Source organism: Nocardioides luti, assembly GCF_014212315.1.
Lineage (GTDB): Bacteria > Actinomycetota > Actinomycetes > Propionibacteriales > Nocardioidaceae > Nocardioides > Nocardioides luti.
Window position 1 is genome coordinate 225569 of the sequence record NZ_JACKXE010000001.1, and the last position, 55874, is coordinate 281442.

At 71.9% G+C, this 55874-nt stretch carries 58 protein-coding genes (2 of these 58 running past the window's edge); 24 read left to right on the forward strand and 34 right to left on the reverse strand.

The window, feature by feature from the left end; translation table 11 throughout:
- A protein-coding gene (locus H5V45_RS01010; RefSeq protein ID WP_185251214.1) for a CE1759 family FMN reductase crosses the window boundary here: on the reverse strand, positions 1-392 show its 5' portion. Its footprint begins 217 nt before the window's first position; only the first 392 of its 609 coding nucleotides appear in the window; it begins with the start codon at positions 390-392; the stop codon falls past the left edge of the window.
- Entirely contained in the window at positions 389-1504 is a 1116-nt protein-coding gene (locus H5V45_RS01015; RefSeq protein WP_185251215.1) for an LLM class flavin-dependent oxidoreductase, read from the reverse strand. The genes H5V45_RS01010 and H5V45_RS01015 overlap by 4 nt, the downstream gene beginning before the upstream one ends.
- An 86-nt stretch (positions 1505-1590) precedes the next feature.
- Here H5V45_RS01015 and H5V45_RS01020 point away from each other — a divergent pair, with 86 nt between their 5' ends.
- Positions 1591-2199, forward strand: a complete 609-nt coding sequence (locus H5V45_RS01020) for a DUF2238 domain-containing protein (RefSeq protein WP_185251216.1) — start codon at positions 1591-1593, stop codon at positions 2197-2199.
- On the opposite strand, the gene H5V45_RS01025 is transcribed toward H5V45_RS01020, so the two are convergent.
- The 3 genes from H5V45_RS01025 to H5V45_RS01035 form a co-directional block, all read right to left on the reverse strand.
- The gene (locus H5V45_RS01025; RefSeq protein ID WP_185251217.1) at positions 2153-2977 is read right to left on the reverse strand and encodes a hypothetical protein; all 825 of its coding nucleotides are present in this window, start codon (positions 2975-2977) and stop codon (positions 2153-2155) included. The two genes, H5V45_RS01020 and H5V45_RS01025, sit on opposite strands and share 47 nt — an antisense overlap.
- 102 nt (positions 2978-3079) lie before the next feature.
- Complete coding sequence (locus H5V45_RS01030) at positions 3080-3733, reverse strand: class F sortase (protein ID WP_343061364.1); 654 nt, start codon at positions 3731-3733, stop codon at positions 3080-3082.
- Positions 3720-4844, reverse strand: a complete 1125-nt coding sequence (locus H5V45_RS01035) for a hypothetical protein (protein WP_185254746.1) — start codon at positions 4842-4844, stop codon at positions 3720-3722. Before H5V45_RS01035 ends, H5V45_RS01030 begins: the two co-directional genes overlap by 14 nt.
- 233 nt (positions 4845-5077) lie before the next feature.
- Between H5V45_RS01035 and H5V45_RS01040 the strand changes: the two genes are divergently transcribed.
- Complete coding sequence (locus H5V45_RS01040; protein WP_185251218.1) at positions 5078-5581, forward strand: CAP domain-containing protein; 504 nt, start codon at positions 5078-5080, stop codon at positions 5579-5581.
- 83 nt (positions 5582-5664) lie between these two features.
- Entirely contained in the window at positions 5665-7239 is a 1575-nt protein-coding gene (locus H5V45_RS01045; protein ID WP_185251219.1) for a catalase, read from the forward strand.
- Positions 7240-7254: 15 nt separating this feature from the next.
- On the opposite strand, the gene H5V45_RS01050 is transcribed toward H5V45_RS01045, so the two are convergent.
- From H5V45_RS01050 to H5V45_RS01060, 3 genes are all read right to left on the reverse strand, one after another.
- Entirely contained in the window at positions 7255-9726 is a 2472-nt protein-coding gene (locus H5V45_RS01050) for an FAD-dependent oxidoreductase (protein ID WP_185251220.1), read from the reverse strand.
- A gap of 172 nt (positions 9727-9898) precedes the next feature.
- Positions 9899-10816: a phosphotransferase gene (locus H5V45_RS01055; protein WP_343061365.1), complete on the reverse strand. Its 918-nt coding sequence runs from the start codon at positions 10814-10816 to the stop codon at positions 9899-9901.
- A gap of 5 nt (positions 10817-10821) precedes the next feature.
- Complete coding sequence (locus tag H5V45_RS01060; protein WP_185251221.1) at positions 10822-12387, reverse strand: amino acid permease; 1566 nt, start codon at positions 12385-12387, stop codon at positions 10822-10824.
- Between the two features lie 158 nt (positions 12388-12545).
- On the opposite strand from H5V45_RS01060, the gene H5V45_RS01065 reads away from it, so the two are divergent.
- From H5V45_RS01065 to H5V45_RS01095, 7 genes are all read left to right on the forward strand, one after another.
- Positions 12546-13307: a FadR/GntR family transcriptional regulator gene (locus H5V45_RS01065; protein ID WP_185251222.1), complete on the forward strand. Its 762-nt coding sequence runs from the start codon at positions 12546-12548 to the stop codon at positions 13305-13307.
- A 31-nt stretch (positions 13308-13338) separates the two neighbouring features.
- Positions 13339-14718: a glutamine synthetase family protein gene (locus tag H5V45_RS01070; protein WP_185251223.1), complete on the forward strand. Its 1380-nt coding sequence runs from the start codon at positions 13339-13341 to the stop codon at positions 14716-14718.
- Positions 14718-16076 carry an aldehyde dehydrogenase family protein gene (locus H5V45_RS01075; RefSeq protein WP_185251224.1) on the forward strand — a complete coding sequence of 453 codons (1359 nt, stop codon included), beginning with the start codon at positions 14718-14720 and terminating at the stop codon, positions 16074-16076. Before H5V45_RS01070 ends, H5V45_RS01075 begins: the two co-directional genes overlap by 1 nt.
- 199 nt (positions 16077-16275) lie before the next feature.
- Entirely contained in the window at positions 16276-17055 is a 780-nt protein-coding gene (locus tag H5V45_RS01080) for a 3-oxoacyl-ACP reductase (protein WP_185251225.1), read from the forward strand.
- Positions 17056-17071: 16 nt separating this feature from the next.
- Positions 17072-17788 (forward strand): gamma-glutamyl-gamma-aminobutyrate hydrolase family protein, encoded by a 717-nt coding sequence (locus tag H5V45_RS01085; protein ID WP_185251226.1) that lies wholly within the window; start codon positions 17072-17074, stop codon positions 17786-17788.
- Entirely contained in the window at positions 17785-18576 is a 792-nt protein-coding gene (locus H5V45_RS01090; protein ID WP_185251227.1) for a glycerophosphodiester phosphodiesterase family protein, read from the forward strand. The genes H5V45_RS01085 and H5V45_RS01090 overlap by 4 nt, the downstream gene beginning before the upstream one ends.
- 4 nt (positions 18577-18580) lie before the next feature.
- Positions 18581-19552, forward strand: a complete 972-nt coding sequence (locus H5V45_RS01095) for an alpha/beta hydrolase (RefSeq protein WP_185251228.1) — start codon at positions 18581-18583, stop codon at positions 19550-19552.
- A 4-nt stretch (positions 19553-19556) separates the two neighbouring features.
- On the opposite strand, the gene H5V45_RS01100 is transcribed toward H5V45_RS01095, so the two are convergent.
- On the reverse strand, positions 19557-20225 hold the full coding sequence (locus H5V45_RS01100) for a nitroreductase family protein (RefSeq protein WP_185251229.1): 669 nt from the start codon (positions 20223-20225) through the stop codon (positions 19557-19559).
- Positions 20226-20347: 122 nt separating this feature from the next.
- On the opposite strand from H5V45_RS01100, the gene H5V45_RS01105 reads away from it, so the two are divergent.
- Positions 20348-20890: an RDD family protein gene (locus H5V45_RS01105; RefSeq protein ID WP_185251230.1), complete on the forward strand. Its 543-nt coding sequence runs from the start codon at positions 20348-20350 to the stop codon at positions 20888-20890.
- Between the two features lie 18 nt (positions 20891-20908).
- Here H5V45_RS01105 and H5V45_RS01110 read toward each other — a convergent pair whose 3' ends face one another.
- Genes H5V45_RS01110 through H5V45_RS01125 form a run of 4 tightly spaced genes read right to left on the reverse strand, consistent with a single transcriptional unit; the run spans position 20909 to position 24100 of the window.
- Positions 20909-21673: a TSUP family transporter gene (locus H5V45_RS01110; RefSeq protein WP_185251231.1), complete on the reverse strand. Its 765-nt coding sequence runs from the start codon at positions 21671-21673 to the stop codon at positions 20909-20911.
- Positions 21670-22809 carry an SPFH domain-containing protein gene (locus H5V45_RS01115; RefSeq protein WP_185251232.1) on the reverse strand — a complete coding sequence of 380 codons (1140 nt, stop codon included), beginning with the start codon at positions 22807-22809 and terminating at the stop codon, positions 21670-21672. The genes H5V45_RS01110 and H5V45_RS01115 overlap by 4 nt, the downstream gene beginning before the upstream one ends.
- Positions 22810-22828: 19 nt before the next feature.
- Complete coding sequence (locus tag H5V45_RS01120) at positions 22829-23290, reverse strand: NfeD family protein (RefSeq protein ID WP_185251233.1); 462 nt, start codon at positions 23288-23290, stop codon at positions 22829-22831.
- A gap of 9 nt (positions 23291-23299) precedes the next feature.
- Positions 23300-24100 (reverse strand): ABC transporter ATP-binding protein, encoded by an 801-nt coding sequence (locus H5V45_RS01125; protein ID WP_185251234.1) that lies wholly within the window; start codon positions 24098-24100, stop codon positions 23300-23302.
- Positions 24101-24191: 91 nt separating this feature from the next.
- On the opposite strand from H5V45_RS01125, the gene H5V45_RS01130 reads away from it, so the two are divergent.
- Positions 24192-24926, forward strand: coding sequence for a hypothetical protein (locus tag H5V45_RS01130; RefSeq protein WP_343061366.1), 735 nt, complete (start codon positions 24192-24194; stop codon positions 24924-24926).
- A 33-nt stretch (positions 24927-24959) separates the two neighbouring features.
- Positions 24960-26189: a phosphoserine phosphatase SerB gene (gene serB, locus H5V45_RS01135; RefSeq protein WP_185251236.1), complete on the forward strand. Its 1230-nt coding sequence runs from the start codon at positions 24960-24962 to the stop codon at positions 26187-26189.
- On the opposite strand, the gene H5V45_RS01140 is transcribed toward serB, so the two are convergent.
- Positions 26186-26707, reverse strand: coding sequence for a SixA phosphatase family protein (locus H5V45_RS01140; protein ID WP_343061367.1), 522 nt, complete (start codon positions 26705-26707; stop codon positions 26186-26188). The two genes, serB and H5V45_RS01140, sit on opposite strands and share 4 nt — an antisense overlap.
- A gap of 33 nt (positions 26708-26740) precedes the next feature.
- On the opposite strand from H5V45_RS01140, the gene H5V45_RS01145 reads away from it, so the two are divergent.
- The 3 genes from H5V45_RS01145 to H5V45_RS01155 are packed head-to-tail and all read left to right on the forward strand — an operon-like array spanning position 26741 to position 30884.
- On the forward strand, positions 26741-27745 hold the full coding sequence (locus tag H5V45_RS01145) for a cyanophycinase (RefSeq protein WP_185251237.1): 1005 nt from the start codon (positions 26741-26743) through the stop codon (positions 27743-27745).
- A complete protein-coding gene (gene cphA / locus H5V45_RS01150; protein WP_185251238.1) occupies positions 27742-30516 on the forward strand; it encodes a cyanophycin synthetase in 2775 nt (924 codons plus the stop codon). Before H5V45_RS01145 ends, cphA begins: the two co-directional genes overlap by 4 nt.
- 8 nt (positions 30517-30524) lie before the next feature.
- Positions 30525-30884 carry a cupin domain-containing protein gene (locus tag H5V45_RS01155; RefSeq protein WP_185251239.1) on the forward strand — a complete coding sequence of 120 codons (360 nt, stop codon included), beginning with the start codon at positions 30525-30527 and terminating at the stop codon, positions 30882-30884.
- A gap of 3 nt (positions 30885-30887) precedes the next feature.
- On the opposite strand, the gene H5V45_RS01160 is transcribed toward H5V45_RS01155, so the two are convergent.
- From H5V45_RS01160 to H5V45_RS01175, 4 genes are all read right to left on the reverse strand, one after another.
- A complete protein-coding gene (locus tag H5V45_RS01160; RefSeq protein ID WP_185251240.1) occupies positions 30888-32588 on the reverse strand; it encodes a Mur ligase family protein in 1701 nt (566 codons plus the stop codon).
- 16 nt (positions 32589-32604) lie between these two features.
- Positions 32605-33375 (reverse strand): enoyl-ACP reductase FabI, encoded by a 771-nt coding sequence (gene fabI / locus H5V45_RS01165; RefSeq protein WP_185251241.1) that lies wholly within the window; start codon positions 33373-33375, stop codon positions 32605-32607.
- Between the two features lie 66 nt (positions 33376-33441).
- Positions 33442-34146, reverse strand: a complete 705-nt coding sequence (gene fabG, locus H5V45_RS01170; RefSeq protein ID WP_185251242.1) for a 3-oxoacyl-ACP reductase FabG — start codon at positions 34144-34146, stop codon at positions 33442-33444.
- 161 nt (positions 34147-34307) lie between these two features.
- Positions 34308-34520, reverse strand: coding sequence for a dodecin (locus H5V45_RS01175; RefSeq protein WP_185251243.1), 213 nt, complete (start codon positions 34518-34520; stop codon positions 34308-34310).
- Positions 34521-34597: 77 nt separating this feature from the next.
- On the opposite strand from H5V45_RS01175, the gene H5V45_RS01180 reads away from it, so the two are divergent.
- Together H5V45_RS01180 and H5V45_RS01185 are read left to right on the forward strand one after the other, a co-directional pair.
- The gene (locus tag H5V45_RS01180) at positions 34598-34948 is read left to right on the forward strand and encodes a DUF3099 domain-containing protein (RefSeq protein ID WP_185251244.1); all 351 of its coding nucleotides are present in this window, start codon (positions 34598-34600) and stop codon (positions 34946-34948) included.
- A 127-nt stretch (positions 34949-35075) separates the two neighbouring features.
- Positions 35076-35282, forward strand: coding sequence for an acetone carboxylase (locus tag H5V45_RS01185; RefSeq protein WP_185251245.1), 207 nt, complete (start codon positions 35076-35078; stop codon positions 35280-35282).
- Between the two features lie 30 nt (positions 35283-35312).
- Here H5V45_RS01185 and moaA read toward each other — a convergent pair whose 3' ends face one another.
- A complete protein-coding gene (moaA, locus tag H5V45_RS01190; RefSeq protein WP_185254401.1) occupies positions 35313-36308 on the reverse strand; it encodes a GTP 3',8-cyclase MoaA in 996 nt (331 codons plus the stop codon).
- A 78-nt stretch (positions 36309-36386) separates the two neighbouring features.
- Here moaA and H5V45_RS01195 point away from each other — a divergent pair, with 78 nt between their 5' ends.
- Entirely contained in the window at positions 36387-37379 is a 993-nt protein-coding gene (locus H5V45_RS01195) for an SURF1 family cytochrome oxidase biogenesis protein (protein ID WP_185251246.1), read from the forward strand.
- Here the strand turns inward: H5V45_RS01195 and H5V45_RS01200 are convergent.
- Genes H5V45_RS01200 through abc-f form a run of 4 tightly spaced genes read right to left on the reverse strand, consistent with a single transcriptional unit; the run spans position 37265 to position 42390 of the window.
- Positions 37265-38020 carry an SDR family oxidoreductase gene (locus H5V45_RS01200; protein ID WP_185251247.1) on the reverse strand — a complete coding sequence of 252 codons (756 nt, stop codon included), beginning with the start codon at positions 38018-38020 and terminating at the stop codon, positions 37265-37267. The two genes, H5V45_RS01195 and H5V45_RS01200, sit on opposite strands and share 115 nt — an antisense overlap.
- Positions 38021-38048: 28 nt before the next feature.
- Complete coding sequence (locus H5V45_RS01205; protein WP_185251248.1) at positions 38049-39917, reverse strand: ABC transporter ATP-binding protein; 1869 nt, start codon at positions 39915-39917, stop codon at positions 38049-38051.
- An 18-nt stretch (positions 39918-39935) separates the two neighbouring features.
- Entirely contained in the window at positions 39936-40742 is an 807-nt protein-coding gene (locus tag H5V45_RS01210; protein ID WP_185251249.1) for an enoyl-CoA hydratase/isomerase family protein, read from the reverse strand.
- A gap of 49 nt (positions 40743-40791) precedes the next feature.
- A complete protein-coding gene (abc-f, locus tag H5V45_RS01215; RefSeq protein ID WP_185251250.1) occupies positions 40792-42390 on the reverse strand; it encodes a ribosomal protection-like ABC-F family protein in 1599 nt (532 codons plus the stop codon).
- Between the two features lie 56 nt (positions 42391-42446).
- Here abc-f and ypfJ point away from each other — a divergent pair, with 56 nt between their 5' ends.
- From ypfJ to H5V45_RS22515, 4 genes are all read left to right on the forward strand, one after another.
- Entirely contained in the window at positions 42447-43388 is a 942-nt protein-coding gene (gene ypfJ / locus H5V45_RS01220) for a KPN_02809 family neutral zinc metallopeptidase (RefSeq protein WP_185251251.1), read from the forward strand.
- Between the two features lie 87 nt (positions 43389-43475).
- Positions 43476-43913 (forward strand): response regulator, encoded by a 438-nt coding sequence (locus H5V45_RS01225; RefSeq protein ID WP_185251252.1) that lies wholly within the window; start codon positions 43476-43478, stop codon positions 43911-43913.
- Positions 43914-44228: 315 nt separating this feature from the next.
- Positions 44229-45230 carry a cytochrome P450 gene (locus H5V45_RS01230; protein ID WP_185251253.1) on the forward strand — a complete coding sequence of 334 codons (1002 nt, stop codon included), beginning with the start codon at positions 44229-44231 and terminating at the stop codon, positions 45228-45230.
- Positions 45231-45267: 37 nt separating this feature from the next.
- Positions 45268-46611: an ATP-binding protein gene (locus tag H5V45_RS22515; RefSeq protein WP_185251254.1), complete on the forward strand. Its 1344-nt coding sequence runs from the start codon at positions 45268-45270 to the stop codon at positions 46609-46611.
- A gap of 3 nt (positions 46612-46614) precedes the next feature.
- Here H5V45_RS22515 and H5V45_RS01240 read toward each other — a convergent pair whose 3' ends face one another.
- The 11 genes from H5V45_RS01240 to H5V45_RS01290 form a co-directional block, all read right to left on the reverse strand.
- Positions 46615-47424 carry a protein kinase family protein gene (locus H5V45_RS01240; protein WP_343061368.1) on the reverse strand — a complete coding sequence of 270 codons (810 nt, stop codon included), beginning with the start codon at positions 47422-47424 and terminating at the stop codon, positions 46615-46617.
- Between the two features lie 175 nt (positions 47425-47599).
- Entirely contained in the window at positions 47600-48208 is a 609-nt protein-coding gene (locus H5V45_RS01245) for an acVLRF1 family peptidyl-tRNA hydrolase (protein WP_185251256.1), read from the reverse strand.
- A 2-nt stretch (positions 48209-48210) separates the two neighbouring features.
- Positions 48211-48705: an ASCH domain-containing protein gene (locus tag H5V45_RS01250; RefSeq protein ID WP_185251257.1), complete on the reverse strand. Its 495-nt coding sequence runs from the start codon at positions 48703-48705 to the stop codon at positions 48211-48213.
- Between the two features lie 4 nt (positions 48706-48709).
- The gene (locus tag H5V45_RS01255) at positions 48710-49021 is read right to left on the reverse strand and encodes a metal-sulfur cluster assembly factor (protein ID WP_246415968.1); all 312 of its coding nucleotides are present in this window, start codon (positions 49019-49021) and stop codon (positions 48710-48712) included.
- Positions 49022-49107: 86 nt separating this feature from the next.
- Complete coding sequence (gene sufU, locus H5V45_RS01260; RefSeq protein WP_185251259.1) at positions 49108-49575, reverse strand: Fe-S cluster assembly sulfur transfer protein SufU; 468 nt, start codon at positions 49573-49575, stop codon at positions 49108-49110.
- 3 nt (positions 49576-49578) lie between these two features.
- The gene (locus H5V45_RS01265; protein WP_185251260.1) at positions 49579-50838 is read right to left on the reverse strand and encodes a cysteine desulfurase; all 1260 of its coding nucleotides are present in this window, start codon (positions 50836-50838) and stop codon (positions 49579-49581) included.
- A 123-nt stretch (positions 50839-50961) separates the two neighbouring features.
- Positions 50962-51720, reverse strand: coding sequence for a Fe-S cluster assembly ATPase SufC (sufC, locus tag H5V45_RS01270; RefSeq protein ID WP_185251261.1), 759 nt, complete (start codon positions 51718-51720; stop codon positions 50962-50964).
- A gap of 31 nt (positions 51721-51751) precedes the next feature.
- Positions 51752-52087, reverse strand: a complete 336-nt coding sequence (locus tag H5V45_RS01275; protein WP_185251262.1) for a non-heme iron oxygenase ferredoxin subunit — start codon at positions 52085-52087, stop codon at positions 51752-51754.
- Positions 52087-53280, reverse strand: coding sequence for a Fe-S cluster assembly protein SufD (gene sufD, locus H5V45_RS01280; protein ID WP_185251263.1), 1194 nt, complete (start codon positions 53278-53280; stop codon positions 52087-52089). The genes H5V45_RS01275 and sufD overlap by 1 nt, the downstream gene beginning before the upstream one ends.
- A 55-nt stretch (positions 53281-53335) precedes the next feature.
- Complete coding sequence (gene sufB / locus H5V45_RS01285; protein ID WP_185251264.1) at positions 53336-54754, reverse strand: Fe-S cluster assembly protein SufB; 1419 nt, start codon at positions 54752-54754, stop codon at positions 53336-53338.
- Complete coding sequence (locus H5V45_RS01290) at positions 54751-55461, reverse strand: helix-turn-helix domain-containing protein (protein ID WP_185251265.1); 711 nt, start codon at positions 55459-55461, stop codon at positions 54751-54753. The genes sufB and H5V45_RS01290 overlap by 4 nt, the downstream gene beginning before the upstream one ends.
- 130 nt (positions 55462-55591) lie before the next feature.
- Here H5V45_RS01290 and H5V45_RS01295 point away from each other — a divergent pair, with 130 nt between their 5' ends.
- Positions 55592-55874, forward strand: partial view of a xanthine dehydrogenase family protein molybdopterin-binding subunit gene (locus tag H5V45_RS01295; RefSeq protein WP_185251266.1) — the 5' portion only. 2057 nt of this gene lie beyond the right edge of the window; 283 of the gene's 2340 nt are visible here — the first part of the coding sequence; the start codon lies at positions 55592-55594; its stop codon lies beyond the right edge, outside the window.

Genomic DNA, 55874 nt, shown 5'->3' on the forward strand with positions numbered 1-55874 from the left:
AACAGCGGCCGCAGCGCGTGCTCCAGCACCAGCGAGTGCCGCGAGGTGCCTGCGGTCGCCGCGATCAGCACCGGCGTGCCGTCGAGCAGGCCGGGCTCGAGCACGTCCACGAACGTCTTGAAGAGACCGGAGTAGCTCGCCGAGAACACCGGCGTGACGACGATCAGGGCATCGGCACGGCGGACGGTGTCGATCGCAGCGGCGAGGTCCCCGCTCGGGAAGCCGGTGAGCAGGTGGTCCGCCAGCGCGTGCGCGAGCGGGCGCAGCTCGACCACGTCGATCTCGGCGTGGCCGCCCACCGCCCGGTCGGTCGCCTCCGCGAGCCGGTCGGCGAGCAGCCGCGTCGAGGAGGGCACGCCCAGGCCGGCGCTGACCACGGCGACGCGGGTCACGCGGGCACCTCGCTCCGGTCGCCGGTCGTGGCCGTCGTGGTGTCGAGCGCGGCGACCCGCGCCGCGTGGGTCGGGCCGTCCGGCACGTGGGCCGGGCGCAGGGCGTCGAACTCGCGGCGCAGGACCGGCACGACCTCCTCGCCGAGCAGGTCGAGCTGCTCGAGGACGGTCGTCAGCGGGAGCCCCGCGTGGTCCATGAGGAACAGCTGGCGCTGGTAGTCCCCGACGTACTCCCGGAAGCCGAGCGTCCGCTCGATCACCTCCTGCGGCGACCCGACGGTCAGTGGGGTCTGCCGGGTGAACTCCTCGAGCGACGGGCCGTGACCGTAGACCGGCGCGTTGTCGAAGTACGGACGGAACTCCCGCACCGCGTCCTGGCTGTTCTTCCGCATGAAGACCTGGCCGCCGAGGCCGACGATCGCCTGGTCCGCGGCGCCGTGCCCGTAGTGCTCGAAGCGCCGGCGGTAGAGCTCGACCATCTGACGCGTGTGCGAGGGCGGCCAGAAGATGTGGTTGTGGAAGAAGCCGTCGCCGTAGTACGCCGCCTGCTCGGCGATCTCGGGACTGCGGATCGAGCCGTGCCAGACGAAGGGTGCGACGCCGTCCAGCGGGCGGGGCGTCGACGTGAAGCCCTGCAGCGGGGTGCGGAACCGGCCCTGCCAGTCGACCACGTCCTCGTGCCACAGGCGGTGCAGCAGCGCGTAGTTCTCGATCGCCAGGTTGATGCCCTCGCGGATGTCCTTGCCGAACCACGGGTAGACCGGTCCCGTGTTGCCACGGCCCATCATCAGGTCCATCCGGCCGTCGGTGAGGTGCTGCAGGGTGGCGTAGTCCTCGGCGATCCGGACCGGGTCGGTCGTCGTGATCAGCGTCGTGGAGGTGGACAGGAGGATCCGCTCGGTCTGCGCGGCGATGTAGGCCATCGTCGTGGTCGGCGACGATGCGACGAACGGCGGGTTGTGGTGCTGACCGACGGCGACGACGTCGAGCCCGACCTCCTCGGCCTTCTTCGCGATCGCGACCTGGGCCTTGATCCGCTCGTGCTCGGTCGGGGTGCGACCGGTCGTGGGGTCCTGCGTCACGTCCCCGACGGTGAAGATGCCGAACTGCATGACCACTCCTGCTCCGTTGCTGATTGAAGATCAAACTATCAGCAGAACGGCATCGCGCCCGGCCCTATTCCGGCCATGATGCACGGATGCCCGTCCGTCGCTGCCCCGCGTGGCTGCCCGCCCTGGTCCTGCTGCTGACCGTCGCCCAGCTGGCGGTCGCCGAGTGGTGGCCCGGGATCGACCGCTTCGCCGACAAGGCCTTCGGCGCGCGTCTCGTGGCCTATCCCCTGCTGATGCTCCTCGCCCCGGCCGTCTGGTGGGTCGTGGCCGGTCGTCGGCGCAGCGAGCGCCCGCCGTACGGCGCCTTCACGCTGGTCATGCTGCCGTTCCTGGTCGACGTGACCGGCAACAGCCTCGACCTGTACGACGCGGTCGTGTGGTGGGACGACCTGAACCACTTCGCCAACTGGCTGCTGCTGTGCGCAGGTCTGGGCCTGCTGCTGTGCGGTCGGGTCCGGCCCGGTTGGGCCGTGGTGCTGCTCGTCACCGGCCTGGGTGCCGCGCTCGCCATCGGCTGGGAGCTGGGTGAGTGGTACACCTTCATCCGGCACGGCACCGAGCTCGACACGGCCTACGAGGACACCCTCGGCGACGAGGCGCTCGGGACCCTGGGCGCGCTGGTGGCCGGGTTCGTCGTCCGGCGTGCGGTCAGCGCACCCGCGGGCGATAGGTCGGCGGCGGCGTCATCTGGATGAGCAGGCCCAGCCAGGCCAGGGCGAGCAGCAGCGCGAGGAACAGCAGCGACACCGGGTCGGTCAGCCACTCGACGACGGGTGACGTCACGCTGACGAAGCCCAGCGGCGTGTGCACGGCCACGGTCTGCGCGAGCAGCTTGCCGGGGCGCTGCAGCGTCGTGCCGTAGAGGTCGGCCAGCGAGCCCACGCCGGCCTCGACCGCGTCGACCCCGAGGGCCGGCCCCCGGCTCGCGGTCCCGACGACGGTGGCGGGCAGCGACGTCGGGCGCGCGACGGTGCGCGGCGCTCCGCCGGCCTGCGCCGGGCGGTGCCGGGCGGCGTGGTGCTTGCCGGCGTGCTTCTTCGCGCCGTGGTGTCGGCCGCCGTCGCGACCGACGTGGCCCTTGCCCTTGTTCTTGTGGTGGTGCTGGTGGTGGTGCCCGGCCCCCGGCGGAGACGCGGGCGCCGGCTGGGTGCCGGCCTGACCGGGCGGTGCGGGGTTGCCGGGGCCGTTGCCGGGGCCCGGCCCGTTTCCGTTGCCGTTGCCGTGGCCGTTCCCGTGGCCGTTCCCGTGGCCGTTCCCGTGGCCCTTGCCGGGACCCTTGTCCGGCCCGTGTCCGGGGCCCTTGCCCGGGCCGTGCCCGTTGCCGTGGCCACCGCCCGGGCCGTGCCCGTTGCCGTGGCCACCGCCATGGCCGTGCCCGTGGCCCGGACGCGCTTGCGCGAGCGCGGGCCCCCCGACGACCAGCACGAGTGCGGCGGCGACCGCGACGACTCCCTGTCCCCAAAGACGTGACATCAGTGTTGCTCCGACTTCTGCCGGCCCCCCGGCACTACTGCCGGCCCCCCGGCACTGCTGCCGGTCCCCCCGGCACTGCTGCTCTCGACTGTACTCATGCCGTCAGACGGCGGGCACCGCCGTGACGACGGCGTTGCTGAGGTAGCGCGACCCGTCCCAGTCCTCACAGGTGATGAGGACCAGGCGGCCGGGCACCTTCTGGCTGAAGAGCCGCTGGGCGTGGTCGGCCACGCTGCCCTTGCTGTAGACGTGGACGCGTTGCACGTCGTAGGCGATCCAGCCGTGCGACGTCTTGACCCGGACCCGGTCACCGCGGTGCAGCGTCTCGAGGTCGTCGAGCGCCCCGCCGCCGGTGTGCACGGTGTGGCCCGTCACCAGCGCGCTGCCGCGTGCGGCTCCCGGTCGCGCGCCCGCCGCCCACCAGCCGAGCTCCTGCGGGTCGCTCGGCGGGATCAGCGTGCCACCGGGCGCCTTGATGGGGAGCACGACGGCATTGACCTTCAGCGCCGGGATGACCACGCGCGTGGGCATGCCCGAGACCCGCTTCGCCGGGACCGCCTCACGGACCGGCTCGACCGAGGCCTCGGCGCTCGGTGAGCCCGTCACCGTCGGAGCAGCCCCGGAGGGATCCGCACTGACGGCCTGGGGGCTCTGCAGGTAGTACGCCGCGAGCCCGCCCGCGACGAGGGCCACCCCCGCCGCGGCCAGCCACCAGGAGTGGCGGCCGCGGCGCGAGGTGGACTCAGACGTCGGCACGGGTGCGGCGCCGCGACACGATCGCGGCGATCGCCAGCAGCGCACCGAGGCCGATCACCAGGAGGGGCAGCGGGGAGCGGACCCAGTCGAGGGCCGAGTTGCCGCCCTCGCCGGCGTCGACGGCGGTGGGCACCTGCGTGCCGTTGGTCTCGTCGGCGTTGGCCTGCTCACCGAGGACCTCGGTGTCGTTGGTGTCGCCGGTGGAGGCCTGCTCACCGAGGACGTCGGTGGTGCTGGTGGTCTCGTCGGCCCCCGGGGTCTCGGCGCCCGCGCCGGGCGTCTCCGGAGTCGTGCCGGGGGTCTCGGGGGTGCCGGGCGTCTCGCCCTCGTCGCCCGCGACCTCGTCGGAGCACGGCTGGACCCAGAAGACCTTGGACTTGGTGTCGTTGCCGTGCGAGAACGGCGTCGCGACGGTCACCTTGACGTGGAAGCCCTGCTTCGGGTGCGGGGTGCCCGTGAAGGTCGGGTAGTAGCTCTCGCGGGCGTCGAGGCCGCTGTCGGTGCCCGCACCGCTGGCGGGGTCCTCACCGACGAAGACCGAGAGCGGGCCGTTCGGGGTGATGGTCGCGTCCTTCGTGGGCGCCTGCATCGCGAAGGAGACCTGCGAGTAGTAGTCGCCCTCGTCGAAGCCGTACCACTCGATCTGGAAGCCGCAGGTCACGTGCGGGTTGTTGTCCGGCGTCCCGTCCTGCTCGCCGAGCGGGGTGATCTTGATGGTGCCGTTGTTGCCGGCCGGGTCGCCGTTGCCGCCGCCGTTGCCGTTCCCGCCACCGTTTCCGTTGCCGTTGCCGTTGCCGTTGCCGTTGCCGTTGCCGCCACCGTTGCCGTTGCCGCCACCGTTGCCGTTGCCGCCACCGTTGCCGCCACCGTTGCCGTTGCCGTTGCCGTTGTGGTGACCGTTGTTGCCCTTGTCCTTGTCCTTGTCCTTCTTGTCGTCCTTGGACTTGTCCTTGGTCTGGCCGGGCGCGTTGCCCTGGCCGTGGGCACCGCTGTTGCCGCCGGAGTTCCCGTTGCCGGGGTCGGCGGACGCGACGGCGACCGTGCCCCAGCTGGTGAGGACCACCGCGGACGTGAGAGCCAGCGTGCGACGCAGGCGGAGTGATGCAGACATGAGCGTCTCCAGAGCTTCTGCTGGGTCCCCCCCAGCGACAGAAAGAATTGATGATTCGGACTGCCGCATCCGCCGAGTCGGTTGCGTCGTGTGACTTGTGCCCGCTCAACGTCCGGTCAAACTCCGGGTTACGCGAAATGACCGATCGGAGGACGCGACGTGACGCAGCACACCGGGAAACTCGTCCCGTCAGACCACCGGGGGTACTGAACGGAGCACCGATGTCACGTGTCATGGCCCGCCTGGCAGCCACCTTCGCGCTGCTGGCACTCGCACTCGTCCTCGTGCTGCCCGGAGGCAGCGCCTCGGCCAAGGTGTGGAAGGTCCCGGCGCCCGACACCTCGCTCGACCCGCTGACGCACCTGACGGAGTACGAGAACCGGGTCGTCATCGGCATCAACAAGGCGCGCAAGGCGCACGACCTCACGCCGGTGCGCTACTTCTCCTCCTGCGTGGACCACTTCTCGGAGAGCTGGGCGCGTCACCTCGCCGACACCGGGCTCTTCGAGCACCGCAACCAGAACAAGATCCTGAGGAAGTGCAACCTGTCCTGGGTCGGCGAGACGCTCGTGCGCGGGACCCTGATCACGCCGGGCCAGATGGTCAAGGCGTGGATGCACTCGCCCGAGCACCGCGTGATCATCCTGAAGAAGCGCGCCAACCGCGCGGGGGTCGGGGTCCGCCTCGACAGCCAGGGCCGGTTCGTCGGCGTCCTCAACTTCGCCGACACCAGGTAGCCCCGGCTGGCGACGGGCCAGCGTCCTCACCCCACGGGGTGGATCTTCTTGACTTGTTCAAGAAACGGCTGTTCAGTCGAGGAATGACCTCTGACGGCTCGTCCATCACCACGGCTCCCTCGAAGGAAGCCGAGCTCGGCTCCACGACCGACAACGGCGCCCCGGCGCCCAGCGACCGCAACTCGCTGACGATCGGGCCCGACGGCCCGATCCTGCTGCACGACGTGCACTTCCTGAACCAGATGGCGCACTTCAACCGCGAGCGCGTCCCGGAGCGCAACGTGCACGCCAAGGGCTCCGGCGCCTTCGGCGAGTTCGTCGCGACGGAGGACGTGTCGGCGTACACCAAGGCGGCGCTCTTCCAGCAGGGCACGACCACCGAGATGCTCGCGCGCTTCTCGACCGTGGCCGGCGAGCAGGGCTCCCCCGACACGTGGCGCGACCCGCGCGGGTTCTCGCTGAAGTTCTACACGACCGAGGGCAACTACGACCTCGTCGGCAACAACACCCCGGTCTTCTTCGTGCGCGACACGATGAAGTTCCCGCACTTCATCCGCTCGCAGAAGCGGCGCGGCGGCAACGGCCTGCGCGACAACAACATGCAGTGGGACTTCTGGACCCTCAACCCGGAGTCGGCCCACCAGGTGACCTACCTGATGGGCGACCGGGGCATCCCGAAGACCTACCGCCACATGAACGGCTACGGCTCCCACACCTTCCTCTGGGTCAACGCGGCCGGTGAGAAGCACTGGGTGAAGTACCACTTCCACTCCGACCAAGGCGTCGAGGCGCTGAGTGACGCCGACGCGACGCGGATCGCCGGCGAGGACGCGGACTTCCACCGCCGCGACCTGAGCGAGTCGATCGCGGCCGGCGACTTCCCGAGCTGGACGCTCTCGATCCAGGCGATGCCGTACGACGACGCGAAGACCTACCGGATCAACCCGTTCGACCTCACCAAGATCTGGCCCCACAGCGACTACCCGCTGATCAAGGTCGGCACGATGACGCTGAACAGGAACCCCGACAACTTCTTCGCCCAGATCGAGCAGGCGGCCTTCGAGCCGTCGGCGCTGGTGCCGGGCATCGGGTTCTCCCCGGACAAGATGCTGCTGGGCCGCGCCTTCGCCTACTCGGACACGCACCGCTACCGCATCGGCGCCAACTACCTGCAGCTACCGGTGAACCGTCCCCGCGTCGAGGTGAACACCTACACCCAGGACGGCGCGATGGCCTACGAGCACCGTCAGGACGACCCGGTCTACGCCCCGAACACCTTCGGCCGCGGCTACGCCGACAACGTCGGCGAGGTCGAGGAGAGCTGGGAGACCGACGGCGCCATGGTGCGCCAGGCCTACACCCTGCGTGCGGACGACGACGACTTCAGCCAGGCCGGCGCGCTGGTGCGCGACGTCTGGGACGACGAGATCCGGGCGAGCTTCGTCAAGACCGTGGCCGGGCACCTGCTCGGTGGCGTGGAGGGCGACGTCCTGGAGCGTGCCTTCGAGTACTGGCGCAACGTCGACGCCGACACCGCCAAGCAGATCGAGGAGCTCGTCCGCGCGGACGCCGACCTCGGTGGCCCCGGCGGCCAGGACGACAAGGCGAAGGAGCACGCGTCCGACCCGGTCGTCGAGTCGGACACGCACGCCGGCTGACCTGGCACAGCGCGCTCAGCGGAGCGGCGCCCGCAGCGTCACCCGCACCCCGAACCGGTCACCCCCGACATCCACCTGGAAGCCACCGGCCTCCAGCCCGTCGGCGGTGACCGGTTCGTCGCTCCGCAGCCACGCCAGCCCGACCGACGCCCCGACGGTGGCGCCCCACGCGGCGCTGGTGACCTGGCCGCAGGGGACGCCGTGGCGCAGCAGCAGCTCGCCGCCCCACAGCATCGGTGCGGGGTCCTCGACCGCGAAGGAGACGGCCCGGCGTCGCGGCCCGCCGGCTGCGAGCGCCTCGCGGTGCGCCGCCAGCGCGGCGCGGCCGAGGAAGTCCTTGTCACCGCGGAGCGCCGTCGCGAAGACGAGGCCCGCCTCGACCGGCGTGACGTCGGGCGTGAGCTCGCGACCGAACGCGCGGTAGCCCTTCTCGAGACGCAGGGACTCGATCGCGTAGTAGCCGGCCGTGCGCACGCCGAGGTCGGCGCCCTCGGCGAGCAGCAGGTCGTGGAGCGCGCCGGTGTGCTCGACGGGCACCATCAGCTCCCAGCCGAGCTCGCCGACGTACGTCATCCGGGTCGCGCGCACGCCGACACCACCCAGCGTCACCTCGCGGCTGGTGGCGAACGGGAATCCCCCCTCGGAGAGGTCCGCGTCGCCGAGCCGTCCGAGGAGGTCGCGGGAGGCGGGACCCATCACGCCCAGCACGGCGTAGGCGTCGGTCACGTCGCGGACCTCGGCCGCACCCGCGTGCCGGTCCAGCCAGTCGAGGTCGCGGACGGTCGTGGCCGAGCTCGAGACCAGCAGGAAGGCCTCGGGGCCGGTGCGGGTGACGGTCAGGTCGGCCTCGTAGGTGCCGCGCGCACTGAGGAAGGGCGTGTAGACGCAGCCGCCGGTGGCCACGTCCACGTCGGCGGCGCAGACCCACCGGAGACCGGCCAGGGCGTCGGGTCCCTCGACGATGTACTTCGAGAACGACGTCTGGTCGAAGACGGCGACCGCCTCACGGGTGGCGCGCTGCTCGGCCACCGACCACGGCAGCCAGGACGGCTTGCCCCAGGCGTAGTCCAGCCGCGCCTCGGCCGGTGACGGGGCGAAGACGTTGGGCCGCTCCCAGCCCATCCGCGTCCCGAAGACGGCGCCGGACGCGGCGAGCCGGTCGTGCACCGGTGAGCGACGGACCCCGCGCGCTGTCTGCGGCTCGCGGTTCGGCCACGGCACCGCGTAGTGCAGGCCGAGCACCTCGGCCACCCGGTCGCGCAGCCAGGCGTTGTCGGCGTTGAACGGCGCGAAGCGGCGGACGTCGACTCCCACCAGGTCGGTCGTCGGCTCCCCCGCGACGATCCACTCCGCGAGTGCCCGGCCCGCGCCGCCGGCCGAGGCGATGCCCACGGAGTTGAAGCCGGCGCCGACGAAGTAGCCCGCGACCCCCGGCACCTGGCCGAGGAGGAACTGGTTGTCGGGGGTGAAGGACTCGGGCCCGTTGTAGAACTTCCGGATACCCGTCTCGGCCAGCACCGGGATCCGGTGGACCGCCTGCTCCATCAGCACCGAGAAGTGGTCCCAGTCCTCGTCGAGGAGCTGGAACTCGAAGGGGTGGGGCAGGTCGTCCGGCGAGCGCCACGGCCGGGCGTGCGGCTCGAAGCCGCCGACGACCAGGCCGCCGGTCTCCTCCTTGAAGTAGGTCCATCCGTCGGGGTCGCGCATGATCGGCAGGTCCGGGTGCACGCCGGCGACGGGGTCCGTCACGACGTAGAAGTGCTCCGCCGAGTGCAGCGGCACGGTCGCCCCGACGAGCTCCCCCAGCGCCTTGGCCCACTGGCCGGCACAGTTCACGACCACCTCGGCCTCGACGTGCCCGAGGTCGGTCCGCACCCCGGTGACGCGGCGGCGGCCGGCGCCGTCGGTGGTGACGTCGAAGCCGGTGACCCGGCACCGCTCCACGATCCGGGCGCCCTGCTGCCGTGCTCCCCGTGCGAGGGACTGCGTGAGGTCGGTCGGGTTGACCTTGCCGTCGCCGGGCAGCCAGATCGCACCCAGCACGTCGTCGACCTGCATCGTCGGCCAGAGCTCCTGCGCGCGGTCGGCGCTGACCAGCTCGCAGGCCATGTCGTACGCCGTCGCGTTGGCGGCCGTGCGCCGCAGCTGGACCATCCGGTCCTCGGTGCGGGCGACGATCAGCCCGCCGACGTTGCGGTAGCCGGTGGCGAGACCCGTCTCGGCCTCGAGCCGGGCGTAGAGCTCGGCGGAGTACTGCACCAGCCGGGTCCCGCTCTCGGACGCCCGCAACGGCCCGACCAGCCCGGCCGCGTGCCAGGTGGTGCCGCACGACAGGCTGCCCTGCTCGAGGAGCACGACGTCGGTCCAGCCGAGTCGGGTCAGGTGGTAGGCCACGGAGGCCCCGATCACGCCGCCACCGACGATGACGACCCGCGCCCGGTCGGGGAGGTGGTTTCGAGACGGTTGCTGCGCAACCTCCTCAACCACCGGTGGGGGCTGCGCAACCTCCTCAACCACCGGTGCGGGCTGCGCAACCTCCTCAACCAGCGGTGCGGGCTGCGCAACCTCCTCAACCAGCGGTGCGGGCTGCGCAACCTCCTCAACCAGCGGTGCGGGCTGCGCGGCCCCCTCAACCAGAGGTGCGGGGTGCGCGGCCCCCTCAACCACCGGAGGTCACCTCTTCCAGGAGCCGTTCGAGGTCGGGGCTGCGGAAGGTCGCGGCGGCCTTGTCGAAGCGCTCCTGCCCCCACGCGAGGAAGTCGAAGTCCAGGTCGCTGGCCGACGCCTGGATCGCGCCCCACAGCGACCAGCCGTACTGCGACGCGAGCGCCTGGAGCCGGACCCGGGCCAGGTCCCGGCGGGTCTCGCGGCCGAAGTAGCAGGCGGTCAGCTCGGCCACCTGGTCGTCGTCCAGCTCGCACTCGGTGGCCGTGTTGCCCAGCTCGAAGGCGGGGTCGTTGTTGCCGCTGTACTCGTAGTCGATCAGCCAGAGCCTGCTCCCGTCGTCGACGATGTTGCCGGCGAGCAGGTCGTTGTTGCACGGCACGCTCGTCGGTGCGTCCACGGCGAGAGCCGCCGCGACCCGCTGCCAGGCCGCCTCGTGGTCGTCGTACCCCGCGAAGAGCGCGTAGCCGCGCTCGGCGACGGTGCGCCGGTAGGCCGTGCGGCGCCGCACCATGTCGAAGTCGCCGTGGAAGCGCGGACCCGCGTGCAGGCGCCGGCAGGCCTCGGCCACCCGCGGGACGTTGCCCGGCACCGCGAAGCTGGCGTTGTCGAACGTCATCCCGTCGAGGTAGGCGATCACGAGGACCCCGAGGTCCGGGCGGTAGTCCACGACGGGCGCCCCGACGCCGGCCGCCGCGGCGGCGAGCGTGTTGAGGTGCTCGGCGTCGCGGTCGATCCCGAGCAGCGCGGCGTCGCCGCGGAAGCGGCGTACGACGTGGTCGCCGACGGGCGTGGTGACGTGGAGGTTCTGGTTCGTGAGGCCGCCGGGGAGCTCGACCACGGTGCGTGGATGGCCCTGCAGGACCGGGATCCGGTCCAGCAGGGCCTCCAGCTCGGCGTGCGGCTGGGACACGCGAGTCAGCTGTCGAACGCCTCGAGGACGGTCTCGTCGATGGTGTGCTTGGGGCCGGTGAACCACTTCTTGGCCGACACCTGCCACCAGATGGCGAGGACGATCAACGTGCCGAACGTCAGGATCGGCGCGTAGTTCACGCTGCTCCAGGCGAAGTCGGCGTTGCCGGGCACGCCGGTCGGCGTGAACGGCAGGATGAAGTAGACGGAGATGACGGCGATCTCGGCGACCGCGATGAGGTTCATCCACTTGTACTTGCGGCCGTTGTGCCACGAGCCGGGCTCGAAGTCGTCGCCGAGCCGCCAGCGCAGGAAGATCGGCACCGCGAAGGCGAGGTAGAGCCCGATGACCGCGACCGAGACGACCGCGAGGAAGGCGACCGGGAGCCCGTTCACGCTGACGAGGGCCGGGGCGGTGATGACCGCGCCGACGACCGCGCAGAGCAGGACGGCGTTGGTGGGGACCTTCGTCTTCGGGTTGACCTTCGACCAGATCTTCGAGCCGGGGATCGCGCCGTCCCGGCTGAAGGCGAAGGTCATCCGCGAGCAGCTGGTCATGCAGGCGGCGGTGCAGAAGAGCTGGCCGGCCGTGGAGATGAGCAGCACCAGGAAGTGCCAGCCCTCGGGCAGCGCCTGGCCGAAGATCACGTCGACGCTGCCGCCGCCGGCGGAGACGCCCTCGGGGTCCTGGACCGCGAACAGGAAGGCGAGCAGCAGGACGTAGCCGCCGATCGCGGAGTAGGCGATGGAGCGCCAGATGCCCTTGGCGGCGGCCTCCGAGGCGGCCGAGGTCTCCTCGGACAGGTGGGCGGAGGCGTCGAAGCCGGTGATGGTGTACTGCGTCAGCAGCAGCCCGAGCGGCAGCACGAGGAACCAGAACTTCAGCCCGGAGGTCTGGTTGTCGTTGAAGCCGGAGTTGTTGACCTCGTGGGTGAACACCCAGCTGAGCGCCTGGTGGGTGTCCGGGATGAACACCAGGACCAGGATCACGATCGCGGCGCCGGCGACGTGCCACCACACGGAGATGTTGTTGACGATCGCCATCAGGTGCCCGCCGAACACGTTCAGGCCCGCGGCGATGACCAGGATGATCAGGAAGATGACGTAGATCCGGGTCAGGCTGTAGCCGTCGGCCCAGCCCGAGGAGACCGTCGTCAGCGTCAGGTCGACGAACGTCGCGGCGCCGTACGCCACCGACGCGGTGACCGCGAGCAGCCCGATGAGGTTGAGCCAGCCGGTGAAGAACCCGGCCGCCGGACCGCCCATCTTGGCCGCCCACCAGTAGATGCCGCCCGAGGTCGGGTACGCCGACACGAGCTCCGACATCGTGAAGCCGATGATCAGGATGAACAGCGAGATGATCGGCCAGCCCCAGGAGATGGCGATCGGTCCGCCGTTGTTCCAGCCCTGGTAGAAGGTCGTGAAGCAGCCCGCCAGGATCGAGATGATCGAGAACGAGATGGCGAAGTTGGAGAAGCTCGACCAGGTGCGGTTGAGCTCCTGCGAGTAGCCGAGACGGGCGAGGTGCTTCTCGTCCTCGGACAGCTCTTTCGGTTCGGTTGCTTCGGGCATGCTGGCACTCTCCGGTGGTCAGGACTGCTGATGTTGACGGAGGCTAGACCCGCGCCGTTCCGACCGTCCATAGTCACTCGTTAAATTGGTATGAACTCAGACCATTGAGCAGCGCTGGGTGATTGACACCCGGCACCCGCGAATCGAGGATGACCACCATGACGGCCTCCCCGGCCCCCGACGCCGCACCTCCGGCCGGGGTGCACGACCTGCGGGAGGCCGTGCTCCGCCCGGTGCGCGGGCACCACGCCTTCGAGGCCTGCGTCGAGCAGCTCGCCACCACCATCCGGCTCGGGGTCTACCCGCTCGGCTCGACGCTGCCCCCCGAGCGCGACCTCGCGGCCCGGCTGCACGTCTCGCGAGCCACGCTGCGCGAGGCGATGGCGGCACTGCGCGAGGCCGGGCTCGTCGAGACCCGACGTGGCCGGGGCGGCGGCACGGTCGTCACGCTGAAGCCGCGGTCGCCCTCGGCCCGGGCGGCCGCGCGGACCTCCGCCGCACGACGCCAGGACTGGCTCGACGCCCTCGACTACCGGCGCATCGTCGAGCCGGGTGCCGCGCACCTCGCCGCCCGGGTGACGCTCGACGACGCACGGCGCAGCCAGCTGGAGGAGGCCCACCTGGCCGTCGCGGCCGCCCGCCGGCCCGCCGAGCACCGGCAGGCCGACTCGCGCTTCCACCTCACGCTCGCCGCCCTCACCGGCTCGCCGCGCGTCGTCGAGGCGGTCACCGCCGTGCAGTCGACGCTGCACGAGATGCTCCTCGCCATCCCGGTCCTCGAGGCCAACATCGCCCACTCCGACCGGCAGCACGCCGCCGTCGTCCGCGCCGTCCTCCGCGGCGACGCGGAGCGCGCCCGCGTGGCGATGGAGGAGCACTGCGACGACACCGCCGCACTGCTCCGCGGTCTCGTCGGCTGACCCGCACCACCCACCACCACCAGGAGACCGCATGGCACTGCGCAACGAACGCCACCTCAGCATGAGCGACCTCGTCGCCCGCATCGGCGCCGGCGAGATCGACACCGTCGTGGTGGCCTTCACCGACATGCAGGGCCGCCTCCAGGGCAAGCGCCTGCACGGGCGCTACTTCGTCGACCACGTCGTCGGCCACGGCACCGAGGGCTGCAACTACCTGCTCGCGGTCGACGTCGACATGAACACGGTCGAGGGCTACGCCATCTCCTCGTGGGAGAAGGGGTACGGCGACATGGAGTTCGTCATGGCCGAGGACACGATCCGGGTGCTGACGCACCTGCCGGCCACGGCGATGGTGCAGTGCGACCTGGTCTGGCCCGACCACTCCCCCGTGGTGCAGTCGCCGCGGGCGATCCTGCAGAAACAGCTGGACCGGTGTGCCGAGCGCGGCTGGACGGCGCTGTCCGGCACCGAGCTCGAGTTCATCGCGTTCGACACGACCTACGAGCAGGCCTTCCGCGACAACTACCGCGACCTCACACCGGTCAACCAGTACAACGTCGACTACTCGATCCTCGGCACCACCCGGGTGGAGCCGCTGCTGCGCGACATCCGCAACCACATGTACGCCGCCGGCCTGGACGTCGAGGGCGCCAAGGGCGAGTGCAACTTCGGCCAGCACGAGATCGGCTTCCTCTACGCCGAGGCGATGATGACCGCGGACAACCACGCGGTCTACAAGACCGCCGCCAAGGAGATCGCGGCCCAGCACGGCAAGGCACTGACCTTCATGGCGAAGTACGACCAGCGCGAGGGCAGCTCCTGCCACATCCACCTGTCGCTGCGCGGCACCGACGGCGAGCTGGTGTTCTGGGACCCCGAGGCCAACGACGGCAAGGGCGAGCGCACGCCGCTCTACGACCAGTTCGTCGCCGGCGTGCTCGCCACGGTCGCGGACTTCACGCTGCTCTACGCGCCGAACATCAACTCCTACAAGCGCTTCGCCGACGGCTCGTTCGCCCCGAACACGATCGCCTGGGGCCTCGACAACCGGACCTGCGCGGTCCGGCTGGTCGGGCGCGGGGCCGGTGCCCGCATGGAGAACCGCGTCCCCGGCGGGGACGTGAACCCCTACCTCGCCCTGGCCGCGATGATCGCCGGCGGGCTGCACGGCATCGAGAACGAGCTCGAGCTGGAGCCGCCGCTCGAGGGCAACGCCTACACCTCCGGCCGGGACAAGGTCCCGGGCACGATGCCGGAGGCCCGTGAGGTCTTCGCCACGTCCACGGTGGCCCGGGCGGCCCTGGGTGACGAGGTCGTCGACCACTACGTGAACATGGCGGACGTGGAGCTCGCTGCCTACAACGCGGCCGTCACCGACTGGGAGCTCCGCCGCGGATTCGAGAGGCTCTGATGAGCGAGACCTACACGGTGGTCAACCCGGCCACGGCGCAGCCCGTCACCGACGTCCCCCTGGCCTCGGTCGAGCAGGCCGACGCCGCCATCGAGGCGGCCCACGAGGCGTTCGCCTCGTGGCGTGCCGTCGCCCCGGGCGAGCGGGCCCGGCTGCTGCGGCGCTTCGCGACCGTGGTCGACGAGCACGTCGAGGAGCTCGCCGAGCTGGAGGTCCGCAACGCGGGGCACACCTGGGGCAACGCGCGCTGGGAGGCCGGCAACGTCCGGGACTGCCTCAACTACTACTCCGCCGCGCCCGAGCGGCTCTTCGGGCGGCAGATCCCGGTGCCCGGCGGCATCGACCTGACCTTCCACGAGCCCCTCGGGGTCGTCGGGATCATCGTCCCGTGGAACTTCCCCATGCCGATCGCCGGCTGGGGCTTCGCCCCGGCGCTGGCCGCCGGCAACACGGTGGTGCTGAAGCCGGCCGAGCTCACGCCGCTCACGGCGATCCGGCTCGGTGAGCTCGCGCTCGAGGCCGGGATCCCCGAGCACGTGCTGACGATCGTCCCCGGCCACGGCTCGGTCGTCGGCGAGCGGTTCGTGACGCACCCGCTGGTCCGCAAGGTCTGCTTCACCGGCTCCACCGCCGTCGGCAAGAAGATCATGGCCGGCTGCGCCGACCAGGTGAAGCGCGTGACGCTGGAGCTGGGCGGCAAGAGCGCGAACATCGTCTTCGCCGACGCCGACCTCGCCGCCGCGGCCGCGAGCGCGCCGTACGCCGTCTTCGACAACGCCGGCCAGGACTGCTGCGCCCGCTCGCGGATCCTCGTCGAGCGGTCGGCGTACGACGAGTTCCTGACCCGCCTCGAGCCGGCGGTGACCGGGATGCGGGTGCTCGACCCGAGCGACGAGTCCAGCGAGATGGGCCCGCTCATCTCTGCGAAGCAGCAGGGCGTCGTGCAGGGCTACCTCGACGAGGTCGAGGTGGCGTTCGCCGGATCGACGCCGGTCGGGCCCGGCTTCTGGGTGCCGCCGTCGGTCGTCACCGTCGACGACCCGGCCGAGCGGATCTGGCGCGAGGAGGTCTTCGGGCCCGTCGTCGCCGTGATGCCGTTCGACACCGAGGCCGACGCCGTCGCGCTGGCCAACGACACGGAGTACGGCCTGTCCGGCTCGATCTTCACCACCGACCTCGGTCGGGGGCTGCGGGTCGCGCGGGCGGTCGAGTCCGGCAACCTCAGCGTCAACTCGCACTCCGCGGTGCGCTACTGGACGCCGTTCGGCGGCTACAAGCAGAGCGGCCTCGGCCGCGAGCTCGGCCCCGACGCTCCCCAGGCGTTCACCGAGGAGAAGAACGTCTTCATCGCCCACTGACCCCGGTCTCGATACGGTCGCTGCGCGACCTACTCGACCAGCGAGATCGGTGGTCGAGGAGGTTGCGCAGCAACCGTCTCGAAACCACCCGCCCAACGAAACCGGTCGCACCGCGACCACCCGCTCAACGACAACCGGTGGTTGAGGAGGTTGCGCCAGCAACCGTCTCGAAACCACCTTCCCCCGAGAGGATCCATCAATGGCAGGACGCATCCAGGGCAAGGTCGCCGTCGTCACCGGAGGCTGCTCCGGGATCGGTCTCGCGACCGTGCAGCGCTTCGTCGAGGAGGGCGCCAAGGTCGTCATCGGCGACATCGACGAGCAGCGCGGGCACGAGCTCGTGGGCCAGCTCGGCGGCACCGACATCGCGACGTTCGTGAAGGTCGACGTCACCTCCAAGGAGGAGGTCGACGCGCTCTTCCAGACCGCGAAGGACACCTACGGCTCGGTCGACATCGCGTTCAACAACGCCGGCATCAGCCCGCCGGAGGACGACTCGATCCTCACCACCGAGCTCGAGGCGTGGCGGCGCGTGCAGGAGGTCAACCTGACCAGCGTCTACCTCTGCTGCAAGGCGGCGCTGCCGCACATGCTCGAGCAGGGCAAGGGCTCGATCATCAACACCGCGTCGTTCGTCGCGGTGATGGGTGCGGCCACCTCGCAGATCTCCTACTCCGCCTCGAAGGGCGGCGTGCTGTCGATGTCGCGCGAGCTCGGCGTGCAGTTCGCCCGCGAGGGCGTGCGCGTCAACGCGCTGTGCCCCGGGCCGGTGAACACCCCGCTGCTGCAGGAGCTCTTCGCCAGCGACCCCGAGCGGGCCGCGCGCCGGCTCGTGCACGTCCCGATGGGTCGCTTCGCCGACCCCGTGGAGATGGCCAACGCCGTGCTGTTCCTGGCCTCGGACGAGTCCAGCTTCATCACGGCCAACACCTTCCTCGTGGACGGCGGCATCTCCGGCGCCTACGTCACCCCGCTCTGAGCCACGGGACGCGCACGTGACCGCACCCGTCATCGGCCTGACGACCTACCGCGAGGACGCGGCCTGGGGCGTGTGGACGCAGCCGGCCGACCTGCTGCCCGCGCAGTACGCCCGCGCGGTCGAGGAGACCGGCGGCGTGCCCCTGCTGCTGCCACCCGTGGCGCAGGTCGGGGCAGCCGACGCCGTCGTGGCCCGGCTCGACGGTCTCGTCATCAGCGGCGGGGCGGACGTGGACCCGGCGCGGTACGACGCGTCCCCGCACCCGCGCACCGCGGGCTGGCGACCGGACCGGGACGTCTGGGAGCTGGCCCTCCTCGACGCCGCGGCAGCGGCCGGCCTGCCGGTCCTCGGCGTCTGCCGGGGAATGCAGGTGATGGCCGTGCACGGCGGCGGCCGGCTCGACCAGCACACCCCCGACCTGGTGGACCACGAGCGGCACAGCCCGGGCGGCGACGCCTTCGGCGCGACCGAGGTCGTGACGACCCGCGGCACCCGCGTCGCCGGGCTCGTCGGGTCGGGGCTGACCGTGAACTGCCACCACCACCAGTCGGTGCAGACGCACCCGGGCTACGTCGCGGCCGCCCACGCCGCCGACGGCACGCTGGAGGCGATGGAGGCCGACGGCGAGCGCTTCTGCGTCGCGGTGCAGTGGCACCCGGAGACGGCCGCGGACGTCGGGCTGCTCGCGGGGCTCGTGCGGGCGGCGGCGACGTACGCCGAGGGACGGGCGTGAGGCGGGTCCGCGAGCGGGTGCAGGTCAGTGCGCACCGTGCGGGTGCCGGTGACGACGTGGCGCTCGAGAACACCCGGGCGGCGTTCGTGGCGGCGCTCGAGCTCGAGGTCGACTTCGTGGAGTTCGACGTCCAGCGGTGCGGCGACGGCACGCTGGTCATCCGGCACGACCCGTCGTTCCTGCACGGCGACTCCGAGGTGCGCCTCGCGGACCTGACGTCGGCCGAGGCGCACGCGCTGCTGCCGGACCTGCTGACCTACGACGACGTCCTCGAGATGCTGGCCGGGCGCCGGGCCGCCCACATCGACCTCAAGGCGAGCGTCGCCCGCGACCCCCGCCACGCGGTCGCGGCGACCGCCAGCGCGGTCGAGCGGCTCGGTGCGGACGGCTTCGTGGTCACGACCGGCAGCGACCAGGCCGTCCGCGCGATCCGCGACTGGAGCGACGAGCAGGGGCTCGACCTGCTCGTCGGCCTGTCCCTGGGCGGCAACGTCCGCGGCCGCTCGGTCCGCGAGCAGGTCCGGATCCGGCTCTCGGAGCTGCTCCCCCACCGCCGGCTGCAGCGCTCCCGGGCCTCGGTGGTCGTGGCGCACCACTCGCTGGCGCGGCTCGGCGTGGCCCGCTTCGCCCGGCGCCGCGGCCTCCCGCTGCTCGTCTGGACCGTCGACACCCCGCGCTCCCTGGCCCACTGGCTCCGGCCCGGGGGCGCGTGGCTGGTCACCAGCAACCACCCGGCACTGGCCCTGGCGGTCCGGGCCGCGCGGGAGCGACGGCACCTGAAACACTGAGCCCATGCCCACCGACGAGGACGACGCCCGGCCCCTGCCCGACGTCCTGGGAGCCCCGTTCGTCGCGGAGACCATCGCGCTGCCCGACGACGACGAAGGACCGGTCGTCGCGACGCTGGTGTCGGCCCGCACCGCCACGCCCACCGGCCGGGCGGTCCTCTACGTCCACGGCTTCGCGGACTACTTCTTCCAGACCGAGTACGCCGCCTGGTGGACCAACCGCGGCTACGACTTCTACGCGGTCGACCTGCGCAAGTACGGCCGCTCCCTGCGCGAGCACCAGACGCCGAACTACGTGGCCGACCTGCGGGAGTACTTCCCCGAGCTGGACGAGGCCTGGCGCCGGATCACCGAGCGCGACGGGCACGACCACGTCGTCGCCGGAGCCCACTCGACCGGCGGCCTGGTGCTCCCGCTCTGGGCGCACCACCGCCAGCCGGAGGAGCTGGCCGGGATGGTGCTCAACTCGCCGTGGCTCGACATGCAGGGCAGCGCGCTGCTGCGCACGATCGGGACCCCGGTGGTCCGCGAGATCGGTCGCCGCCAGCCGCGCCGCGAGATCCGGCGCAACGTCAGCGGGCTCTACGGCCGCAGCCTGCACCGCGACCACGAGGGCGAGTGGGACTTCGACCTCGCCTGGAAGCCGCTCGAGTCGTTCACCGTCTACGCCGGGTGGCTCCGCGCCGTCCGCAACGGCCACGCCGAGCTGCACCGCGGCCTCGACGTCCGGTGTCCCGTGCTGGTCCTGTCGTCGGGCGGGTCGGTGCTGCCGACCGAGATGGGCGAGGACGTCCACGCCCACGACATCGTCCTCGAGGTCCCCCAGATCCGGCGCTGGGCGACCGCCCTGGGACCCCACGTCACCTACGTCGCCGTCGAGGGGGCCGTCCACGACGTGGTGCTGTCCCGTCCGGACGTCCGCGCGGCGGCGTACGACCAGATCGGGCGCTGGCACACGGCGTACGTCGCCGGGTGATCAGTCAGGAGGGGTCGAACGGCGCGCCGTCGAACCGCTCCCGGGTGACGAACTCGCGGACGTCCTGGCGCTTCAGCTTCGTGAGCTGACGCACCGGCCGGCCGAGCGGCACGACGCACGCCAGCGCGAAGTCGTCCGGCGCCCCGAGCAGCTCCTTCATCGCACGCTCCTCGGCGACGGCCATCGTGGTGATGGTGCCGCCGAAGCCCTCGTTGCGCGCGGCGAGCAGGACGTTCCAGACCAGCGGGTAGACCGAGGCGCCGCTGATCAGCCCGATCCGGTCGAGGTCCTGGTCCATCGCGGCGACCCGGCCGAGGTCCACGAAGACGACGAGCACGGCGGCAGCGTCGAGCACCGGCTGCGTGAACGACGAGGGGACCTCCGTGGCGGCGATCTCCTCGGCGCTCGGGCCGGGCGGGTGGACCGGGTTCCACGGGCTCTCGCCGGCCTTGATCTGCGCGACGTACCGCCGCACCGCGGTCTTGTTGAGCTCGGCGATCCGGGCCCGGGTCCCCGGGTCCCGGACGACCACGAGGTGGGCACCCTGCCGGTTGCCGCCGCTCGGGGCGAAGCGGGCGTTCTCGAGGATCCGGTCGAGCACGTCGTCCGGCAGCGGGTCGTCGGTGAACTCCCGGACCGCCGGGGTCGTGCGCATGACGTCGTAGAGCTCCATGCCGCCACGCTAGTCCTCGCCATGCCACGGCCACGCGGGTGTGCGTTCGGTGGCGGGGCGGTGCGCCCGGCTCCTAGACTGGTGACCCCGCGCCCACCGGGGGTCGACCCCGAGGAGCCGTCATGACCGAACACCCTCCCCCGCCCGCCTACGGCGCGACCCCCGGCCCGCAGACCGGCGCCCGCCCCGCCGAGCTGCTCGACCGCTTCCTGGCCCGGCTGATCGACGGGATCCTGCTGGCCGTCGTCAACGGCATCATCGTCAGCGCCATCGTCGTCAGCACGGTGATGGGCGACAGCGGCGGCTTCTACACCGCCTCGACGTACGCCGCCTCCGCCGTGTCGGCCGTGCTGACGACCGTCATCAACCTCGCCTACTTCGGCTACCTGGAGTCCAGCCGGGGCCAGACCGTCGGCAAGATGGTGATGAAGCTGCGCACGCACGGCCCCGGCGGCGGCAACCCGACCCTCGAGCAGGCCCTGAAGCGCAACATCTGGATGGCCGCCCCGATCCTCGGGATCATCCCGGTCATCGGCGCGCTGGGCGGGCTGATCCAGCTCGTCGCGGTGATCATGATCGCCGTCGGCATCCACAACGACACCGTCAACCGGCAGGCCTGGCACGACCACTTCGCCGACGAGACGCGCGTCGTCAAGGAGGGCTGAGCCCTCGCGCCGTCGCGCTCAGCCGAGCAGGAAGGCGGCGAGCGCGACGACGCCGACCACCACGATGACGACGCGGAGCACCATCGGCGGCAGCCGCCGGCCGACGGTGGCGCCGAGCTGTCCGCCGATGACCGAGCCGACCCCGATCAGGCCGGCGACGCGCCAGTCGACGTCGGCGACGACCACGAACAGCAGGCCGGCGACGCCGTTGACGACGGCGGCCAGGACGTTCTTGACGGCGTTGAGCCGCTGGAGCGTCTCGTCGACGCCGATCCCGAGCACCGCCATGAGCAACACGCCCTGCGCGGCGCCGAAGTAACCGCCGTACACGCCCGCCAGGGCGACGGCCGGCCACACCCACCAGGCGCCGTTCTCCGGCAGCCCGCCCGCGGCGTCGTGCCGCCGGGCGACCCACGCGGAGATCCGGGGCTGGAAGACGACCAGGACGAGCCCGAGCAGGATCAGCGCCGGCACGATCGCTGCGAACGCGTCGGCGGGCAGGACCAGGAGCAGCAGCGCCCCGGCCAGGCCGCCCAGCAGCGAGCCGACGCAGAGCCGCAGGACGCGGGAGCGCTGGCCGCCCAGCTCGCGCCGGTAGCCGATCGCGCCCGACACCGACCCGGGCACGAGCCCGATCGTGTTGGACACGTTGGCGGTCACCGGGGGGATCCCGAACGCGAGAAGGGTCGGGAACGTGATGAGCGTCCCCGACCCCACCACGGTGTTGATGGTGCCGGCGGCCATCCCGGCGAGCAGGATGGCCACCGCCTCGAACAGGCTCACTGCGTGGGAGGCTCCGGCGTGTCGGACGACGGGGGTACGTCCGCGGCCGGGGGCGGCGTGGTGTGCGCGCTGTTCTTGCCCGGGTTGGCGGCGTCGGCGGCCTCGGCGATCGCCGCCTCCACCGCGGCGCTGGTCCGGCTGAGCTCCGCGTCGGTCTTCTCGCTGAGCCCCGAGCCGATCTCGGCGCTGCCCATGTCGACGCGCGTCTTCGGCCCGTCGACCTGCTGCGGGATGCCCTGGAGGTTGTTCATCGTCGAGCCGAGACCCTCGAGCGCCTTGCCGATCTCGCTCGGGACGATCCAGAGCTTGTTGGCCCCGCCCTCGGCGATCTTCGGCATCATCTGGAGGTACTGGTAGGCCAGCAGCGACTGGTCCGGGTTGCCGTCGTGGATGGCCTGGAAGACCGTCTGGATGGCCTGGCCCTCACCCTGGGCCCGCAGGATCGAGGACTCCCGGTCGGCCTGCGCGCGCAGGATCTGCGACTCGCGGGCACCCTCGGCGTTCAGGATCGACGACTGCTTGGCACCCTCGGCGGTCAGGATCGCCGCCTGGCGCTGGCCCTCGGCCGACAGGATGACCGCGCGCTTCTCGCGGTCGGCCCGCATCTGCTTCTCCATCGAGTCCTTGATGGACGGCGGCGGGTCGATGCCCTTGAGCTCGACGCGGTTGACCCGGATGCCCCACTTGCCGGTGGCCTCGTCGAGGACGCCGCGCAGGCCGGAGTTGATCTGGTCGCGGCTGGTCAGCGTCTCCTCGAGGTCCATGCCACCGACGATGTTGCGGAGCGTGGTCATCGTGAGCTGCTCGATGGCCTGGATGTAGTTGGCGATCTCGTACGTCGCCGCGATCGGGTCGGTCACCTGGAAGTAGATGACGGTGTCGATCGAGACCACCAGGTTGTCCTCGGTGATCACCGGCTGCGGCGGGAAGCTCACGACCTGCTCGCGCAGGTCGATGAGGTAGCGCACCTTGTCGATGAACGGGACGACGATGTTGAGGCCGGCGGGCAGCGTCTGCTTGTACTTGCCGAAGCGCTCGACGATGCCGGCGCGGGCCTGCGGCACGATGCGCACGGTCTTCGCGAGCATGACGATGGCGAAGAGCAGGACCAGCGCCAGCAGGATCAGGACGATCATGCGGTTCCCCCTAGTGGACTTACGGATCGAGACGTGGGATCGGGTGGACGTAGGCGGTCGCGCCCTTGATCTGGAGGACCTCGACGGTCTCCCCGGGTGCGATCGCGATGGTGTCGTCGTACGGCGCGGCCGACCAGATCTCGCCGCCGAGCTTGATCCGGCCGTGCGTGAGCGCGGTGACCTCCTCGGTCACCAGGCCCTGCTGGCCGACCAGCTTGCCGTGGCCGAGCTTGAGGTCGGGGCCGGAGTGGAACTTCTTGACCAGGTCGGGGCGCACCAGGGCGAGCGCCCCGATCGAGGCGCCGGCGGCGACGAGCACCTGCACGACGAGGTGGGCGTCGAAGGCGGCCGTGACCATGCCGGCCAGGGCGCCGACGGCGAGCATGATGAGGATCAGGTCGAGGCTGAACATCTCGGCCACGCCGAGCACGATCGCCAGCCCGAGCCAGGCCTCCCACGCGTTGTCCCGCAACCAGTCCATGACCCGACCCTAGCCCCGGTGCGCGCGCGTGCGCCGTCGTGCGGCGAAGCGGCCGTCCTCGTGCGAGAGCTGGAGCGGCATGCCGAACGCCGCCGACAGGTTGGCCTCGGTGACCACGTGCTCGAGCAGGCCGGCCGAGATCACCCGTCCCCCGCGGAGCAGCAGGCCGTGCGTGAAGCCCGGGGGGATCTCCTCGACGTGGTGCGAGACCAGCACGGTGGCCGGCGAGTCGGCGTCCATGGCCAGCACGGACAGCGTCGAGACGAGGTCCTCGCGCCCGCCGAGGTCCAGCCCGGCCGCGGGCTCGTCGAGCAGCAGGAGCTCCGGGTCCGCCATCAGCGCGCGGGCGATCTGCACGCGCTTGCGCTCGCCCTCGCTGAGGGTGCCGAAGGTGCGGTCGGTCAGCGCCTTGGCGCCGACCTCGACGAGCAGGTCGCCCGCCCGCTCGTGGTCGAGGTCGTCGTAGGCCTCGCGCCAGCGCCCGACCACGCCGTACGACGCGGAGACGACCACGTCGTGCACGCGCTCGTGGCGCGGGATGCGCTCGGCGAGGGCGGCGCTGGTCAGGCCGATCCGCGGGCGCAGGTCGAAGACGTCGACGGTGCCGAGCACCTCGCCCAGGATCCCGGCGACCCCGGAGGTGGGGTGGATCTGCGCGGCGGCCACCTGCAGCAGCGTCGTCTTGCCGGCCCCGTTGGGACCGAGGATCACCCAGCGCTCGTCCTCCTCGACGGTCCAGTCGACCCCGTCGAGGAGCGTCGCCTGACCACGCCGGACGGTCACGTCGGCGAACTCGAGCACGGCGGTCATGGCGATCACCCTAGTCAGCCAGTCGGGTCGGGAAATGGGGCCACACCCTGGACGCGCCCCCGAGACGGGGCCGAGCGTATCCTCACCCGCCGTGAGCACCACTCTTCCCCCGTCCGCGCGTCTCGCCTGGTGGGGCACGGCCTGGCTGCGGGGTCACGTCGTCACCGACCTCCTCATCGACGCCGTGCTCGAGGACGACGCGACCCACGCCGTCGTCGGGCTCGCGGGTGCGGACGGCACCGAGACGCTCGTGACCGGCCTCGGTCGGCTGCGCGCCGCGGGGGCCGAGGGCCTCGGGCTCGCCGTCCCGGCCGAGGGCGACCCGGTCGGGCTGGGTGGCCCGCGGGCCTTCAACGACGCGGCGCTCGAGGCAGGCGAGGCCGTCGTCGCGATCGGCGCCGGCGCCGGCCTGGTCCCGCACCGCGTCGGCGCGGCGATCACCTGGACGGCGTACGCCGCCGAGCGTCGCCAGCTCCCCGATGTCGGTGACGCGGACCGCTCGCTGCGTGCCGCCCTGATCGACACCGCCGACACGCTCGCCCGGCTCGACGTGGCCCGGTGGCGGCCCGAGATCGCCGACCGCCTGATGAACCTGCGGCACCGGCACCCGCTGGACGCGCCCGACGGGGTCCCGCCACGGTGCGTCGACCTGGCGGCCCGCGGGCTGCAGGCGCTCGAGATCACCGACCTGGCGCTGGACCACGAGGGCGGCGCCGTGACGGCGTACGAGATCGAGGCACGCCGCCGGGCGCTGGTGCCGCTCGAACGGGCCGGACGCCGGGCCCTCGTCGCGGCCTGCTCGCCCGAGGTGTGGCCGCCCGGCTGAGCGGGTGCCGGGCGGGCGCTAGCCTCGGCGTCGATGACTGACTTCGAGATCCCGGGCGCCAAGCCGGAGACGCTGCTGATCACGCTGACCGGCAAGGACCGCCCCGGCGTGACGTCCTCGGTCTTCGCGACCCTGGCGCTGGCGGGCGTCGAGGTCCTCGACATCGAGCAGATCGTGCTGCGCCGCCGGCTCATCCTCGGCGTGCTGGTCACCGCCCCGCGCGACTGGAAGAAGCTGCGCGACGCCGTGGAGGAGACCGCGGCGTCCCTCGACATGAGCGTGGACGTCGACCGCGGCACGGGTGACAACAAGGCCCGCAAGGGCGGGCGATCGCACGTCACGATCATCGGGACGCCGCTCAAGGCCGCCGCCATGGGCGCCGTCGCCGGCCGGATCGCGGACTGCGGCGCCAACATCGACCGGATCGAGCGGATGGCGCGCTACCCCGTCACCGCGATCGACCTCCACGTCTCCGGCGCCGACCCCGACATGCTGCGGTCCGTGCTCGCCGCCGAGGCCGCGCGCCAGGGCCTCGACATCGCGGTCCAGCCCGCCAACCTGCTGCGCCGCGGGATGCGGCTCATCGTCATGGACGTCGACTCGACGCTCATCCAGGGCGAGGTGATCGAGATGCTCGCCGCCCACGCCGGCTGCGAGCCCGAGGTCGCGCGGGTGACCGAGTCCGCGATGCGCGGCGAGATCGACTTCGAGGAGTCGCTGCGGGCGCGGGTCGCACTGCTCGAGGGCGTCCCGGAGAGCGCCATCGGCGAGGTGTACGACGCCATCCAGCTCGCCCCCGGCGCCCGGACGATGGTGCGGACGCTACGTCGTCTCGGTTACCGCTTCGCGATCGTCTCCGGCGGGTTCAGCCAGATCACCGACCGGCTGGCCGAGGACCTCGGCATCCACTTCGCGCGCGCCAACGAGCTGGAGATCGTCGACGGCCGGCTGACCGGCCGGATCGTCGGTGCGGTGGTGGACCGGGCCGGGAAGGCCGCCGCGCTGCGCCAGTTCGCGGCCGAGGTCGGCGTCCCCGAGGCCGCGGTCATCGCGATCGGCGACGGCGCCAACGACCTGGACATGCTCAACGCCGCCGGGCTGGGCATCGCCTACAACGCCAAGCAGATGGTGCGCGACGCCGCGGACACGGCCGTGAACGTGCCGTACCTCGACGCGATCATGTACCTCCTCGGCATCTCACGCGAGGAGATCGAGGCCGCCGACGCCGAGGCCGGCATCGTCACGCCCTCTCCCCCGGTCTAGGCGCCGCGGCCGACGTGGAAGGCCGTGAGCCGCGCCGTGGCCACGCCGAGGTCCGCCCACGGGGCGTCCACCTCGAACACCGACAGCGCGGAGGTCGGGTAGCCGCTGGCGGCCATTGCGGCCAGCGCCTCGGGGTCGCCGTCCCCGTCGTCGAGCATCTGGGCGAGGTAGGCCATCGTCGGGTTGTGCCCGAGCAGCACGAGCACGCCCGTGTCGTCGGCCACCGCGCGCACCAGGTCCAGCGCGGTCTCGGGCCCGGCGGCGTACAGGCCCTCGTCGAAGGCGGCCTCGAGCGACCAGCCGGCGGCGTCGCTGAGGGCCCCCCAGGTCTCCCGGGTCCGGGTGGCCGCGGAGACCAGCGCCGCCTGCGCCACGATGCCCTCGGCGGCCAGCCAGCGACCGGCCGCAGCGGCGTCCTCGAGACCGCGAGGCGTCAGTGCACGCTGGTGATCCGTCGGTCCGACCTGTTCGGCCTTCGCGTGACGCATGACGACGAGACGACGGGACTGGCGCTGCACGGCGTCACTCTCACATGCCCTAGCCTCGCTGTCATGCCCAGGGGACCCCTCATGATCATCGGCGGCGCCGAGGACAAGCTTCGCAAGCGCACGATCCTCACGGACTTCGTGACCGCCAGCGGTGGCGCCGACGCCCGGATCGCCGTCATTCCGACCGCTTCCTCCCTCGGCCCCGAGGTCGTCGAGGTGTACGACGCCCTCTTCCGCAAGCTCGGCGCGGCCGACGTCGTCGCCGTGCGCCCGGAGACGCGTCAGGACTCGCACGACCCCGAGCTGGTCGCCCGCCTCGAGCGCGCCACCGGCATCTTCATGACCGGCGGCAACCAGCTCAAGCTCTCCTCGATCATCGCGGGCACGCCGCTCGCGGACGCCCTGATGGAGGCCCGCGAGCGCGGCGCCGTCATCGCCGGCACCTCAGCCGGCGCGAGCATCCAGTCCAGCCACATGGTCGCGTTCGGCGGCCCCGGCTCCACGCCCAAGCAGCGGATGACCCAGGTCGCCGCCGGGCTGGGCCTGCTCGAGCAGACCGTGATCGACCAGCACTTCGACCAGCGCAACCGCTACGGCCGACTGCTGATGATCGTCTCCCAGTCGCCCCAGCTGCTCGGGATGGGCGTCGACGAGGACACCTCGGCGATCGTCGAGGACGTCGACGGCCACGACGTGCTGCGGGTGGTCGGCCGCGGTGCCGTCACGATCTTCGACCCGACGCACATCGTCACCAACGCCTACGAGGCCCGACGCTCGGCGCCGCTGCTCTCCAGCGGCGTCGTGCTGCACGTGCTGCCCGCGGGCGCGACGTTCGACCTCACGACCCGCACCTTCGTCCCGGCGACCACGCTCGTGCACGACGCCGACGAGGCGCAGGAGCAGGCCGAGGCCAGCCACGACCTGCGCCGGCTCGCCCGCGACATCGCGGCCGCCGACGCCTCCCCCAGCGCCCTGCGCCGACGCCTGGCGCGCTCCCGCAAGAAGCCGGACACCGCGCCGGTCCCCGCCACCTCCACGGACCCCCACATGGACGGAGCACCTTCATGACCGAACGGCCGATGCCCGATCTCGCGATCGTCGAGACCCGCGTCTACCGCGGAGCCAACGTCTGGTCCTACGACAAGTCGATCCACCTCGTCGTCGACCTCGGCTCGCTCGAGAAGTTCCCGACCAACACGGTCCCCGGCTTCACCGAGAACATCCTCCAGATGCTCCCCGGCCTGCGCGAGCACTCCTGCTCGCGCGGTCGGCGCGGCGGCTTCGTGGAGCGGCTCAACGAGGGCACCTGGCTCGGCCACGTCGCCGAGCACGCGGCGCTGGCCCTCCAGCAGGTCGTGGGCCACGACATCCGTCGCGGCAAGACCCGTGCGGTCAAGGGCAGGCCCGGCTTCTACAACGTGATCTTCGGGTACGTCGACGAGCAGGTCGGTCTCGCTGCCGCCCGCCTCGCCGTGCGCCTGGTCAACCACCTCGTCGAGGCCGACCCGGAGTTCGACTGGGACAGCGAGCTGGAGGACTTCATCCGGCGCGCCCAGCGCACGGCCTTCGGTCCCTCCACGCAGGCGATCATCGACGAGGCGGTCTCCCGCGACATCCCGTGGATCCGCCTCAACCAGCACTCCCTCGTACAGCTCGGCCAGGGCGTGCACGCCAAGCGGATCCGCGCCACGATGACGTCGGAGACCAGCTCGATCGCGGTCGACATCGCCTCCGACAAGGACCTCACGACCAAGCTCCTCGGTGCCGCCGGCCTGCCCGTGCCCAAGCAGGAGATGATGCGCAGCGCCGACCAGGCGGTCCGCGCGGCCGAGCGGATCGGCTACCCGGTCGTGCTCAAGCCGCTCGACGGCAACCACGGCCGCGGCGTGATCCTCGACAACGAGAACGAGGCCGACGTCCGCGCGGCCTTCGAGATCGCCAAGGCCGAGTCCCGGCGCGGCGTGATCCTGGTCGAGTCGCAGATCGTCGGCAAGGACTACCGCTGCCTGATCATCGACGGCCGGGTCGCCGCCATCGCCGAGCGGGTGCCCGCCTCCGTCACCGGTGACGGCACCAGCACCGTCGAGCAGCTCGTCGACACCGCGAACGCCGACCCGCGCCGCGGCGTCGGCCACGAGAAGGTGCTGACCCGCATCAAGGTCGACGACGCTGCCGTCGAGCTCGTCCGCGAGCAGGGCTTCGCGATGACCGACGTACCCCCCGAGGGCACGATGGTGAAGCTCGCCCTCACCGGCAACATGTCGACCGGCGGCATCTCGATCGACCGCACGTTCGAGGCGCACCCGGAGAACGTCGAGATCGCCGAGGAGGCGGCCCGGATGATCGGGCTGGACATCGCCGGCATCGACTTCATCTGCCCCGACATCACCGAGCCCGTCCGCGAGACCGGCGGCGCGATCTGCGAGGTCAACGCGGCACCCGGCTTCCGGATGCACACGCACCCGACCATCGGCGAGCCGCAGTTCATCGCCAAGCCCGTCGTCGACATGCTCTTCCCGCCCGGCGCCCCGGCGCGGATCCCGATCGTGGCCGTGACCGGCACCAACGGCAAGACCACGACGTCGCGGATGATCTCGCACATCTTCAAGGGCATGGGCCGCAAGGTCGGCATGACGTCGACCGACGGCGTCGTCATCGACGAGCGGCTGCTGATCCGCTCCGACGCGTCCGGGCCCCGCTCCGCGCGGATGGTGCTGCAGAACCCCCGCGTCGACTTCGCCGTCTTCGAGGTGGCCCGCGGCGGCATCCTGCGCGAGGGCCTCGGCTACGAGCGCAACGACGTCGCCGTGGTCCTGAACGTCCAGCCCGACCACCTCGGGCTGCGCGGCATCGACACCGTCGAGCAGCTCGCCGACGTGAAGGCCGTGCTCGTCGAGGCGGTCCCGCGCGACGGCCACGCCGTGCTCAACGCCGACGACAAGCTCGTGCGCGAGATGCGCCGGCGCTGCTCGGGCCAGGTCGTCTGGTTCTCGATGGAGGAGCCCGGCTCCGAGGTCCGCGAGATGATCGACGCGCACTGCCGCCGCGGCGGCAAGGCGCTCGTGCTCAACCCCTCCGAGCGCGGCGAGATGATCGTGGTCAAGCACGGTCGCCGCGAGATGCAGCTCGCCTGGACCCACCTGCTGCCCGCCACCTTCGGCGGCAAGGCGCGGATGAACGTCCAGAACGCCCTCGGTGCCGCCGCGGCCGCGTTCGCCGCGGGTGCCCCGCTGCACGACATCCGCCAGGGCCTGCGGACCTTCTCGACGAACTACTACCTCTCCCCCGGCCGCCTCAACGAGGTCGAGGTCAACGGGATCAACGTCATCGTCGACTACTGCCACAACGCGCCGGGCATGAAGGCGCTCGGCGACTTCGTCGACCGCGTCGGGGACTCGCTGTCGTCCTCGCACGAGCTCGCCCGTCCCTCGCGGATCGGCATCGTCGCCACCGCCGGCGACCGTCGCGACGAGGACATGCGCGAGCTCGGGCACATCGCGGCCCAGCACTTCGACGTCGTGGTCGTCCGTGAGGACGTCCAGCTCCGCGGTCGCAAGCGCGGCGAGACGGCCGCGCTCGTGCTCGAGGGCGTGCGGACCGCGATCAGCGAGGGCGCCCGCTGCAAGCAGGTCGAGGAGGTGCTCGACGAGATCTCCGCCGTGCGCCACGCCCTCAGCCGGGCCAACAAGGGCGACCTCGTCGTCGTCTGCGTCGACAAGCACGGCGAGGTGATGGCCGAGCTGGAGACCTGGTCGCACCAGGCCCAGGCCGGCAGCGGCGACCGTGCCGACTCCCCCGCCGGCGACCCGGACTACGACGCCGCGTCCGCGGAGTCCTGAGGCAGCCCGTGCGCGTCCTCACCCTCGACACGGTGCCGCGCCGGGCGATCGACGAGCACGGCAGCCGTGGCTTCACGGTGGGCGGCCTCGGGATCACCGCGGACGCCCACCTGGTCGTGGTCCGGCTGGGCCGCGGCGGCCGGATCGGGCGGCACCCGGCCGCCGGCCGCCAGCTGCTGCTGGTCGTCGAGGGCGACGCCAGCGTCGCGGGCGCCGACGGCGTTCCGCAGCACCTCGTCCCCGGCCAGGCGGCCGTGTGGGAGCCCGGCGAGCCCCACGAGACCCGGTCCACCGACGGGCTCGTCGCGTTCGTCGTCGAGGGCGACCTCGACGTCGGCAGCCACGTGGGCGCGGTCGACGCGCCCTAGCCCTCAGGCGTCGGCCGCCGCCGCACGCACCTTGGCGGCCAGCGTCTCGTTGCTGTCCGAGGTGCCGCCCTGCGACGCGATCCAGTCGTAGACCTCCTGGCGCTCGGCGTGGCACATCAGGCCCACGACGTCGCCGGGCAGGGCCTGGCCGACGAGCGCGGACAGGGCGCCGACCTCGGTGGGGTACGACGCGAAGCTGGTGACCCCGACCCGCGAGGCGCCCGCGCGCATCAGGTCGTCCAGCTCCTCGTAGGTCCGGCCGCGGAGGTACTTCTCCTTGTGGCCGATGGCCACCACGTCGCTGTCGCGCGCCGCGATCTCGCCCAGCTTCTCGATCAGGTCGTCCTGGCGGTCCCCCACCACGCCGAGCCCGAGCAGCAGGCGGGCACCGGGACGGCGTACGCCGTTCATGATCTCGAACAGCGCCTCGAGGCCGGCCTCGTTGTGCGCGAGGTCGATCACGACCGTCACCTCACCGACGCTGAAGAAGTTCATCCGGCCCGGGTTGTGCTCGGCGTCGGGGCGGAAGGTGCGCAGCCCCTCGATGACCACCGCGCGGTCGATGCCGATGGCGAGGGCAGCCGAGGCCGCGGCCAGGGTGTTCTCGACGTTGAAGTGCGACAGGCCGGCCAGCGTCATCGGCACGTCGACCAGCTCGATCAGCGGGTCGGGGTCGGCGTTCGGCAGCAGCACCGAGACCCACCCGTCGATGACGGTGGTGGCGCGGCCGCCGGTGCCGAGCACCTCGCGCACAGCCGGGGCGTCGGGGTCGCGGGAGAACACCCAGGACTGCGCCTTGATGACGCCGCGCATGGCGAAGACCCGGGGGTCCTCGCCGTTCAGCACGGCCCAGCCGTCCTTGCGCGTGATCTGGGGGACCACGGACTTCACCTCGGCGAGCTGGTCGACCGTGTCGATGCCTTGGAGGCCGAGGTGGTCGGCGGAGACGTTCGTGACGACGGAGACGTCGTTGCGGGTCAGCCCGATGCCCTTGAGCAGGATGCCGCCGCGCGCAGTCTCCGTGACGGCGAACTCGACCTGCTTGTGGGCCAGGATGCGTCCGGCGCCGCTGGGGCCGGAGTAGTCGCCCGCCTCGACCATCTCGCCGTCGATGTAGATGCCGTCGGTGTTCGACCAGCCGACCAGCTTCCCGTCGGTGCGCGCGATGTGCGCGATCATCCGCGACGTCGTGGTCTTGCCGTTGGTGCCGGTGACCGCGACCACCGGGATCTTCGGCGTGATCGTGCGCGGCAGCTCGCCCGGCTCGGCGGCGGTCACGCGCTCGGCGGCCTCGCTCACGGCGGCCTCGATGTCGGCGCTGAGGAGCGCGTCGAGGACGTCGCCGATGGCACGGCCCATCACCTGGGCGCGCTCTCGGTGCTTCCACGGGAAGGCCACGACCAGCTGGTGGGGGTCGCTCGTGGGGCGCACCCGCACGGCCAGCTTCGCCGTGCCGGACTCGGACGCGACCGCCCGGACCAGCCGCGCCACGGCCCGCGCCGCGAACCGCTGGCGGAAGCCGGTCTCGGCGTGCCCGGGCCGGGCGTTCTTGAGGCCGATGCGCTTGGCGAAGCGCAGCGCGGTCTGGTCCGACGCCGCCGAGAGCCCGCTCACGTCCAGGGTCAGCTTGATGGCCGCCCGCGGGAAGTAGAGGTTCGGGCCTTCGAGGACACGGAGCTCGACGAGCGATGAGGTGGAGGGCACCCCGGAACGTTATCCGTTAGGCACCCATGGCGTGGAACCCGCCGTCCACGTGCACGATCTCGCCGGTCGTCGCGGGGAAGAAGTCGGAGAGCAGCGCGCACACGGCCTTGGCGGTCGGGGCCTGGTCGGTGTTGTCCCACCCGAGCGGCGAGCGCTCGGCCCACATCGAGTCGAGCTCCTCGAACCCGGGGATCGCCTTCGCGGCCAGCGTCTTCAGCGGCCCCGCGGAGACCAGGTTGACCCGGATGCCCTCGGGACCGAGGTCGCGGGCCAGGTAGCGCGACGTGGACTCCAGCGCGGCCTTGGCCACGCCCATCCAGTCGTACGCCGGCCAGGCGACCGTCGCGTCGAAGGTCAGCCCCACGACCGAGCCGCCGGGACCCATCAGCGGCTGCGCCGCGGTCGCCAGCGACTTCAGGGAGTAGGCCGAGACCTGCACCGCCTGCGCGACGTCCTCCCACGGCCCGCCGAGGAACTTGCCGCCGAGCAGCGTCTCCGGGTTGCCGTAGGCGATCGAGTGGACCACGCCGTCCAGGCCGTCGACGTGCTCGCGCACCAGCTCGGGCAACCGGGCGAGGTGGTCGGGGTCGGTGACGTCGAGCTCGAGCACCGGCGGCTCGGTCGGGAGTCGCTTGGCGATCCGCCGGGTGATGCCGAGCGCGCGGCCGAAGTTGGAGATCAGCACCGTCGCGCCCTGCTCCTGCGCGACCTTCGCCGTGGCGAAGCCGATGGAGGAGTCCATCGTGACGCCGGCGACCAGGATCCGCTTGCCGTCGAGAATGCCCATGTCTGTTCCTCTGCCTTCGTTGATCGAGGCTGGTGCCCTCGTTGATCGAGCCTGTGGAGATCCGGGTCAGTGACCCATGCCGAGGCCGCCGTCGACCGGGATGACCGCACCGGTGACGTAGGCGGCGCCGTCGCCGGCCAGCCAGGTCACCGCCGAGGCGATCTCGTCCGGGGTGGCGTAGCGGCCCAGGGGGACCTGCGTCTTGATGGCGGCCTTCTGCTCGTCGGTGAGCACGGCCGTCATGTCCGTCTCGACGAACCCGGGCGCCACGACGTTCGTCGTGATCGACCGGGAGCCGAGCTCGCGGGCCAGGGAGCGGGCCATGCCGACCAGCCCCGCCTTGGACGCCGCGTAGTTGACCTGGCCGGCCGAGCCCAGCAGCCCGACGACCGAGGAGATGAAGATGATTCGGCCGCGCCGCAGCCGCAGCATGCCCTTGGCGGCCCGCTTGGCGAGCCGGAAGGAGCCGGTGAGGTTGGTGTCGATGACCGACGACCAGTCCTCCTCGGACATCCGGAGGATGAGGGTGTCGGCGGTGATGCCCGCGTTCGCGACGAGCACCTCGACCGGGCCGTGCGCGGCCTCGATCTCGACGAAGGCGGCCTCCACCGCCGCCGCGTCGGTGATGTCGCAGCGGATGTCGAGGGCGCCCTCGGGCGCGCCGCCGTTGCGGGTGGTCACGGCCACCTGGTCACCGTTGGCGAGGAACGCTTCCGCGATCGCCCGCCCGATGCCCCGGTTGCCGCCGGTCACGAGGACTGATCTGCTCACGTCGTACGACGCTAGTGATTACCCCGGGGTAGACCTAAAGCGACGCGCGTCCCCGGTCCAGGAGCGGTCTCGATACGCCGGTCGCGAGCTTATGCCTCGCCCGCGCGGCTACTCGACCTGGGCGCCGCTCCCCGGCCCTCGCAGGCTCGGTCCGGGGCGCCTCAGTCGTCCTCCATCCGGAAGCCGAGCTTGATGCCGACCTGGAAGTGCTCGACGGCCCCGTCCTTGACCTGGCCGCGGACCTGGGTGACCTCGAACCAGTCGAGGTGGCGCAGCGTCCGGCTCGCGCGCTCGATGCCGTTCTTGATGGCGTCGTCGATGCCGTCCGGGGACGTGCCGACGATCTCGGTGACGCGGTAGGTGCGGTTCGACATGGGTGCCTCCTGGCAGACGTGACCGGTGCCTCACCGGCGGACGTGGGAGACGCAGCCTACCGACGTACAGTGGGGTCATGGCCCGGACCCACAGCCGCAGGACGAACGTCGCGGAGCCGGTGCGCATCACGACCGCCGCCTCGAGCCGCGCCGCCGACATCAACACCCGGCAGAAGCGCTACCTCATCTCGATGAGCATCCGCTCGATCTGCTTCATCGGGGCGGTGAGCACCGCGATCGCGGGCATCACCTGGGCGTGGCCGTGGCTGATCGCCGGCGCGCTGATCCTCCCGTACATCGCCGTGGTGCTCGCGAACAGCTCCGCCACGCGATCCGACGACTTCTCGCTGCGCGACGTCGCGTACGGCCGTCCGGAGCTCCTACCGGGCACGGAATCCGCGCGCCACTCCGGACCGGACCATATTTGACTTCGGTCCCCGAAGTGACAGAATCACCGGCGCGAGCTGGGTCTCCCCCGTCTCAGTTCGCACGTGGTGCCGGACGGCTTCCCCCGTGGCTGTCCGGCACCACTCATTTCTCCCCGAGGACGCCCTGATGACCGACGACGACGTCGACCGCTGCTCCGCGAAGGGCTGCCAGTCCCCCGCCGTCTGGGCGCTGCTCTGGAACAACCCGAAGCTGCACACGCCCGAGCGCCGCAAGACCTGGCTCGCGTGCGACGAGCACCGGACCTCGCTGTCGGACTTCCTCGGCGCGCGCGGCTTCCTCAAGGACGTCGTCGCGCACGTCCCGCCGGGCTGACTCCCGGGCTCGGACCGGAACCGGACCTGTTTAGCCGCCGATGGCCGACATCGGCCGGTCGGGCTGCAGGAACGTCGGGTCGTCGATGCCGTGCCCGGGCAGCTTGCCCCGCATCGCGATGACCCACCGGTCGGCGATCTCCTCGTCCGACGCACCGGCCCGCAGGGCACCCCGCAGGTCGGACTCGTCGCGGGCGAAGAGGCAGTTGCGGACCTGGCCGTCCGCGGTCAGCCGGACCCGGTCGCAGTCGCCGCAGAACGGGCGCGTGACCGAGGCGATGACCCCGACCGTGGCCGGGCCGCCGTCGACGAGGAACAGCTCGGCGGGCGAGCTGCCGCGCGGCTCGGCGGCGGGCGTGAGGACGAAGGACTTCTCGAGCCGCGCGAAGATCTCGTCCGCGGTGACCATGCCCTCGCGGCTCCAGCCGTGCTGGGCGTCGAGGGGCATCTGCTCGATGAAGCGCAGGTCGTAGTCCCGGTCGATCGACCACTGGAGGAGCTCGGCGGCCTGGTCGTCGTTGACGCCCCGCAGCAGCACGGCGTTGATCTTGACCGGGCCCAGGCCCGCGGCCTGGGCGGCCTCGAGGCCGGCGACCACGTCGTGGAACCGGTCGCGGCGGGTGATCTCGTGGAAGGTGTCGGCCCGCACCGTGTCGAGGCTGATGTTGACGCGGTTCAGGCCGGCCTCGGCGAGCGCGGCGGCGTTGCGGGCCAGCCCCAGCGCGTTGCTGGTGATGGACAGCTCGAGGTCGGGGTCCAGCGCGCGCGTGCGGCGCACGATGTCGACCAGGCCACGGCGTACGAGCGGCTCGCCGCCGGTGAAGCGGATCTCCTGGATCCCGAGGCGCTCCACGCCGATGCGGATGAGGTGGACGACCTCGTCGTCGCTCAGCACGTCGTCGTTCGGCAGCCAGTCCAGGCCCTCCGCCGGCATGCAGTAGGAGCACCTCAGGTTGCAGCGGTCGGTGAGCGACACGCGCAGGTCCCTGGCCACGCGGCCGTACTGGTCCTCGAGCAGCTGTGTCATCACCTCTGCAGTCTAGGTGCGGGGTCGCGAGACGGGGGGACCGCCCGGGTGCGCCCAGCATCCGGATAGCCTCGGTGGGTGCGTTCGTTCCGGTTCCTCGTCAGCAGGCGGTGGGCGCTGTTCGCGCTCACGGTCGTGCTGCTCGCCTGGGCCTCGTGGTGGCTGGGCGAGTGGCAGTTCCACCGCCTCCACGACCGCAAGGAGCGCAACGCCATCGTCGAGCGCAACGAGGCGCTGGACCCGGCCCCGGTCGCCGACGTCCTCGCCACCGGCCGCCCCGTCTCCGCCCAGGACGAGTGGCGTCGCGTCACGGCGACCGGCAGCTACGACACCGCGGACACCGTGATCGTGCGCTACCGCACCCGGGACGGCGCCTCGGGCATCGACGTGGTGGTGCCGCTCGTCACGGCCGACGGGTCGTCCCTGCTGGTGGACCGCGGCTGGATGGCGGCCGACAACCAGGGCACCGATCCCTCCGACGTCCCTCCCCCGCCCACGGGCACGGTCTCGGTGACCGGGTGGGTCCGCGTCGACGCGACCGGCGACAGCGCCCGGGTCGCGGACCAGTCGACCCGCGCGATCTCGAGCGCCCGGATCGGCGCGGCCCTCGACCGGCCGCTCTACGGCGGCTTCGTCGACCTCGTCGAGGAGAGCCCGGCGCCCGCGACCGCGCTGGAGCCGGCCGAGCTGCCCGAGCTCGACAACGGGCCGCACTTCTTCTACGGGCTGCAGTGGTGGTTCTTCGGCGTCCTGGCCGTCTTCGGGTTCTTCTACCTCGTCTACGACGAGTGGCGCTCCGCCCAGCGCGGCGAGCCGTCCCCGCGCGCCGAGGCGCTCGCCGAGCGCAAGCAGAAGCGCGCCGACCAGCGCGGGCACAAGCAGGCGGTGCGTGCGGCCTACCAGCGGGCCTACGAGGCCGAGCGGCAGCAGCGGGCGGGCGGCGCCCCCGCCGCGGCTCAGAGCGCCCGCAGCATGCCGCCGTCGACGGGCACCATCGCGCCCGAGACGAACGACGCGGCCGGCGACAGCAGGAACGCCGCCACCCGGCCGAACTCCTCCGGCGCGCCGTAGCGGCCGAGCGGGATCGCTCGCACCGCGGCCGCCTCGGCGGCCTCCGGGTCGCCCGAGGCCGCGTCGAGCTCGTCGGTGCGCTCGGTGCGCACCCGGCCCGGCAGCAGCCCGTTCACCCGGACCCCGCGCGGGCCGAGCTCGTCGGCCAGGGTCTTCGCGACCATGGCCAGCCCCGGTCGCAGCCCGTTGGAGACCGCCATGTCCGCCAGGGGCGCGCGCACGCTCGACGACAGCACGAAGGCGAGCGCGCCGCCCGGGCCCAGCTCCTGGCCGATCTCGCGGCCCAGGCGGACGCCGCCCAGGAAGACGGACTGGAAGGCCGAGGTCCACTGCTCGTCGGTGATGCCGGTGACCGGCCCCTTGGCCGGTCCCCCGACGCTGATCAGGGCGCCGTCGAGGCGGCCCCAGCGGTCCCGGGCCGCGGCGATCAGCCGGGCCGGGGTGCCGGGGTCGGCGTTGTCGGCCGCGACGGTCACGACCGCCTCGCCGAGGGCGCCGGTGACCGCCGCGAGCGAGTCGCTGGAGCGGCCGGAGACGACCACGCGGGCACCTTCGGCGACCAGGTGGTCCACTGTGGCGCGGCCGAGCCCGCGGGCGCCCCCGGTGACGACGTACACGCGGTCGGTGAGATCGAGGTCCATGACCCCGACCCTAGATCGGGAAGTGGCCTCAGGCGACCGGGACGTCCTGGATGAACTGCGTGCGGTAGAGGTCGGCGTAGAGCCCGCCCTGGGCGAGCAGCTCGGTGTGCGTGCCGGACTGCACGATGGTGCCGCCGTCGAGGACGAGGATGGTGTCGGCGTTGCGCACCGTCGAGAGACGGTGGGCGATCACCAGCGAGGTCCGGCCCTCGAGCGCGGCGTCGAGCGCCCGCTGCACGGCCGCCTCCGACTCGCTGTCGAGGTGCGCCGTGGCCTCGTCGAGCACGACGATCGCGGGTGCCTTGAGCAGCAGCCGGGCGATCGCCAGGCGCTGGCGCTCGCCGCCGGAGAGGCGGTAGCCGCGGTCGCCGACGACCGTGTCGAGCCCGTCGGGCAGCGACCGCACCAGGGTCGCGATCTGCGCCGCCTCGAGCGAGGCCCACACCTGCTCGTCGCTGGCCCCGGGCCGGGCGTAGAGCAGGTTGGCGCGGATCGTGTCGTGGAACATGTGCGCGTCCTGGGTGACGTACCCGACGGTGTCCTCGAGCGACTGCAGCGTCACGTCGCGGACGTCGACGTCCCCGACCCGGACGGCGCCGCTGCCGACGTCGTAGAGCCGGGCCACCAGGTTGGTGACGGTCGTCTTGCCGGCGCCCGAGGGACCCACGAGCGCGACCATCCGGCCGGGCTCGGCGACGAAGGAGATGTCGGTGAGGACGGGACCGCTGGGCCGGGACTCGGTGCGGGCCACCGCCTCGAGCGAGGCCAGCGAGATGTCGTCGGCCTGGGGGTAGGTGAACGCGACGTGGTCGAACTCCAGCCGGGAGGCGTGCGCCGGCAGGTCGCGGGCGTCGGGCTTCTCCTGGATGAGGGAGGGCAGGTCGAGTACCTCGAAGACGCGCTCGAAGCTGACCAGCGCGGTCATCACGTCGATGCGCACGTTCGAGAGGCCCTGGAGCGGGCCCAGCAGGCGCAGCAGCAGGGTGGCCAGCGCCAGCACGGTGCCGACGGTGAGCGCTCCGCTGACGGCGAGGTGACCGCCGACGCCGTAGACCAGCGCGGTGGCGAGCGCCGGGACCATCATCATCGCGGCGGCGAACACCCGCGTGATCAGGGAGATCCGGATGCCCAGGTCGCGGACCTTGGCCGCCTTGGTCCCGAAGAGGGAATCCTCCTCGCCGCGGCGGCCGAACAGCTTGAGCAGCATGGCGCCGCCCACGTTGAAGCGCTCGGTCATCATGTTGCCGAGGTCGGCGTTGCCGTCCATCTGCTCGCGGGTCAGGCCGGCCAGCCGGGCGCTGACGCCGCGGGAGACCAGCAGCAGGATCGGAAACATCGCCAGGCACAGCAGCGTGACCTGCCAGCTCAGCACCATCATCGCGATGCCGACGACCACGACCGAGATCGTGTTGGCGACCGTGCTGGACAGCGTGGAGGTGAAGGCGCGCTGGGCGCCGATCACGTCGTTGTTGAGCCGGGAGACCAGCGCACCGGTCTGGGTGCGGGTGAAGAAGGCGAGCGACTGCCGCTGCACGTGCCCGAAGACCTGGGTCCGGAGGTCGTAGATGAGCCCCTCACCGATCCGCGAGGAGAGCCAGCCCTCCCCCACGGTGAGCAGGCCGCTGACCACCGCGGTGCCGGCCATCGCCAGCGCGAGCAGCGTGATCAGGCCGGTGTCGCCCTGGTAGATGCCGTCGTCGACGATCCGCTGCACGAGCAGCGGGGTCACGACGACCATGCCGGCGTCGATCACGGTGAGGGTCAGGAAGAACGCGATGATCCGCCGGTGCGGACGGGCGAAGCCCAGGACCCGGCGGACGGTGCCGCGGTCCACCCGGTTGCTGACGAGGCTGCGGTCCGTCCGCAGGTGGCGCCACGCGGCGCCCGTTCCGTGCATGCCCGACAAGCTGGTCTCCTACTCCGGGGCCGCGGTGGCGCGGGCCAGCTCGGCCAGCGCCCGGAACCGCCTCGTCTGGGCTTCTCGCTCCAGACGACGCTGCTCCTCCAGGTCCCGCTGCGCCGCTCCCTGGAGCAGCGCCTTCGTCTCGGTCACCACGCCCGAAAGGGGTGCGGTGAGGGCCCCCACCAGGTCGGCGACGGTGGCGTCGAGGTCGGCGGCGGGGACGGCGGTCAGCGCGAGCCCGATGGCCACGGCCTCCTCGGCCCCGACCATGCGGGCGGTCGCGCAGATCTCCAGCGCCCTGGCGTAGCCAACGCTCTCGACCAGCGGCTTTGTTCCCGTCAGGTCGGGCACCAGCCCGAGCGCCGACTCCTTCATGCACAGCTGCGCGTCGTCGGCGACCACGCGCAGGTCGCAGCTGAGCGCCAGCTGGAAGCCGGCGCCGACGGCGTACCCCTGGACGGCGGCGACGGACACGAAGCGCGGGTCCCGCAGGAACGTGAATCCCTGCTGGTAGGCGTCGATGGTCGCGGAGACCTCGTCGTCGCCCAGCGCCAGCAGCCCGGCCACCGTCTCGACGCCGTCCCCGGCGCCGGAGGGGTCGAGCATGGCGCGGTCGAGGCCTGCGGAGAAGGTGGTGCCCTCGCCGCGCACGACGACGACGCGGATCTCGTCCCCGAGGCCGGCGCCGATCTCGGCCAGTGCGCGCCACATCGCCGGGGTCTGCGCGTTGCGGACCTCGGGCCGGTCGAGCGTGATCGTCGCGACGGGACCGACGAGGTCGAGGCGCAGGCCGACGGCGGCGAGGTCTTCAGGAGTCATGGGCGAAGTGTAAGAAGGTGCGCCGACAGTCCGCCGGCCAGCACCTCGCTCAGGCCAGCGAGACCAGGTCGGCGTAGTCCTCGTTCCAGAGGTCCTCGTCGCCGTCCGGGAGCAGCAGCACCCGGTCCGGCTCGAGGGCACGCACGGCCCCCTCGTCGTGCGTCACCAGGATGATCGCGCCCTCGTAGGTGCGGATCGCGGCGAGCACCTCCTCGCGGGAGGCGGGGTCGAGGTTGTTGGTGGGCTCGTCGAGCAGCAGCACGTTCGCGCTCGACACGACGAGCGAGGCGAGGGCGAGCCGGGTCTTCTCGCCGCCGGACAGCACGCCGGCGGACTTCTGCGCGTCGTCGCCGGAGAAGAGGAAGGAGCCGAGCACGCTGCGGGCCTCGGTGTCGGTCAGCTGCGGCGCGGCGCTCTGCATGTTCTCCAGCACCGTGCGGTTCGTGTCGAGGGTCTCGTGCTCCTGGGCGTAGTAGCCCAGCTTGAGCCCGTGGCCGGGCACGACCTCGCCGGTGTCGGCCTGGTCCACGCCCGCGAGGATCCGCAGCATCGTGGTCTTGCCGGCGCCGTTGAGCCCGAGGATCACGACCCGCGAGCCCTTGTCGATGGCCAGGTCGACGTCCGTGAAGACCTCGAGGGAGCCGTACGACTTGGAGAGCTCGGCCGCGGTGAGCGGCGTCTTGCCGCAGGGTGCCGGGGCGGGGAACTTGATCCGCGCCACCTTGTCGGCCTGCCGCTCGCCCTCGAGCCCGGCCATCATCTTCTCGGCGCGCTTGAGCATGGACTGGGCGGCCGTGGCCTTGCTGGCCTTGGCCCGCATCTTGTTCGCCTGGTCGGTGAGCGTCTTGGCCTTGGTCTCGGCGTTCTGGCGCTCCCGCTTGCGGCGGCGCTCGTCGGTCTCGCGCTGGGTCAGGTAGGCCTTCCAGCCCATGTTGTAGACGTCGATCTGACCGCGGTTGGCGTCGAGGTGCAGCACCTTGTTGACCGTGGTCTCGAGCAGGTCGTTGTCGTGGCTGATCACGATCAGCCCGCCCTTGTGCGCCTTGAGGAACTCGCGCAGCCAGACGATCGAGTCCGCGTCGAGGTGGTTGGTGGGCTCGTCGAGGAGCAGCGTCTCGGCACCGGAGAAGAGGATGCGCGCGAGCTCGACCCGACGACGCTGGCCGCCCGAGAGCGTCTTGAGCGGCTGCGCGAGGATCCGCTCCTCGATGCCCAGGCTCTTGGCGATGGTGGCGGCCTCGGACTCGGCGGCGTAGCCGCCCCCGGCGTGCAGCTCGGCGTCCGCGGCGCTGTAGCGGCGCATCGCCCGGTCGCGGACCTCGTCGTCGTCGCTGCCCATCTCGATCTCGGCGGTGCGGAGACGGCGTACGACGTCGTCGAGGTTGCGCGCCGAGAGGATCCGGTCGCGGGCCAGGACCTCGGGGTCTCCGATGCGCGGGTCCTGCGGCAGGTAGCCCACGTCGCCGGTGGCCATCACCTTGCCGCTGGCGGGCAGGGCCTCGCCGGCGAGGATCTTGGTGAGGGTGGTCTTGCCGGCGCCGTTGCGCCCGACGAGGCCGACCTTGTCACCGGCGGCCACGCGGAAGGTGACGTCCTCCATGAGAAGTCGGGCGCCGACGCGGACTTCCAGGTGCTGAGCGGTGATCATGAGGCGCTTAGTCTAGGGCGGCGGGGACCAACCCCCGGCATCGCGAAGGGGTACCCATGCGCTTCAACCCGAAGGCCCGACTCGACACCAGCCGGGTCGGCGACGCCGGTCGCGGCCGACGCTCAGGCGGCGGGGGCGGCGGCGCCATCCCGATCCCCGGCGGGATGCGGGCCGGCGGCGGCATCGGCGGTGTGATCATCGTCATCCTCTTCCTGGTGCTCACGCAGTGCCTCAACAACGGCGGCGGGGGCGGCGGCGCCGCGGCGGACACCCTGAACACCAGCCGGATGGCCGACACCGGCCGCTACTCCGGCTGCAAGACGGGCGCCGACGCGAACGACAGCGCGGACTGCGCCCGGGTCGCGGTGGAGAACTCACTGGTGGACTACTGGTCCGCCACGCTGCCCGACCAGTCGAGCACGAAGTTCCGGCCCGAGGCGGGCGTCGAGACCTTCACCGACGCCATCGACACCGGCTGCGGGCAGGCCTCCTCCGACGTCGGGCCGTTCTACTGCCCGAGCGACCAGTTCATCTACCTGGACACCACGTTCTACGACGCGGTGCTCGAGAAGCAGCTCAACGGCCCCAGCGGCGCCTTCGTCGAGCCCTACGTCCTCGCGCACGAGTTCGGCCACCACATCCAGAACCTCCTCGGCACGATGAGCCAGGTGAAGACCCAGCAGGGTCCGACCAGCGACTCGGTCCGGCTCGAGCTGCAGGCCGACTGCTACGCCGGCATGTGGACCAAGGGCGCGACGACCACGAAGGACGCCTCCGGCCAGGTCCTGATCCAGGACCTCACCGACCAGGACATCCAGCAGGCCATCGCCGCCGCCACGGCGGTCGGGGACGACCGGATCCAGGAGGAGACCGGCGGCAAGGTGAACCCCGAGCAGTGGACGCACGGGTCGGCCGCCGAGCGGGTCGCGTGGTTCAAGAAGGGCCTCAGCCAGGGCTCGCTCGAGGCCTGCGACACCTTCGCGCCGAACGCGCTCTGACCCGTTCGCGGGGGGGCGTGTCCACGGGTCTGCCCGAGTGCCGTACTTCAGGCACGAGCGGGTCGTCCAGGCGGTACCGTCAGTCACGTGAGTAACAGCGACGTCCACGACGACTCGACCCACGGGGGGTCCTCTGGGGCATCGCCCCCAGCACCCCTGCGGGTCCTCGTCGCCGAGGACTTCGAACCGGTGCGCACGTTGACGGCGCGGATGCTCACCAAGCTCGGCCACGGTGAGGTCGACGAGGCCGAGGACGGCCAGGAGGCCGTGGACGCGCTCGCGGCCCGGCACTACGACCTGCTGCTGCTCGACCTCTCGATGCCCCGGCTGACCGGGGTCGACGTGGTGCGCTGGCTGCACGCGCACCCCGAGCACGCCGACGGCCTCACGGTCGCGGTGCTGAGCGCCTCCGCCCACGCCGAGCGACCGATGCTCAACGAGCTGGGGGTGACGCTGGTGCTGCCGAAACCCGTACGGATCCAGCAGCTCTCGGACCTCATCGACGAGGTCCAGCGGACCCGCTGAAGGACCTCCGGCGAGGTGGTCGAGCGGATCTGTCTATACCACGTGCAAACGTCGGTGGAACGGGTACCCTGCTGCCCAGGGAGTATCTAGGGAAGGGAACACCTCCATGCTGAAGAAGTTCATGCACCAGCGTGCCATCGCCCGCGCAGGCCGCACCATCAGTGCCGCCTACTCGTGGCGTCCCAGTCTCTGACTGGCACGAGCAGCACGGACGGCGCCGGCAGACCTTCGGGTCTGCTCGGCGCCGTTCTGCGTGCCGTGGGGTCCCCCGAACCCGTCCCGCTCGGGCCTGACCAGCCCACGCTCGTCCCCACGGTGCGCGACGCGCGCCTGACGCTGACCCGGGGCGAGCAGTTCGTGCTGCCCTTCGACGTCAGCCGCCGACGGTTGCGCGGCGACCCGGGCCACAAGGTCACCCGGCCGCTGTCACCCGCCGCGGTCGCCGAGGGCCGTCGGGTGTTCGCGGCCGAGCTCGCCGCCGTCGTACCCCACCCGCCGGAGGTGGACACGATGCAGCTGCTGCGCGTGCCGGTCGCCCGCGCCACCACCGCCGCGCTCGTCCCCGAGGCCGCCCCGGACGCCCAGGCGGAGATCGGCGACCTGGTCCTCGGCTGGATCGACTCGCTCGCCCCCATCATCAGCGCGCGCCGGCCGCCACGCCGCTGGTCCCGGGTGGCCCGCGCCGAGGTGGCCGTGAGCGACCGGCTCGTGGAGCGCCTCGGCGCCGCGGGATGCGAGGCCCCGCGCGGTACGGCGGCCGCCCTGGCCGCCGGCATCCAGGTCCCCATCGCGGCCGGGGCCTGGTGCCTGACCCAGCTGGCCAGCCACCCCGAGGTGCTCCGACGGTTGCGGGACCAGCCGGCCACCGCCGAGGACGTGGTCTGGGAGACGCTGCGCCTGTATCCCCCCAGCTGGCTGCTCCCCCGGATCGCCACCGAGGACGTCGTCATCGGCACGACACCGGTCAGCGCCTACACGCCGCTGATCGTGAGCCCCTTCGCCCTGGGCCGCCTGCCGGAGGTCTGCCCGGGGCCGGAGCAGGGGCAGGCCGACCTCGATGTGTTCGAGCCGGAGCGCTGGCGGGTCGACGGGGCGCGCCCCGGCGCCTGGTTGCCCTTCGGCGTGGGTGCCCATGCGTGCCCGGGCCGCAGCCTGGGCCTGGCGTTGCTCGCGGACCTGGTCCGGTGGGCCGCCGCGCTGGACCTGCTGCCGCAGGACGCGCCCGGCATCGACGCCAGCCGGGGCCTCGCCCCGACCCCCTCGGTCGTCGGGCTGGGGACCTGCCCCCACCAGCCCGTGGTCCAACTCCCGCAATGACGCACCCCCACCCCCCTCGCTGCGTATCATTTCCTGTGTGACCGACGCCCCCGCCCTGACGGTCGACACGCCTCGCGGCCAACCGTCCAACTCGACCCCGGAGGCCGGGGAGCTGGCCGTGTCGATCCTGCGCGGCGAGGGGAGCGTGACCGAGGCGGTCGAGCGGGTGGGGCGGCTGCTCTCGTCCTACCCCGGCGTCGACCTCCTGACGGTGTCCCTCATCCAGGTCCAGCCCGCCGCGGGCAGCGGTTGGGTGCACCTGGGCCAGCGCGCCTGGCTGCGCGAGTGGAGCCGACCCGGGACCACCGCCTCGATCGCCCCGCGCGAGGACGCCGGCGCCGAGCAGGCGCTGTCGATGCCCTGGGTCTCGCCACGCGCCCGCCGCGGCATCGTCGTCGTCCCCGACGCCGAGGCGCTTCCCCCCGAGGCGCAGCAGGACCGCCGCGAGCTCGCCACCTGCGGCGTCCGGGCCCTGGTCACCAGCGCGATGGTCGTCGACGAGGTGATGTTCGGCAGCATGGCGATGACCCGGGAGACCCCGGGCGAGTGGCCGAGCGCGTACGTCGCGGACGTCGGCCTGCTCCGCGCGGCGCTGGCCTCCCGGATGGCCGCGGTCCGCGCCCAGGAGTCGCTCGCCGACGCGATCCGGCGGGGCGACCAGGCCCGGGCCAGCCAGCAGCAGTTCTTCTCCGCGATCGGCCACGAGCTCCGCACCCCCATCGCCGCCATCGTGGGCACGGCCGAGATGCTCGGCGCCGACGCGCGCGACCACGCCGCCGCCGACGGGGCCGCCGCGCCCTTCGCGGGCGAGGTCGCCCGGGACGCCGACGTGGTCCTCAGCGCCGGGGAGCAGCTGCTCGCGGTCGTCGACGACCTGCTCAACACCGGGCAGGACCTCGGCGGCGGCGTCGAGAGCCAGTGGGTCGAGATCGCCGACGCCGTGAGCGACGTCGTGCACTGGCTGCGCACGCCGGCCACCAGCGCGCGGATCACGGTGACCGCCGACATCGCCCCCGACACGCGGGTGCTGACGACCCCGTCCGGGCTGCGGCAGATCCTCACCAACCTGGTCGGCAACGCCATCGCCTACAACACCCCCGGCGGGACGGTCGACGTGACCACCTCGCGCACCCGCGACGAGTTCGGCGAGCACCGCGTGCGGATCAGCGTGCGCGACAGCGGCCCGGGCCTCACCCTCGACCAGCAGCTCGACGTCTTCAAGCCGTTCGTGCGCTTCGCCGGCCCCGAGACCAAGGGCACCGGCCTGGGGCTCTCGCTGTCGCGGTCGCTGGCCGAGCGCGACGGCGGGATGATGGGCGTCGAGTCCGTCGCAGGCGAGGGCTCGGTGTTCTGGGTCGACCTGCCGGCCGCGCCGGCCTGACCCTCACTGGTCGAGCAGCGCCTCGATGTGGGGGAACTGCCGCTGCAACGCACGCAGGTGCGGGGCGACCGAGGGGTGGCGGTACTTCCCCGCGAGCGCACCCTCTCCCCCGGCCACGCGGGCCAGCGCCCACTCCGCCCGGCTGAGGGCGGTGAAGACGGCCGCGACCCGGGCGCCCAGCGCGACGTCGTCGCGGGTGGCGATGCCCTCGGGCAGCCCGATCAGGTAGGCGTCGAGCAGCGGCTCGAGCTCCTCCCGCGCGGTCAGCGAGTAGTAGCCGAGGTCGGCACCCACCGGGCCGTGCCCGAGCGTCGACCAGTCCACGGCGACGACGTCGTCTCCCTCCCGCCCGGGCAGGTTGGCCGGCACGGGGTCGCCGTGCTGGGGCACCTGCGCGAGCTCGTCGAGGGCGTCCAGCCAGAAGGTGCGCCGGTTCCAGAGGTGGTCGGCGACGTCGGCCACGGTGGTCCTCGCCAGGGTCCGCCAGCCGCCCCGCCGCTCGACCCGGTCCAGCCGGTCGCGCAGCTGGTCGCGGGCCAGCCACGGGGCGGGCGCGAGGTCGGCCCCCGCGAAGCGTCCGAGGGACCGGGCGATGAAGAGGCCGCTGTTGGCGGCGTCCTCGACCCAGACCTGCGTCAGCGTGATGCCCTCGACGTCCTCGTCGACGGCGGTCGGCCCCGCCGATCGCAGCCCCGGGGTGTGCGCCACCACGCCGGCGATCTCGACGTCGGCACCGCGACGCCAGTAGGCGAAACCACGCGGGTCGCTGAGCTCGGGCGGATCGTGCTCAGCCGGCGCCGCGAGCCGTTTCACGGCAACGGGAGTGTCACCGAGCGCCGTACGCCAGACGCCCACCGTCGACGAGCCGGTGCTCCCCGTCAGGAGATGCCATCCCGGTTCGGGCTGCCACATGCCTCGGACGCTAGCCGATGAGGAGGCGTACGGCGGGCAGGTGACGCGCGGCGCGCAGGCGCGGGCTCCGCGGGGCTCAGGCGTTGGTGACGTCGACGGCCACGGCGCAGGCGTCCCGCACCGCCTGGTCGAGCACCCCTCGACGAGGGTCCGGGACCGGCAGCCAGGGCTCGGTCCGGGCCAGTCGCCGCAGGCGGGGGTCGGCGAGCACCTCGTCGACGGCCGTGTGGTCGCCCCCGCAGACGACGGGGCCCGCGAGCTCGCCGAGGATCCGGGCGGCGTGGTCGGCGGCCGCCTCGTAGGCCTGCCGCGCCTGGTTGTCGCGGCGCCGGGCGAAGCGCTGCTGGGACTGGCCGCCGGCCTTCGTGCGGCCCTGGACGTGACGCTGGCCGACCTTGGACTCGACGACCTTCTCGCCGGCCACCCGGGCGACGGCGAAGCCGCCCTTGCGGACCAGCAGCACGCCCCAGGCAGGGGGCGGGACGGCGGCGGCTGCGAAGGACCCGGCCGCGGCCGAGCCGTCGTACGACGTCTCGAAGGGCAGCCGGGCGACGAAGGTCGACCCGTCGGAGGCCAGCCCGGCGAGAGCGCCGGAGGTGAGCGACAGGGTGGTCGCGCCGTGCCGGTCCTCGAAGTTGACCACCCACCGCTCCAGCCGGGCGGCGGGCACCAGGACCGCGGGCACGCTCAGGCTTCCTGGTAGACCACCCGGAAGCGCTCGAGCACCACCGGCATGTCGGGCTGGAAGCCGCGCTCGTCGGTGGCGACGGCGGCGAAGAAGCGCTCGTGGGCGTCGCGCCAGTGCGCGAGCGAGCCGTCGCCCTCACCCTCGAGGCGGGCGTGCTCCGCGTCGACCTCGTCGAACGGGACGACCCGCACGTCGGTCGCCTCGATCAGCGCGCGCGGGTGGCCGGCTCCGTCCAGCAGGATGCTCAGGTTGCCCGGCTCGGGCACGGGGTCGCCGTCGTTCTCGTAGTCCCACAGGGCGCCGGCGGTCGCGGTCTTGGCCCCGGACAGCACCAGGGCCAGCAGCTCGTCGGCCTGGGCCGGCTCGGCCCCGAAGGACCAGGCCGGCGGCGGCAGGGTCTCCAGCGCCGTCGGGCCGAAGTAGCCCGGCGCGCTGTTCAGCCGGGCGTGGAAGCGGGCCAGCTCCCAGAAGGCCTCGAGCGCCGAGTGCTCCACGGGATCAGACGTTGAAGCCGAGGGCGCGCAGCTGCTCGCGGCCGTCGGGCGTGATCTTGTCGGGGCCCCACGGCGGCATCCAGACCCAGTTGATGGCGACGTCGTTGACGATGCCCTCGAGCGCCGAGTTGGTCTGGTCCTGGATCACGTCGGTCAGCGGGCACGCGGCCGACGTCAGCGTCATGTCGATGACCACGTTGTGGCCCTCGTCGAGGTGGACGTCGTAGACGAGGCCGAGGTCGACGACGTTGATGCCGAGCTCGGGGTCGACGACGTCCTTCATCGCCTCGGTGACGTCGTCCTTCGTGACGGTCATCGTGGTGCCGGACGCCTCGGGGACGTCGGGCAGGTCGTCACCGTGGTCGACGGTGCCGTCGGTGGTGACGGGGGCGGACTGCTCGGTCATGAGGTCTCCTTCAGGGTCGCGACGGGCTGGGCCACCGCGAGGGTGGCGTCCTTCCAGGCCATCCACGACAGTAGTGCGCACTTCACGCGCGCGGGGAACTTGGCGACGCCGGCGAACGCGATGCCGTCCTCGAGGACGTCCTCGTCGGGCTCGACGGTGCCCTTGCCCTGCATCAGGGTCAGGAACGACTCGTGGATCGCCATCGCCTCGTCGACCGGCTTGCCGATCACGAGGTCGGTGAGCACGGAGGCCGAGGCCTGCGAGATCGAGCAGCCGACGCTGTCGTAGGACACGTCCTCGACCCGGCCGTCGACGAGGTGCACGCGCAGCGTGACCTCGTCACCGCAGGTGGGGTTGACGTGGTGGACCTCCGCCTCGAAGGGGTCGCGCAGTCCCTTGTGGTGGGGGTTCTTGTAGTGGTCCAGGATGATCTCCTGGTACAGCGCATCGAGTTCCTGGCTCATCTCTCAACTCAACTTGAAGTAGGAGCGGGTGTATTCCAGCGCCTCGACCAGGGCGTCGATCTCGCCCGGCGTCGTGTAGAGGTACGACGACATCCGGGTCGAGCTCTGCACGCCGAAGCGCTTGTGCGCCGGCTTGGCGCAGTGGTGGCCGGCCCGCACGGCGACGCCGCGGGAGTCGAGGACCTGGGCGACGTCGTGAGGGTGCACGTCGTCGATCTCGAAGGAGATCGCCCCGCCGCGCAGCGTCGCGTCCAGCGGGCCGAGGACCGTCAGGCCGGGCACCGTCGCGAGGCCCTCGAGGGCGTACGCCGTGATCGCCTGCTCGTGGGCGTGGATCGCGTCCATCCCGATGTGGCCGAGGTAGTCCACCGCGGCGCCGAGGCCGACGGCCTCGACGATCGGCGGGGTGCCGGCCTCGAACTTGTGCGGGATGCCGGCGTACGTCGAGCGCTCCATCGCCACGGTCTCGATCATCTCGCCGCCACCGAGGAACGGCGGCAGCTGGTCGAGGACCTCGCGCCGGCCCCACAGCACGCCGATGCCGGTCGGGCCGACGACCTTGTGGCCGGTGAAGGCCAGCAGGTCGGCACCGCTGGCGACGACGTCGACGGGCAGCTGCGGGGCCGCCTGGGACGCGTCGACGACGACGATGGCGCCCACGGCGTGCGCCCGGGCCGCGATCTCGGCGACCGGGTTGATGGTCCCGAGCATGTTCGAGACCCAGGTCAGCGACACGACCTTGGTCCGCTCGGTGATCAGCTCGTCGATGTTCGACAGGTCGAGGCGGCCGTCGTCGGTGAGCCCGAACCAGCGCAGGGTGGCGCCCTTGCGCTCGGTGAGCAGCTGCCACGGCACGATGTTGGAGTGGTGCTCCATCTCGGTGATGACGACCTCGTCGCCCTCCCCGATCTCGAGCGGACCGCGCGCCCAGGCCAGCGTGTTGGCGACCAGGTTGAGCGCCTCGGAGGCGTTCTTGGTGAAGATCACCTCGTCGCGGCTCGGGGCATGGATGAAGGCGGCGACCTTGTCGCGCGCCGCCTCGAACGCCTCGGACGACTCGGCACCCAGCTGGTGCATCGCGCGCGCGACGTTCGCGTTGTGCCGCTCGAGGTGGTCGACCATCGTGTCGATCACGACCTGCGGCTTCTGCGAGGTGTTCGCGCTGTCGAGGTAGACCAGCGGGAACCCGCCCGCGAGCGTGCGCTCGAGGATCGGGAAGTCCTTGCGGATGACGTCCAGTTCAGGGAGTAGTCCCTCGATCATCGCGGGTTCCTTTCTCGGCTGGTGCTCGGCGGTGCGAGAAGTGGTGCTGTGCAAGGCGGAGGAGCGAAGGCGGCCTGTGAGCGAAGCGGGCCGTCGAGCGACGACAACGCAGCTCAGTGCCGCTTATCGCACCGCCGAGACGTACTTGTCGTAGCCCTCGGCCTCAAGCTGGTCGGCCAGCTCGGGGCCACCCTGCTCGGCGATCCTGCCGTCGACGAAGACGTGCACGAAGTCGGGCTCGATGTAGCGCAGGATGCGGGTGTAGTGCGTGATCAGCAGGACGCCCTTGCCCTCCTGCTCGCGGAACCGGTTGACGCCCTCCGAGACGATCTTCAGCGCGTCGATGTCGAGACCGGAGTCGGTCTCGTCGAGCACGGCGACCTTGGGGTTCAGCAGCTCGAGCTGGGCGATCTCGTGGCGCTTCTTCTCGCCGCCGGAGAAGCCCTCGTTGACCGAGCGCTGCGCGAAGGTCGGGTCGAGGTTGAGCTTCTCGAGCGTGGCGTTGACGTCCTTGACCCAGGTGCGGAGCTTCGGCGACTCGCCGTCGATCGCGGTCTTGGCGGTGCGGAGGAAGTTCGACACCGAGACGCCGGGCACCTCGACGGGGTACTGCATCGCGAGGAACAGCCCCGCGCGGGCCCGCTCGTCGACCGACATGGACAGGACGTCCTCGCCGTCGAGGGTGACGGTGCCGCCCGTGACGGTGTACTTCGGGTGGCCGGCGATCGAGTAGGCCAGCGTCGACTTGCCCGAGCCGTTCGGCCCCATGATCGCGTGGGTCTCGCCGTCGCCGATGGTGAGGGTGACGCCCTTGAGGATCTCCTTGGCGCCGTCCTCGGTGTCGACCGTGACGTGCAGGTCCTTGATCTCCAGCGTGCTCATCTGTTGTCTCTCTCTTCCGTGAAAAGTCTGGTCAGCTCGGGTGGACGCCGTTGAGCGTCGAGGAGGTGTCGACGTAGACCCCGTCGGGGCGTACGTCGACGGCGAAGACGGCGACCGGCTCGGTCGCCGGCAGCCCGGTGGGCTTGCCGGTGCGCAGGTCGAAGCGCGAGCCGTGCAGCCAGCACTCGATCTGGCAGTCCTCGACCTCGCCCTCGCTCAGTGCGACGGCGGCGTGCGAGCAGAGGTTCTGCAGGGCGTGGAACTCGTCGCCGTCGCGGGCGACGACCACGTCGGTGTCCCCCACGGTGACACCCAGGCCCTCGTCGGCCGGGACGTCCTCGGCGGCGCAGACGCGCTCGAAGCCCATCAGAGGGTGTCCCGCAGGACGTTCTTGGCGAGCTCCTGCTCCACGGTGTCCATCAGCTTCTCCTGCAGCGACGGGACCCCGATCTTGCGGATCAGGTCGTTGAAGAAGCCGTGCACGACGAGGCGACGGGCCTCGGCCTCGTCGATGCCGCGGGCGCGGAGGTAGAACAGCTGCTCGTCGTCGAAGCGGCCGGTCGCGGACGCGTGGCCCGCGCCCTCGATCTCGCCGGTCTCGATCTCGAGGTTGGGCACCGAGTCGGCCTGGCAGCCGTCGGTGAGCACCAGGTTGCGGTTCTCCTCGTAGGTCTCGATGCCCTCGGCGACCTTGCGGATCAGGACGTTGCCCACCCACACGGTGTGCGCGCCCTGGCCCTGCAGCGCGCCCTTGTAGACGACGTTGCTCTTGGTGCGGGGCGCGGTGTGGTCGGCGAAGAGGCGGTGCTCGATGTGCTGGCCGGCGTCGGCGAAGTAGAGGCCGAGCAGCTCGGCGGCACCGCCGGGGCCGTCGTACGCGACGTTGCTGTCCATCCGGACCAGGTCGCCGCCGAAGCTGATCGCGACGTGCTTGTACGACGCGTCGCGGCCGACGGTGGCCTGGTGGTGCGTCAGGTGGACCGAGTCGTCGGCCCAGTCCTGCAACGAGATCACCGAGACTTGGGCGCCCTCGCCGACCACGACCTCGACGACCTGGACCATCGAGGAGTGACCGGTGTGGTTGAGCACCACGACCGCCTGGCTGTGCCGACCGAAGCGCAGCACCACGTGGCCGGCCTCGGTCACGGTGGCGTCCTCGCCGGCGAGGTCGACCACGACGGGCTCGCTCACCTGGAGGTCGGCCGGCACGTCGACGAGCAGCGTCGAGGGGACCTCGGCGAGCACGCGGGCGGTGAAGCGCGTGTTGGGCACGAGGCCGCTCACGCCGCGCAGGGCGCGCGCCTCGTCGCCGTCGACACCCTCGACCCGGACACTCTCGGGGGTGTTCCAGGTGCAGGAGGTCGCGCTGGGCTGGAAGGTCGCGTCCGCGTGCAGCCCACGGAGCCGCTTGAGCGGCGTGAACCGCCAGATCTCCTCGCGGCCGGTCGGCAGCTCGTGGTCGGCGACGTCGAACGAGCCCGCCGGGTGCAGGTGCGACAGCACCGTGCCGGGTGCGGCGGTCTCGATCGCGTCGGCGACCGGGTTGTCAGTCAGGGTCACAGAAGGTGCTTTCTGGTTCGGGGGGTCTCGACCAACGGAGGGGGCAGGACGGCGATCAGCCGACCGCGCCCTCCATCTGGAGCTCGATGAGGCGGTTCAGCTCGAGGGCGTACTCCATGGGGAGCTCCTTGGCGATCGGCTCGATGAAGCCGCGGACGATCATCGCCATCGCCTCGTCCTGCTCCATGCCGCGCGACATGAGGTAGAAGAGCTGGTCGTCGGAGACCTTGGAGACGCTCGCCTCGTGGCCCATGGACACGTCATCCTCACGGATGTCGACGTAGGGGTAGGTGTCCGAGCGGCTGATCTGGTCGACCAGGAGCGCGTCGCAGAGCACGTTGGACTTCGAGCCGTGCGCGCCCTCGTTGATCTGGATCAGGCCGCGGTACGACGTCCGGCCACCGCCGCGGGCCACCGACTTCGACAGGATCGAGGACGAGGTGTTCGGGGCGGCGTGCACCATCTTGGCGCCGGCGTCCTGGTGCTGGCCCTCGCCCGCGAAGGCGATCGACAGCGTCTCGCCCCGGGCGTGCTCACCCATGAGGTAGACCGCGGGGTACTTCATCGTGACCTTGGAGCCGATGTTGCCGTCGACCCACTCCATCGTGGCGCCGGCCTCGCAGGTCGCGCGCTTGGTCACGAGGTTGTAGACGTTGTTCGACCAGTTCTGGATGGTCGTGTAGCGGCAGCGGCCGCCCTTCTTCACGATGATCTCGACGACCGCGGAGTGCAGCGAGTCGGACGAGTAGATCGGCGCGGTGCAGCCCTCGACGTAGTGCACGTAGGCGTCCTCGTCGACGATGATCAGCGTCCGCTCGAACTGGCCCATGTTCTCGGTGTTGATCCGGAAGTAGGCCTGCAGCGGGATGTCGACGTGCACACCCTTGGGGACGTAGATGAACGAGCCGCCCGACCACACCGAGGTGTTGAGCGCGGAGAACTTGTTGTCGCCGACGGGGATGACGGTGCCGAAGTACTCCTTGAAGAGCTCCGGCTGCTCCTTCAGCGCCGTGTCGGTGTCGAGGAAGAGCACGCCCTGCGCCTCGAGGTCCTCGCGGATCGAGTGGTAGACGACCTCGGACTCGTACTGCGCGGCGACGCCCGAGACGAGGCGCTGCTTCTCCGCCTCCGGGATGCCGAGCTTGTCGTAGGTGTTCTTGATGTCCTCGGGGAGGTCGTCCCAGGTCGCGGCCTGCTTCTCGCTGGACCGGACGAAGTACTTGATGTTGTCGAAGTCGATCGTCGACAGGTCCGAGCCCCACGTGGGCATGGGCTTGCGGTGGAAGAGCTTGAGGCCCTTCAGGCGCAGGTCGAGCATCCACTGCGGCTCGCTCTTCTTCGCGGAGATGTCGCGGACGACCTCCTCGCTCAGACCGCGCTTTGCGGTCGCACCGGCGACGTCGGAGTCGCTCCAGCCGAAGTCGTAGCGCCCGATGCCCTCGAGCTCGGGGTTGCGCTCGTCGATCGTGGTCATGAGACCTGCTCCTTCGTCGGTGCGGTGGTCGGGCCGGTCGAGGCCCGTCGGGGTTGGTCAGGGATGCACGTGGTGCAGACCCCGTCGCCGTGGGCGATCGTGGCCAGGCGCTGCACGTGGCGGCCGAGCACGCGGCCGATGGCCTCGGTCTCCGCCTCGCACAGCTGGGGGAACTCGTGGGCGACGTGCGAGACGGGGCAGTGCTGCTGGCACAGCTGCTCCCCCATCGGCAGGTCGCGGACCGCGGCGGCGTAGCCCTCGGCGGTGAACACGCGGGCCAGCACCTCCACGGGGCTGAGCTGGGGGTGCTCCTCGGCCACCGCGGGGAAGCGGTCCTCGATGAACGAGACGCGGCGGTTGGCGAACTCGCGGACCGCTGCCTCGCCCCCGGTCTCGTCGAGGAAGCGCAGCGCCTGGACGGCGAGGTCGTCGTACTGCTGGTCGAACCCGTCGCGCCCCGCCTCGGTGAGGGCGAAGAGCTTGGCGGGGCGACCGCGTCCGCGCGACACCTGGTGGCGCGGCTCGCGCGCCTCGAGGGTGCCGTCGTCGAGCAGCTGGTCGAGGTGGCGGCGAACGGCGGCGGGCGTCAGGTCGAGACGCTCGGCGAGCCCGGCCGCGGTGGAGGGACCGTTGACCAGGATCGACTCCACCACGCGCTGGCGCGTCGGCTGGTCGTGGCCCTCGGGGGCCTGGTCGGTGAATTCCACAACATCAGTGTGCCGTTAATGGTCGACGCCCTTCAAGTAAGGTCCGCCTAACCCGGCCGGGCCGCGTTCCGTGGCCCGCAGCAGGGCTCCGCTCCTGGGCCCACTCCCGGACCGCTCCTATGCTCGCCCCATGCCGGGATCCTTGCTGGGAACACAGGTCCGCCGCGTCGAGGACCACGAGCTGCTCGTGGGCCGGGGCACGTTCGTCGACAACCACCGGGTCGAGGGCCTGGCCCACGCGGTCTTCGTGCGCAGCCCCGTGGCGCACGCCCGGATCAGCGGCGTCGACACGACCGTGGCCGCCGCGGCACCGGGCGTCCTCGGCGTCTTCACCTCTGCCGAGCTCGGCACCGCTCCCCTGCCGTCGTTCGCCGAGGTCAACGCCGCGTGCGGGCGCGCCGCGCTCGCCGTCG

What these genes read in the sequence shown, in the direction of transcription:
- H5V45_RS01060 (WP_185251221.1), bottom strand. Translation starts at nt 12,387, where the DNA reads ATGCCCGAAGCAACCGAACCGAAAGAGCTGTCCGAGGACGAGAAGCAC.
- serB (WP_185251236.1), top strand. Translation starts at nt 24,960, where the DNA reads ATGACTGACTTCGAGATCCCGGGCGCCAAGCCGGAGACGCTGCTGATC.
- H5V45_RS01035 (WP_185254746.1), bottom strand. Translation starts at nt 4,844, where the DNA reads ATGTCTGCATCACTCCGCCTGCGTCGCACGCTGGCTCTCACGTCCGCG.
- H5V45_RS01065 (WP_185251222.1), top strand. Translation starts at nt 12,546, where the DNA reads ATGACGGCCTCCCCGGCCCCCGACGCCGCACCTCCGGCCGGGGTGCAC.
- H5V45_RS01255 (WP_246415968.1), bottom strand. Translation starts at nt 49,021, where the DNA reads ATGACCGTCACGAAGGACGACGTCACCGAGGCGATGAAGGACGTCGTC.
- H5V45_RS01180 (WP_185251244.1), top strand. Translation starts at nt 34,598, where the DNA reads ATGGCCCGGACCCACAGCCGCAGGACGAACGTCGCGGAGCCGGTGCGC.
- H5V45_RS01120 (WP_185251233.1), bottom strand. Translation starts at nt 23,290, where the DNA reads ATGGACTGGTTGCGGGACAACGCGTGGGAGGCCTGGCTCGGGCTGGCG.
- H5V45_RS01265 (WP_185251260.1), bottom strand. Translation starts at nt 50,838, where the DNA reads ATGATCGAGGGACTACTCCCTGAACTGGACGTCATCCGCAAGGACTTC.
- H5V45_RS01045 (WP_185251219.1), top strand. Translation starts at nt 5,665, where the DNA reads ATGACCTCTGACGGCTCGTCCATCACCACGGCTCCCTCGAAGGAAGCC.
- sufU (WP_185251259.1), bottom strand. Translation starts at nt 49,575, where the DNA reads ATGAGCCAGGAACTCGATGCGCTGTACCAGGAGATCATCCTGGACCAC.
- H5V45_RS01025 (WP_185251217.1), bottom strand. Translation starts at nt 2,977, where the DNA reads ATGTCACGTCTTTGGGGACAGGGAGTCGTCGCGGTCGCCGCCGCACTC.
- H5V45_RS01200 (WP_185251247.1), bottom strand. Translation starts at nt 38,020, where the DNA reads ATGGACCTCGATCTCACCGACCGCGTGTACGTCGTCACCGGGGGCGCC.
- moaA (WP_185254401.1), bottom strand. Translation starts at nt 36,308, where the DNA reads ATGACACAGCTGCTCGAGGACCAGTACGGCCGCGTGGCCAGGGACCTG.
- H5V45_RS01100 (WP_185251229.1), bottom strand. Translation starts at nt 20,225, where the DNA reads ATGGAGCTCTACGACGTCATGCGCACGACCCCGGCGGTCCGGGAGTTC.
- sufC (WP_185251261.1), bottom strand. Translation starts at nt 51,720, where the DNA reads ATGAGCACGCTGGAGATCAAGGACCTGCACGTCACGGTCGACACCGAG.
- H5V45_RS01210 (WP_185251249.1), bottom strand. Translation starts at nt 40,742, where the DNA reads ATGACTCCTGAAGACCTCGCCGCCGTCGGCCTGCGCCTCGACCTCGTC.
- abc-f (WP_185251250.1), bottom strand. Translation starts at nt 42,390, where the DNA reads ATGATCACCGCTCAGCACCTGGAAGTCCGCGTCGGCGCCCGACTTCTC.
- H5V45_RS01185 (WP_185251245.1), top strand. Translation starts at nt 35,076, where the DNA reads ATGACCGACGACGACGTCGACCGCTGCTCCGCGAAGGGCTGCCAGTCC.
- H5V45_RS01040 (WP_185251218.1), top strand. Translation starts at nt 5,078, where the DNA reads ATGGCCCGCCTGGCAGCCACCTTCGCGCTGCTGGCACTCGCACTCGTC.
- H5V45_RS01175 (WP_185251243.1), bottom strand. Translation starts at nt 34,520, where the DNA reads ATGTCGAACCGCACCTACCGCGTCACCGAGATCGTCGGCACGTCCCCG.
- H5V45_RS01115 (WP_185251232.1), bottom strand. Translation starts at nt 22,809, where the DNA reads ATGATCGTCCTGATCCTGCTGGCGCTGGTCCTGCTCTTCGCCATCGTC.
- H5V45_RS01205 (WP_185251248.1), bottom strand. Translation starts at nt 39,917, where the DNA reads ATGCACGGAACGGGCGCCGCGTGGCGCCACCTGCGGACGGACCGCAGC.
- H5V45_RS01080 (WP_185251225.1), top strand. Translation starts at nt 16,276, where the DNA reads ATGGCAGGACGCATCCAGGGCAAGGTCGCCGTCGTCACCGGAGGCTGC.
- H5V45_RS01125 (WP_185251234.1), bottom strand. Translation starts at nt 24,100, where the DNA reads ATGACCGCCGTGCTCGAGTTCGCCGACGTGACCGTCCGGCGTGGTCAG.
- cphA (WP_185251238.1), top strand. Translation starts at nt 27,742, where the DNA reads ATGACCGAACGGCCGATGCCCGATCTCGCGATCGTCGAGACCCGCGTC.
- H5V45_RS01275 (WP_185251262.1), bottom strand. Translation starts at nt 52,087, where the DNA reads ATGGGCTTCGAGCGCGTCTGCGCCGCCGAGGACGTCCCGGCCGACGAG.
- H5V45_RS01015 (WP_185251215.1), bottom strand. Translation starts at nt 1,504, where the DNA reads ATGCAGTTCGGCATCTTCACCGTCGGGGACGTGACGCAGGACCCCACG.
- H5V45_RS01075 (WP_185251224.1), top strand. Translation starts at nt 14,718, where the DNA reads ATGAGCGAGACCTACACGGTGGTCAACCCGGCCACGGCGCAGCCCGTC.
- ypfJ (WP_185251251.1), top strand. Translation starts at nt 42,447, where the DNA reads ATGCGCTTCAACCCGAAGGCCCGACTCGACACCAGCCGGGTCGGCGAC.
- H5V45_RS01020 (WP_185251216.1), top strand. Translation starts at nt 1,591, where the DNA reads ATGCCCGTCCGTCGCTGCCCCGCGTGGCTGCCCGCCCTGGTCCTGCTG.
- sufB (WP_185251264.1), bottom strand. Translation starts at nt 54,754, where the DNA reads ATGACCACGATCGACGAGCGCAACCCCGAGCTCGAGGGCATCGGGCGC.
- H5V45_RS01105 (WP_185251230.1), top strand. Translation starts at nt 20,348, where the DNA reads ATGACCGAACACCCTCCCCCGCCCGCCTACGGCGCGACCCCCGGCCCG.
- H5V45_RS01095 (WP_185251228.1), top strand. Translation starts at nt 18,581, where the DNA reads ATGCCCACCGACGAGGACGACGCCCGGCCCCTGCCCGACGTCCTGGGA.
- H5V45_RS01145 (WP_185251237.1), top strand. Translation starts at nt 26,741, where the DNA reads ATGCCCAGGGGACCCCTCATGATCATCGGCGGCGCCGAGGACAAGCTT.
- fabI (WP_185251241.1), bottom strand. Translation starts at nt 33,375, where the DNA reads ATGGGCATTCTCGACGGCAAGCGGATCCTGGTCGCCGGCGTCACGATG.
- H5V45_RS01070 (WP_185251223.1), top strand. Translation starts at nt 13,339, where the DNA reads ATGGCACTGCGCAACGAACGCCACCTCAGCATGAGCGACCTCGTCGCC.